The organism is Nitrospirota bacterium (genome assembly GCA_016207885.1).
Lineage (GTDB): Bacteria > Nitrospirota > Thermodesulfovibrionia > UBA6902 > UBA6902 > JACQZG01.
In genome coordinates, this window is sequence record JACQZE010000003.1 from 229,214 (window position 1) to 286,884 (window position 57,671).

Annotated in this window: 54 protein-coding genes (2 of these 54 running past the window's edge); 20 read left to right on the forward strand and 34 right to left on the reverse strand. The window is 46.5% G+C overall.

What is annotated here, in order from left to right; translation table 11 throughout:
• Positions 1-254, reverse strand: partial view of a molecular chaperone DnaJ gene (dnaJ, locus tag HY807_01185; protein ID MBI4825023.1) — the beginning only. Its footprint begins 817 nt before the window's first position; 254 of the gene's 1,071 nt are visible here — the first part of the coding sequence; it begins with the start codon at positions 252-254; the stop codon falls past the left edge of the window.
• A gap of 354 nt (positions 255-608) precedes the next feature.
• On the opposite strand from dnaJ, the gene HY807_01190 reads away from it, so the two are divergent.
• The 5 genes from HY807_01190 (at position 609) to HY807_01210 (ending at position 5,036) form a co-directional block, all read left to right on the forward strand.
• The gene (locus tag HY807_01190) at positions 609-818 is read left to right on the forward strand and encodes a hypothetical protein (GenBank protein MBI4825024.1); all 210 of its coding nucleotides are present in this window, start codon (positions 609-611) and stop codon (positions 816-818) included.
• Entirely contained in the window at positions 819-3,017 is a 2,199-nt protein-coding gene (locus HY807_01195) for a DUF2723 domain-containing protein (protein MBI4825025.1), read from the forward strand.
• 119 nt (positions 3,018-3,136) lie between these two features.
• Positions 3,137-3,847 carry a vitamin K epoxide reductase family protein gene (locus tag HY807_01200; GenBank protein MBI4825026.1) on the forward strand — a complete coding sequence of 237 codons (711 nt, stop codon included), beginning with the start codon at positions 3,137-3,139 and terminating at the stop codon, positions 3,845-3,847.
• A gap of 145 nt (positions 3,848-3,992) precedes the next feature.
• Positions 3,993-4,775: a hypothetical protein gene (locus tag HY807_01205; protein ID MBI4825027.1), complete on the forward strand. Its 783-nt coding sequence runs from the start codon at positions 3,993-3,995 to the stop codon at positions 4,773-4,775.
• Positions 4,776-4,832: 57 nt separating this feature from the next.
• Positions 4,833-5,036, forward strand: a complete 204-nt coding sequence (locus HY807_01210) for a hypothetical protein (GenBank protein ID MBI4825028.1) — start codon at positions 4,833-4,835, stop codon at positions 5,034-5,036.
• Positions 5,037-5,126: 90 nt separating this feature from the next.
• Here the strand turns inward: HY807_01210 and HY807_01215 are convergent, their stop codons facing one another.
• From HY807_01215 to HY807_01235, 5 genes are all read right to left on the reverse strand, one after another.
• A complete protein-coding gene (locus HY807_01215; protein ID MBI4825029.1) occupies positions 5,127-6,335 on the reverse strand; it encodes a molybdopterin molybdotransferase MoeA in 1,209 nt (402 codons plus the stop codon).
• Positions 6,336-6,484: 149 nt separating this feature from the next.
• Positions 6,485-7,699 carry a TIGR04282 family arsenosugar biosynthesis glycosyltransferase gene (locus HY807_01220; protein MBI4825030.1) on the reverse strand — a complete coding sequence of 405 codons (1,215 nt, stop codon included), beginning with the start codon at positions 7,697-7,699 and terminating at the stop codon, positions 6,485-6,487.
• 119 nt (positions 7,700-7,818) lie between these two features.
• Positions 7,819-9,384 carry a hypothetical protein gene (locus HY807_01225; protein ID MBI4825031.1) on the reverse strand — a complete coding sequence of 522 codons (1,566 nt, stop codon included), beginning with the start codon at positions 9,382-9,384 and terminating at the stop codon, positions 7,819-7,821.
• A complete protein-coding gene (locus HY807_01230) occupies positions 9,384-10,628 on the reverse strand; it encodes a hypothetical protein (protein MBI4825032.1) in 1,245 nt (414 codons plus the stop codon). The genes HY807_01225 and HY807_01230 overlap by 1 nt, the downstream gene beginning before the upstream one ends.
• Positions 10,629-10,676: 48 nt before the next feature.
• Positions 10,677-11,885 carry a prepilin-type N-terminal cleavage/methylation domain-containing protein gene (locus tag HY807_01235; GenBank protein MBI4825033.1) on the reverse strand — a complete coding sequence of 403 codons (1,209 nt, stop codon included), beginning with the start codon at positions 11,883-11,885 and terminating at the stop codon, positions 10,677-10,679.
• A 214-nt stretch (positions 11,886-12,099) separates the two neighbouring features.
• Between HY807_01235 and HY807_01240 the strand changes: the two genes are divergently transcribed.
• Positions 12,100-12,330 (forward strand): hypothetical protein, encoded by a 231-nt coding sequence (locus HY807_01240; protein ID MBI4825034.1) that lies wholly within the window; start codon positions 12,100-12,102, stop codon positions 12,328-12,330.
• A 19-nt stretch (positions 12,331-12,349) separates the two neighbouring features.
• Here HY807_01240 and HY807_01245 read toward each other — a convergent pair whose 3' ends face one another.
• The 12 genes from HY807_01245 to HY807_01300 all read right to left on the reverse strand — a co-directional run bounded on the left by HY807_01245 (position 12,350) and on the right by HY807_01300 (position 25,319).
• Positions 12,350-12,499 carry a hypothetical protein gene (locus HY807_01245; protein ID MBI4825035.1) on the reverse strand — a complete coding sequence of 50 codons (150 nt, stop codon included), beginning with the start codon at positions 12,497-12,499 and terminating at the stop codon, positions 12,350-12,352.
• Between the two features lie 62 nt (positions 12,500-12,561).
• Positions 12,562-12,783, reverse strand: coding sequence for a hypothetical protein (locus HY807_01250; protein MBI4825036.1), 222 nt, complete (start codon positions 12,781-12,783; stop codon positions 12,562-12,564).
• Positions 12,784-12,798: 15 nt separating this feature from the next.
• The gene (locus HY807_01255; protein ID MBI4825037.1) at positions 12,799-13,185 is read right to left on the reverse strand and encodes a hypothetical protein; all 387 of its coding nucleotides are present in this window, start codon (positions 13,183-13,185) and stop codon (positions 12,799-12,801) included.
• A gap of 5 nt (positions 13,186-13,190) precedes the next feature.
• The gene (locus HY807_01260) at positions 13,191-13,502 is read right to left on the reverse strand and encodes a hypothetical protein (GenBank protein ID MBI4825038.1); all 312 of its coding nucleotides are present in this window, start codon (positions 13,500-13,502) and stop codon (positions 13,191-13,193) included.
• Positions 13,503-13,864: 362 nt separating this feature from the next.
• Entirely contained in the window at positions 13,865-15,952 is a 2,088-nt protein-coding gene (locus HY807_01265; protein ID MBI4825039.1) for a sodium-translocating pyrophosphatase, read from the reverse strand.
• Positions 15,953-16,066: 114 nt separating this feature from the next.
• On the reverse strand, positions 16,067-17,188 hold the full coding sequence (gene qmoC, locus HY807_01270; GenBank protein ID MBI4825040.1) for a quinone-interacting membrane-bound oxidoreductase complex subunit QmoC: 1,122 nt from the start codon (positions 17,186-17,188) through the stop codon (positions 16,067-16,069).
• A gap of 9 nt (positions 17,189-17,197) precedes the next feature.
• Positions 17,198-19,432, reverse strand: coding sequence for an FAD-dependent oxidoreductase (locus HY807_01275; GenBank protein MBI4825041.1), 2,235 nt, complete (start codon positions 19,430-19,432; stop codon positions 17,198-17,200).
• A complete protein-coding gene (locus tag HY807_01280; protein MBI4825042.1) occupies positions 19,432-20,697 on the reverse strand; it encodes a CoB--CoM heterodisulfide reductase iron-sulfur subunit A family protein in 1,266 nt (421 codons plus the stop codon). Before HY807_01280 ends, HY807_01275 begins: the two co-directional genes overlap by 1 nt.
• Before the next feature lie 233 nt (positions 20,698-20,930).
• Positions 20,931-22,940, reverse strand: a complete 2,010-nt coding sequence (locus HY807_01285) for an adenylyl-sulfate reductase subunit alpha (GenBank protein MBI4825043.1) — start codon at positions 22,938-22,940, stop codon at positions 20,931-20,933.
• Positions 22,941-22,954: 14 nt separating this feature from the next.
• Positions 22,955-23,374 carry an adenylyl-sulfate reductase subunit beta gene (gene aprB / locus HY807_01290; GenBank protein MBI4825044.1) on the reverse strand — a complete coding sequence of 140 codons (420 nt, stop codon included), beginning with the start codon at positions 23,372-23,374 and terminating at the stop codon, positions 22,955-22,957.
• Positions 23,375-23,461: 87 nt separating this feature from the next.
• Positions 23,462-24,655, reverse strand: coding sequence for a sulfate adenylyltransferase (sat, locus tag HY807_01295; protein ID MBI4825045.1), 1,194 nt, complete (start codon positions 24,653-24,655; stop codon positions 23,462-23,464).
• Between the two features lie 16 nt (positions 24,656-24,671).
• Complete coding sequence (locus HY807_01300) at positions 24,672-25,319, reverse strand: adenylate kinase (GenBank protein MBI4825046.1); 648 nt, start codon at positions 25,317-25,319, stop codon at positions 24,672-24,674.
• A 268-nt stretch (positions 25,320-25,587) separates the two neighbouring features.
• Here HY807_01300 and HY807_01305 point away from each other — a divergent pair, with 268 nt between their 5' ends.
• Together HY807_01305 and HY807_01310 are read left to right on the forward strand one after the other, a co-directional pair.
• On the forward strand, positions 25,588-26,028 hold the full coding sequence (locus HY807_01305; GenBank protein MBI4825047.1) for a hypothetical protein: 441 nt from the start codon (positions 25,588-25,590) through the stop codon (positions 26,026-26,028).
• Positions 26,029-26,047: 19 nt separating this feature from the next.
• Positions 26,048-26,605, forward strand: a complete 558-nt coding sequence (locus HY807_01310; GenBank protein ID MBI4825048.1) for a tetratricopeptide repeat protein — start codon at positions 26,048-26,050, stop codon at positions 26,603-26,605.
• A 5-nt stretch (positions 26,606-26,610) separates the two neighbouring features.
• Here the strand turns inward: HY807_01310 and HY807_01315 are convergent, their stop codons facing one another.
• The 3 genes from HY807_01315 to HY807_01325 are packed head-to-tail and all read right to left on the reverse strand — an operon-like array spanning position 26,611 to position 29,744.
• Positions 26,611-27,201, reverse strand: coding sequence for a hypothetical protein (locus HY807_01315; GenBank protein ID MBI4825049.1), 591 nt, complete (start codon positions 27,199-27,201; stop codon positions 26,611-26,613).
• 42 nt (positions 27,202-27,243) lie between these two features.
• Positions 27,244-29,013: an aspartate--tRNA ligase gene (aspS, locus tag HY807_01320; protein MBI4825050.1), complete on the reverse strand. Its 1,770-nt coding sequence runs from the start codon at positions 29,011-29,013 to the stop codon at positions 27,244-27,246.
• Positions 29,014-29,015: 2 nt separating this feature from the next.
• On the reverse strand, positions 29,016-29,744 hold the full coding sequence (locus HY807_01325; protein MBI4825051.1) for an rRNA pseudouridine synthase: 729 nt from the start codon (positions 29,742-29,744) through the stop codon (positions 29,016-29,018).
• A gap of 151 nt (positions 29,745-29,895) precedes the next feature.
• On the opposite strand from HY807_01325, the gene HY807_01330 reads away from it, so the two are divergent.
• Together HY807_01330 and HY807_01335 are read left to right on the forward strand one after the other, a co-directional pair.
• Entirely contained in the window at positions 29,896-30,228 is a 333-nt protein-coding gene (locus HY807_01330; GenBank protein ID MBI4825052.1) for a hypothetical protein, read from the forward strand.
• A gap of 19 nt (positions 30,229-30,247) precedes the next feature.
• On the forward strand, positions 30,248-30,481 hold the full coding sequence (locus HY807_01335; protein MBI4825053.1) for a DUF4926 domain-containing protein: 234 nt from the start codon (positions 30,248-30,250) through the stop codon (positions 30,479-30,481).
• 753 nt (positions 30,482-31,234) lie between these two features.
• On the opposite strand, the gene HY807_01340 is transcribed toward HY807_01335, so the two are convergent.
• The 10 genes from HY807_01340 to htpX form a co-directional block, all read right to left on the reverse strand.
• On the reverse strand, positions 31,235-31,651 hold the full coding sequence (locus HY807_01340) for a glycine zipper 2TM domain-containing protein (protein MBI4825054.1): 417 nt from the start codon (positions 31,649-31,651) through the stop codon (positions 31,235-31,237).
• Positions 31,652-31,797: 146 nt separating this feature from the next.
• Positions 31,798-33,336: a glutamine-hydrolyzing GMP synthase gene (guaA, locus tag HY807_01345; GenBank protein MBI4825055.1), complete on the reverse strand. Its 1,539-nt coding sequence runs from the start codon at positions 33,334-33,336 to the stop codon at positions 31,798-31,800.
• 4 nt (positions 33,337-33,340) lie between these two features.
• Positions 33,341-34,801 carry an IMP dehydrogenase gene (gene guaB, locus HY807_01350; GenBank protein MBI4825056.1) on the reverse strand — a complete coding sequence of 487 codons (1,461 nt, stop codon included), beginning with the start codon at positions 34,799-34,801 and terminating at the stop codon, positions 33,341-33,343.
• 31 nt (positions 34,802-34,832) lie between these two features.
• A complete protein-coding gene (locus HY807_01355) occupies positions 34,833-35,798 on the reverse strand; it encodes a peptidylprolyl isomerase (protein ID MBI4825057.1) in 966 nt (321 codons plus the stop codon).
• Between the two features lie 152 nt (positions 35,799-35,950).
• Positions 35,951-37,024 (reverse strand): dehypoxanthine futalosine cyclase, encoded by a 1,074-nt coding sequence (mqnC, locus tag HY807_01360; protein MBI4825058.1) that lies wholly within the window; start codon positions 37,022-37,024, stop codon positions 35,951-35,953.
• Positions 37,025-38,053, reverse strand: coding sequence for a hypothetical protein (locus HY807_01365; protein MBI4825059.1), 1,029 nt, complete (start codon positions 38,051-38,053; stop codon positions 37,025-37,027). It abuts the gene before it with no gap.
• A gap of 59 nt (positions 38,054-38,112) precedes the next feature.
• A complete protein-coding gene (locus tag HY807_01370; GenBank protein ID MBI4825060.1) occupies positions 38,113-39,096 on the reverse strand; it encodes a restriction endonuclease in 984 nt (327 codons plus the stop codon).
• Positions 39,069-40,478 (reverse strand): site-specific DNA-methyltransferase, encoded by a 1,410-nt coding sequence (locus HY807_01375; protein MBI4825061.1) that lies wholly within the window; start codon positions 40,476-40,478, stop codon positions 39,069-39,071. The genes HY807_01370 and HY807_01375 overlap by 28 nt, the downstream gene beginning before the upstream one ends.
• Positions 40,479-40,841: 363 nt before the next feature.
• The gene (gene mqnE / locus HY807_01380; protein MBI4825062.1) at positions 40,842-41,960 is read right to left on the reverse strand and encodes an aminofutalosine synthase MqnE; all 1,119 of its coding nucleotides are present in this window, start codon (positions 41,958-41,960) and stop codon (positions 40,842-40,844) included.
• Entirely contained in the window at positions 41,950-42,792 is an 843-nt protein-coding gene (gene htpX / locus HY807_01385; GenBank protein MBI4825063.1) for a zinc metalloprotease HtpX, read from the reverse strand. The genes mqnE and htpX overlap by 11 nt, the downstream gene beginning before the upstream one ends.
• A gap of 120 nt (positions 42,793-42,912) precedes the next feature.
• On the opposite strand from htpX, the gene HY807_01390 reads away from it, so the two are divergent.
• Positions 42,913-44,601 (forward strand): arginine--tRNA ligase, encoded by a 1,689-nt coding sequence (locus tag HY807_01390; protein MBI4825064.1) that lies wholly within the window; start codon positions 42,913-42,915, stop codon positions 44,599-44,601.
• A gap of 11 nt (positions 44,602-44,612) precedes the next feature.
• A complete protein-coding gene (tgt, locus tag HY807_01395) occupies positions 44,613-45,785 on the forward strand; it encodes a tRNA guanosine(34) transglycosylase Tgt (protein ID MBI4825065.1) in 1,173 nt (390 codons plus the stop codon).
• Here the strand turns inward: tgt and HY807_01400 are convergent.
• On the reverse strand, positions 45,782-47,788 hold the full coding sequence (locus HY807_01400) for a sulfatase-like hydrolase/transferase (protein MBI4825066.1): 2,007 nt from the start codon (positions 47,786-47,788) through the stop codon (positions 45,782-45,784). The genes tgt and HY807_01400 overlap by 4 nt on opposite strands.
• 130 nt (positions 47,789-47,918) lie before the next feature.
• On the opposite strand from HY807_01400, the gene HY807_01405 reads away from it, so the two are divergent.
• From HY807_01405 to HY807_01425, 5 genes are all read left to right on the forward strand, one after another.
• Positions 47,919-48,821, forward strand: coding sequence for a TIGR01777 family protein (locus tag HY807_01405; protein MBI4825067.1), 903 nt, complete (start codon positions 47,919-47,921; stop codon positions 48,819-48,821).
• 8 nt (positions 48,822-48,829) lie between these two features.
• Positions 48,830-49,621: a methyltransferase domain-containing protein gene (locus tag HY807_01410; GenBank protein ID MBI4825068.1), complete on the forward strand. Its 792-nt coding sequence runs from the start codon at positions 48,830-48,832 to the stop codon at positions 49,619-49,621.
• Complete coding sequence (locus tag HY807_01415) at positions 49,579-50,286, forward strand: methyltransferase domain-containing protein (protein MBI4825069.1); 708 nt, start codon at positions 49,579-49,581, stop codon at positions 50,284-50,286. The genes HY807_01410 and HY807_01415 overlap by 43 nt, the downstream gene beginning before the upstream one ends.
• Positions 50,279-51,037 (forward strand): class I SAM-dependent methyltransferase, encoded by a 759-nt coding sequence (locus HY807_01420; GenBank protein ID MBI4825070.1) that lies wholly within the window; start codon positions 50,279-50,281, stop codon positions 51,035-51,037. The genes HY807_01415 and HY807_01420 overlap by 8 nt, the downstream gene beginning before the upstream one ends.
• 106 nt (positions 51,038-51,143) lie before the next feature.
• On the forward strand, positions 51,144-52,073 hold the full coding sequence (locus HY807_01425) for a glycosyltransferase family 2 protein (protein ID MBI4825071.1): 930 nt from the start codon (positions 51,144-51,146) through the stop codon (positions 52,071-52,073).
• 4 nt (positions 52,074-52,077) lie between these two features.
• Here the strand turns inward: HY807_01425 and HY807_01430 are convergent, their stop codons facing one another.
• Together HY807_01430 and HY807_01435 are read right to left on the reverse strand one after the other, a co-directional pair.
• The gene (locus tag HY807_01430) at positions 52,078-53,052 is read right to left on the reverse strand and encodes an SDR family NAD(P)-dependent oxidoreductase (protein MBI4825072.1); all 975 of its coding nucleotides are present in this window, start codon (positions 53,050-53,052) and stop codon (positions 52,078-52,080) included.
• On the reverse strand, positions 53,052-54,356 hold the full coding sequence (locus tag HY807_01435) for a nucleotide sugar dehydrogenase (protein MBI4825073.1): 1,305 nt from the start codon (positions 54,354-54,356) through the stop codon (positions 53,052-53,054). Before HY807_01435 ends, HY807_01430 begins: the two co-directional genes overlap by 1 nt.
• 102 nt (positions 54,357-54,458) lie before the next feature.
• Between HY807_01435 and HY807_01440 the strand changes: the two genes are divergently transcribed.
• The 3 genes in view from HY807_01440 to HY807_01450 are tightly spaced (each overlapping or abutting the next) and all read left to right on the forward strand, a layout consistent with a single transcriptional unit that may run on beyond the window.
• Positions 54,459-55,565 (forward strand): glycosyltransferase family 4 protein, encoded by a 1,107-nt coding sequence (locus HY807_01440; GenBank protein ID MBI4825074.1) that lies wholly within the window; start codon positions 54,459-54,461, stop codon positions 55,563-55,565.
• The gene (gene rfaQ / locus HY807_01445) at positions 55,566-56,699 is read left to right on the forward strand and encodes a putative lipopolysaccharide heptosyltransferase III (GenBank protein ID MBI4825075.1); all 1,134 of its coding nucleotides are present in this window, start codon (positions 55,566-55,568) and stop codon (positions 56,697-56,699) included.
• Positions 56,700-57,671, forward strand: partial view of a glycosyltransferase family 4 protein gene (locus HY807_01450; GenBank protein ID MBI4825076.1) — the 5' portion only. It continues 120 nt past the right edge of the window; 972 of the gene's 1,092 nt are visible here — the first part of the coding sequence; the start codon lies at positions 56,700-56,702; its stop codon lies off the right edge, out of view.

Genomic DNA, 57,671 nt, shown 5'->3' on the forward strand with positions numbered 1-57,671 from the left:
AAACCCTGAAAACCATGCGCCCCTTCAAACCCTGCCTCGCCGAACTGGTCGAACTGCTCCTTCTTCTTGGGGTCGCTCAGAATTTCGTATGCCTCATTTATCTCTTTGAACTTCTGCTCGGAAGCCTTGTCGCCGGGGTTAACATCAGGGTGAAATTTGCGCGCAAGTTTCCTGTACGCCTTCTTTATCTCAGCGGCAGAGGCATCTTTTTTAACTCCGAGTAATTCGTAATAATCTTTTGTTCCTGTTGCCATTTAACCCCTTTTATTCTCTAAGCTATACGTCTGGTTTTATAATATAACTTGATACAATTCATGTCAAGCTGTTTAATGCCATACTGTTACAATCTGCTCGATAGTTATAATTTTACGCCCTTTCCCTTTATGTTTCAAGTGTAGATTTTAGTATTATATTTCAATGCGTTATAAGCTTTAAAGCTGGACATTTTTTATCTCATCATTTATAATCGCATGATGCTGCCCCGTATAATACCATTAATAATCTCATGCCTAATTATCTCAGCGCATTTTTACAGGCATTACAACTATCCCCTGATGATAATAAGCATCCTTGTGCCGTTTTTACTTCTGATAAAAAGGAGGCGGGCATTGATAGTGATACAGTTCTTTGCTTTGGCAGGCGCAGGGGTCTGGATAAATACTATCATTGAAATTGCTGACGAAAGAATGCATTTCAACGAGCCGTGGATAAGGATGGCTTTAATACTCGGAGCAGTTGCGCTCTTCACGCTTTTTTCAGGATTGCTGCTGAATGCAAAGAAGGTTAAAGATAATTATCCGCTTGAAGGCGACTGGTAAATGAAGAAAGATAAAAATACAGTGAAGAAGAAACCATCGGCAGGACGCTCAACTCCAATCACCTCTCCGTTAAAACCTGCCCGGCCTGCGTTTATTCCTAACCTGTGGAACCGGCTGACCATCATTCCTAACCGGCCTGTCACGACCATCTCTGCCAATTGGCTTCATCTTTTTATTGTGGCAGCCTGTCTCTTGCCGCTCTACGCATACACATCGCCCCGTACTCTTGCGCTTGAGGACGACGGACTCTTTGTAATGGCTGCAAGATTTCTTGGAATACCTCAACCGCCGGGATATCCTCTCCATTCGCTGTTGGGATGGTTCTTCACTCATCTTCCTGCCGGAACCGTGGCATATCGCCTTCACCTGATGAGCGCGGTCTTCGGTGCGCTCACCTGCTGCGCTGTATGGCTGATAATTCGTACGCTTGTCCTTGATGCGGCATGCGCATACGCAGGCGCTCTGCTCTTCGGTGTGTCTCGGGTCTTCTGGTCTCAATCAATAATCGCCGAGGTCTACACGCCCAATACGTTTCTCTTCTTCTCGACAGTATATCTTGCTATGCAATATGCCGCTCAGCCAAGCCGCGGCCGCCTCAGAGCATTCGGAATTTTTTACGGCCTCGGACTTGCCTTACACTGGCCGCTCGTTGTGCTCTCGTCGCCGGGGCTCGTCTTTCTTCTGCTTCCAAGGTGGAAAGATATCCTGCGCGACTGGCACACCTTGCTCATATCAATCCTGCCCGCCGCGATCTTGCCATATGTGTGGATGGTGGTACGCTCCAATATGAATCCTCTGATCAGCTTCTACGGCCCGATAAGATCAATGGGAGAATTCATCTTCTTCTTTCTCCGCCGAGGATTCAGAGAGGTTGACACAAGTCAGAGCGCAGGCCTGATAGACAAACTTCTCTTTGAACGATTCCTGCTGCTTGAGATGCTCTGGCAATATACGGTGATTGGTGCGGCTCTTGCGCTTGCCGGAATATGGCTGCAATGGAAACGCTTCACAATGGGCACAAGCCTCGCGTGGATGATGATGTGGTTCAGCAGTTCTTTGCTGCTTGGCTCAGTGCTCGCATTTGACTACGAACCTCTGATGCAGTCTGTCATCACCGTCTATCCGCTGATCCCATACGGGGTGATGGCGATATGGATAGCTGTGGCGCTTGATGCCGGCTTCTCACGCTGGGTGGCATCACAGGCAGCGAAAATTCTCATAGTAGCGTGCTTGGTTGTGGCAGTCGGCATCGTGAATTTCGGACAGAACAATCGCAAAGACGACACATGGCCGCGTGACTATGCAGAGGCTCTCCTGAGCGGCCTTGATAAAGACGCCGTCCTCTTCACCAATGGTGACCAGGATGCGTTCCCTCTCGGCTACTTCAACCTTGTTGAAGGAATGCGGCCGGATGTCACACTCTATAATGATCAGGGCCTCGCCTTTGCCAACCGGCTCTACCGGTTTGACGACGCCAATCGGTCTGCCATTCTTGATGACTTTGTGCGCCGCTCCGCGCGCCCGGTCTATTTCATCATGCCAAACGCATACAGGTTTGCAACACAGGACGGGGGATTTTACGTCAAGGCAAGGCCGGATCTTCCTGACGGACGGATACTGTTTGAATTAGGCGAACCGGCACGCGCCTTCGTGCGCAAAATGGAAGGGATGAAGCTGCGCGATCAGTGGTTCAATAATCACCGCGACAGTCAGCGCCGCCGCTTCATGAGCGTGCTCACATACTTTAAATACTTCGAGCCTTCAGTCTTTGAGAGTGCTGACCTCGCTGAGCTCTATGGGCTTCTTGAGCGAACGCCGGCAGGCAGGCTCGGACGACTCACGCCATGGGCCATCGATAAAGTTCCTCCTGACGAATGGGATCGGTATGTTGACCAGGCCGTTACTGCAATGAAGGAGACCGGCTCCAAGAAGGATCTCTCATTGGCTGTCTATATGAAAGGGCTCGGGCTTTTGAGCCATGGGCGCGAAGCTGAGGGAGTACAGCGCCTTACGGAGTCGGTTGACATCTATCCTAACCGAAAGAACCCTGCTGTGATGCGATTGCTTGAGTACTACTCTGAAAAGCGTCAGCAGGCAGACTTCTTCAGCCTTGGCAACCGCTTCTTCATCGGGCAGACTGTTGATCAGCCGACAACAGCGCGGCTCCTGCAGCTTGGCTCTGTCTTCAATGGCCGATGAAAAATTAAATGACAAGGCTATCTCTCTTTGTCATTCCGGCTTGTCCGGAATCTATTCTGGTATAATTATTAATCAAAAGTATTAAATAAATAATCCCATAATGAATGTGAGGTAACAAATTGGGCAAAAAAGAGAAGAAACAAAAAGAGGCTCTGAAGAAATCATCTATTGAAGAGCCTCAGATACAGGAAGAGCCTGCTAAAAAGAAGAAATTTAAAAAGCAGCAGATACCTAAATATCTGGAGAAGCCGAACTGGACGCTGACCGGGCTTGCAGCCGCAGGCATGATCCTTACCGCCTACCTCTCCCTTATCCACTGGTTCGGGCAGAAGCCGCTCCTCTGTAATGAGGGAAGCACATGCAGCATCGTGCAGGGAAGCAGATGGGGAACCTTTCTCCTTCTGCCGACAGCATTCTGGGGTTTCCTCACATACACCGCGCTCGCATTCATCGGCTTTAAGATCCGCGACCGCGCCTCGCACTGGAAAGCGGCATGGACGGTCTCGCTCATAGGCTTTGCATACAGCATCTATCTCGTCTCCATCTCCATCTTTGTTATCAAGGCCACATGCATCTACTGCCTCGCCTCCTTCTCTATCATGACTGTGATATTTATAGTTATGACTTCACAGCGTTCTTGGCTGCCCAACCTTAACTTTGCGTCATGGGCAAGGCAGGCGGCGATAGTGGCGGTGATCATCATAGGCGGAATGCATCTGCACTACAGCGGCATCTTCTATTCAGGAGCCGGGCCGGAAAAACCTTATCTCAAAGGATTAGCCGAACATCTCACCAAAGAGGACGCGAAGATGTACGGCGCATTCTGGTGACCGGCATGCGTGGAACAGAAGTCTCTGTTCGGGGCATCAAAAGACAGTCTGCCGTATGTAGAGTGCTCACCAACCGGACGCTCAGGCCCGCCATCGGCTGAGTGCATTAAAAACAATATCAAGTCCTTTCCCACATGGATCATAAATGGAAAGAGGTATGAGGGGATTCAAAAGCCTGATCGGCTGGCTGAGATTACAAGGTATACGGGGAGTAAGTGACATGAACATAAAAAAAGACCACATAAGATTGGCATCCTTGTTTTATACACCCTTGATGATGGTTGCTATATTCACTTTGCTTGACGCAACAAAAATGCGTTCATGGTCTTTTTACCCACTATCCTTCATTCTATTTATACCCATTGTTTTAAAACTAAAATATAAAGAAATAAAACTTTTAGAAATAAATGTTCTTTGCATTCTTGGTTTTATCTTTGGTTTTTTTATCGTTGCACGCAATATTAATATCTCGATTACAATTTGGCTTATTTCATTATTACCCGGGATCGCTTTTATGAATTCAGCGGTCTTGTTAATAAATTTCGCTGCCTTGATCATTCATAAGCCAAGCAATAATGCTCTTAATTTTTCACAAAATCAAACAGTGTATAATTCATCAAAGAGAGTACCGTTAAAGACAATATTTGCATGTGTATTCTTTGCATTGAGCCTCTTACCAATAATTGTATATGTATACCCACCTTTTGCTTTCGCCCTTCTAATGCAACTATTGGGTCATCAGTCAGGAAATCCTATAAGTTATATTTTCAATATAGGGATTATTCTATATCCTTTCGTGCTGATATCATGCGGTATTAAATTTAACGCTAATTTAAAAAAGGAAGAAACAGATAAAGCCATGTTTTTAGCCATGCTGCCTTTAGGTTATGTATTGCTTATGTCTGGCCTATTCATGCTGTTAGCTTGAGTTGACTTAACCATCTATTTATTTAAGATATAAAACTATTGATAGGCAGGAAAATATATGAAAAAAGAATACGATTTTTCCAAAGGTGAGAGAGGCAAGTTCTATCGTCCGGACGCAGAATTATATCTACCTATTTACATCGAGCCTGACATGATGGAAGTGCTAAGAAAATTCTCCAAGAAAAAAGGCGTTGAGGTCACAACGATAGTAAATGAGTGGATAAGAAAAGACATCTCCATAGTGGAAACAATAACAAAATAAGGCATAACCAATCGCTACAGGATTTGGGATAAGCTTCACGCGAATAACAAAAGGACAGATTCCGGACAAGCCGGAATGACAGCAAAGTTATTAACCCAATAACCGAACCTTAACCTTACTCCCCTTCTTCACAGTATCAACATCCTCAGGAACAATGATAAGGCTGTCAGCCTTGACCATTGAACTGAGCATACCTGAGCCCTGCTCGCCTGTGGTCTTTGTGACGTAGCCGTTGTCTTCCCATCTCGTCTGCGCCCTTACAAAAAAGGTCAGCCCCTTCTTTGTCTTTACATCCTCTTCAAGCACAGCCTCAACCTCTCTCCTGTCGCCGCCTTTGCGCCCTAACATCTTCATGATGGCAGGCCTTACAAAGACCTCAAAGCCTATCATCGTTGAGACAGGATTGCCGGGAAGGCCGAAGAAGGGTTTGCCTGCAATGGTCCCGAATAGGTTTGGTTTGCCCGGCCTCATCGCGACCTTCCAGAACTTCTCATCCATGCCAAGCTCATTCATCACTTCCTTTACATAATCATACTCGCCCATTGAGACACCGCCTGAGGTGACGATGATGTCGCATTCGAGGCAGGACTTGAGCGCATCACTGAGGCTCTTTTTATTATCCTTGGCAACGCCTTTATTGACCGGCATGCCGCAGCTTGCGATCACCTGAGTGAAGAGCGAATACGCGTTTGAGTTCCTTATCTTGCCGGGCTGCATCTTCTCCTCAATGCTTATGACCTCATCGCCTGTCGTGACTATCGCAACCTTAGGCCTCTTTGAGACATTCACTATGGCTATACCCATTGATGCAAGCATCCCTATATGAGATGGGCCTATGAGGCTGCCCTTTTCCAGGACAAGGTCTCCCTTTCTGATATCCTCACCCGCCAGCCTGATGTTATCACCTGCTTCGATATGCTCAAAAACCTCTACAAAACCATCCGCCTCTTTTGTATTCTCAACCATTACAACAGCATCAGCGCCTTCGGGTATCGGGGCGCCTGTCATTATCTTTACAGCCTCGCCCTTATTCACCTTTGATGATGTATCGCCGCCAGCCCTGAATTCGCCTGATATCTTGAGTTTGATGCCTGATGCTTTAGCTGCTGATATGCTGTCGGAAGACCTGATCGCAAAACCATCCATCGCAGAATAATCAAATGCAGGCAGGTCACAATCGCTGTGTATGTCCTCTGCGAGAACCCTGCCTAAAGATTCAATTATGCCGACCTTTTCTTTGCCAAGCGTGCCTTTGACTGAATCAAGAACTGTCTTTAACGCTTCATCAACGCTTATCATTATTAATCCTTTCTATTTGGAATCTGTTTTTTTAATTCCCCCTTAGAAAAGGGGGATACAGGGGGATGTTGAAATATAACACACCCCTACCCCCTCTTATTAGAGGGGAAGATTCTGGACAAGCCAGAATGACAGACAAAAAATATACTTTATTTCTTTCTTAAATACTTAACATGCCTTTTATAAAAATTAAGGTCATCAATATTATCCACGTCATACCAGAATGGAAGCAGTGAGAATTTGACCCTGCCGGCATATAGCTTATCAAGCGTCTTGTTCAGCACATCGGAAGAGTCCCATGGAATACCCTTGAATACATTGCTAAAGAGCTTCTTCATGCCGACAAGGTAGTAGCCTCCGTCAGTGCACGGGCCGAGGACAAAGTCCTTCCTGTCAAGTTCATCAAACGCCTGTCTTATAAAATCAACCGGTATCGTCGGGCTGTCGCTGCCTATGACAACCACCTTGTCATATCCTTCTTTGAACTTGTCGCTGAATGCGTTGATGAACTTTTCTCCGAGGTCTTTCCCTCTCTGGACAAACTCGCCCTTGAATTTATGCTTCCGGCTGAGGTTCTTAAGAAATGTGTCCTGCGTCGTTGGAAAACATCCGAGAAATTTGTCAACTTCTTTCAAGCCATCGCATATCTTCATGGTGTCCGCAACAAATGATTTGTACGCCCTGAGCGTCTTGCCGCTGCCGAGGTCTTTCATCAGCCTCGTCTTCACCTTGCCCGCTTCAGGCGTCCTCACAAATATAATAAAAGCATTCTTCGCATCGCTGTATTCATCCTTAAAGAGCTTGAACCTTTTGCCGGTCCGCTTAGCCTTGCGCTCGCGTTTGCGCGACTCATCCATATATGATTCCTTCTCCTCGGGATAGTACTCAAACAGCTCTTTCCAGAACTTTATGGAGTTAGAGATATATTTGGGATTATATGTCTTTTGAGGTTTATCCATGAGGCTGCACTTGACATCTTTGCCGTTAAAATAAGAGAGCCCCGCTATCTCTCCGTCTTTATTTATATGCGGCTCAAACGGAAATGTCATGCAGTTGAAAGAGCGCTGCTCCCTTATACATTTTTCAGGGCCGGGACATGACGCAAAGACATAATAATCTTCAGACTCCTCGATATACTTCTTCACCTCTTCTGTCCTGGGAGCCCTCTTCCAGAACCTGCCGTTGCGGCGGTGCCTCTTATACTCATCATGAAAGAGGATAGGCACGACAAACTCGTTCTCGCAGCAGACAGGCACGCCGTTATTTTTCGGGGCGCAGAGCTTGCCGCAGTCGAAGTCTATCATGTTGACCGAGAGCAGATCCTGAAACATCTTCATATCTCTCTCTGTTATGCGCTCTTTCATGGAATATTATGGTACATCTTGAAGAGGCTATTTATCAATGCGTTGTTTATACATACAGCCAGAGATATGCTACGTTTATCTGCGAAAAAAACGGAGGTTGTAAGGCTTGCTGAACTGTATTAATTATCGGAAAAAGAACAGGAACCGAGGTTAGTTATCTCAATGTCGCAGCCGTTATCAATGTCATAGCTCCTCAGGTCGGTATAGCCCTTGCTGCAGGTCTGAGAGTTGCACGCGCCAGATGTGCCGTAGGTCTTTAATGTGTTCCCTGCGTTTACACTGTTGCCGACGCCGCTGCCCCAGTCGGAACAATTGACGCCCGGCTGGATCTTGAATCTGACATTGCTCCCTGTCGAATTTAATACATTGATGCCGGTGGCCTCGCAGGGGTCGCCCGCGGCCACGCAGTTGCTGTCTTCAAAGATAGTGTAATCAGGCGGATCGTTAGGGGTAAAACCGATACAGCAGTCCGCGTTAATATCGGTAAGTATCGCCTGATTGTAAGTCGCAAGGAGCTGCTGATTATTGCAGTTGCCGTTGGATGTGCCATATTGGTATATCACCTCATTCTGGCTGAGGGTTCTTGTGCCGTCAGTAGTTACCTCATCGCCGTCATTGACCTGCAGGCATGCCCCGTCAAGCATAAAATCTTTTTTATTGCCCATGGAATTCCATACCCTGTATTCCGTGCAGATATGCAGCCCGGGCAGGGGGATTATACTAAGCGGAAAGGTCTTGTTTGCAATATTGTTATCATCATCCCTGACATATACGGGTATGTACATTGTCGAAACCTGTGTGGGTGTACCGGATACCTGAATGCTTGTGCACGACTGCCAGGTGCCTGTCTCGGTTGAAGTAACCTCATCCCATGAACACGAGACAGAAGAGACAAGGTTCCCGTCACATAAGATATTCAATCCGGCCTGGGGATCCTCCTGCACGCACCATCTGTAATCCTCGTCAGGATCGGAGTCAGCGCCGTCAGCAAAAAGAACTCCCCCTTCCGCGTAAACAAATACGTTATAGGCATTTGTAACAACTCCGTAAGGAAGAGAACTGTTTATTATCTTGATCCCTGTTCCGCATCCAACTCTGGCCTTAAGTTCGCTGAGCTCCATCCACAGTACTATATCGGAATAGTTCTCAGGCCTGTTGAGTCCGGAGGCATAGTCATCGATTCCGATGAGGTCATAATCATATGTATTTATGGTGGAACTCGCCACGTTTGTCTGCATATTAAAGTTATCGCCGCCGCTCACGATGACAAAAGCCACATTATCGATTATTGCGGAGGGTGAGGCGCATGATGCGTCACCTCCGCAATTTTGCACATGGGTGTCTGTGGTGTTCCTGTCACAGATCGGATCACCTGAAGTGAGGCCGGGATCAGGGATATAGACAAGGTCATTGCCCCAGATATCTTTGGGATTCCTCGCGATATTGGCAAACTCGGCAACGGTCGGGATACGGCCGTTTGTCACGGCAAAACCGGCTACGGCATCGATCCCGGCATTAATGATATCCTTTGTGTCAATGTGCTTCTCCCTTTGCAGAAGAGGTCCCAGCGCTTTGATGCCGAATACAATAAGCAGTCCTATGATCATAAGAATGATCCCGAGATGCAGAAGGGCTACTCCGTCCTTATTTGATGCCGCGCGTTTGAGATTAGAAATAAATTTCATCACGGGCACGTCCTGTCGGCCTGGTCAAACCAGATACAGCAGTCTCCGTTGGTATCGGCAACTATGGCCTGGTTATAGGTAAGGGCAGACTCAAGCCCGCCGCAGCTCCCATTGGACGTTGTGTGCATCTCCATCTCCTCATTCGGTGTAAGTGTGCCGATGGAGCCGGAACCGGTTACCTCGTCATTAAGAAAGATAGCGTCACAAACTCCGGAAACTCCCAACGCAGTGATCCGATAATCCGTCTTAACAGCGGGCTTGCCGTTCCAGACCCTGTATTCGGGGCAGATGTTCAATCCTGAGATCGAACCTATCGTGACTGCGAATATCCTGCTGCCTATATTGCCGCTGCTGTCTTTTACATAGACGAATATCCTGAAAGCTCCGCTGGTGACAGGTGTTCCTGACAGCTCAAGGCTTGAACATTGCTGCCATGTGCCGCTTGCCTCCCCGCAGGTCAATGAAGAAGCAAGAGCGCCGTCACCGGGATTACATACATAACTCAATCCGCCCGGGGCGCTTGAGGTAACGCACCACTCATAATCCTCGGCAGAATCGGTATCTCCGTTTATGTCCGCAAAGGGGACACCGCCTGTCGCGTAAAAATTCGCGTCATAAGGGCTTGATAAAAGTCCGGACGGCAGGGGAACGTCAAGGATATTGAGCGGGGCCTCTTCACAGCCCGCGGCTGTCCTGAGTTCGCTGAGCGTCATCCATTTGACGATATCATCGTATTCCTGAAGCCTGTTGATCACGGGGGTGAAGTCATCTATCCCCGCCAGCCCCTTTTGATATGCTTTGACCGGGTTCACCGTTGTATTTGTCTGGATGTTGAGGTTGGAGCCGCTGCTCAGTATAAGAAAGGCAACATTCGGGATTGTGTCAAGAGGAGCCGTGCATGAGGAGCCGCCGCAGACCTGGACTGTTAGGGCGGTGGAATCCCTGTCACATATATTGCCGGCAGCGAGGCCGCTGTCAGAGAGATAGACAAGGTCTTTGCCCCATATGTCCACAGCCTCGGTGACAACCGAAGGGAACTCGGCAGTTGAAGGAAGCCTTCCGTTTACCTGCGCGAAACCTATCACTGATATAACTGAGGAATCGATAATCTTCTTCGACTTCTCCTGCTTTATCCTTTCAACTATAGGGGCGACCATATGCATGGATATCACAAAAAGCAGGCCGAAGATAACCAGAATGATCGACATCTCGACAATGGTGAAGCCTTTCCCTTTATTCAACATGTGTGTTCCCTTTGCTGTTATAAAGCTCATCGCGAATACAGTCCAAACTCAAGGGCAGGTCTTGTCTGTTCCTGAGACATCTATACAGCAGTCCGCGTTGTTATCAGAAAATATCGCTTCATTGTAGTTGAGAATACTGGCCGCGCCTCCGCAGCTTCCGTTTGACGTTGAATGCTGGACAATGCTCTCGCCGTTCTGAAGAACCCTTGACCCGTCAACAGTTATCTCAGCTCCGTCATTGATGGCAAAACAGCCGCCGTCCATCTCAAAATCATTCTGGTTTCCGGTATCATTCCAGGCCCTGTATTCCTCACAGATGTGCAGCCCCATCACCTGGCTGATGCTGAGGCCGAAGGTGCGGCGGGCAAGGTTTCCGGTATCATCTCTTGCATGGACAGGAAGGCTGAAGACGCCCTCCTGCGTAGGCGTGCCTGATATCCTGAGGCTTGTACACTGCTGCCATGTTCCGGTTGAAAGGCCGCATGCCGCTGATACCGCGAGGTTTCCGTTACAGTCATAACTTAACCCGGTCGGCAGCGTTCCTGTGACACACCATTCATAATCATCATCTGAACCGGAGTCCGCGCCGTCGGCAAAGAGCACCCCGCCGGCCGCGAATATATCCGTAGAATAGGTTGACAACAGGAACCCTGACGGGATATCGACATTTAGTATCTTCATGGGAGACCCGCTGCATCCGGCCTTAACCCTGAGTTCAGGGAGAACTACCCACTTGACAATATCCTTATACGCCTCAGGCCTGTTCATTCCCGGTATGTAATCATCAACACCAACGGTGTCAGGAGAATATACCCGAATGGTATTTACGGTCGTATTTGTCTGACGATTCAGGTTTGCCCCGCTGCTCACCACAATGAAGGCGACATTCTGCGCGGTATCCTCCGGTGTCCCGCACGTGGCGCTGCCGCAGGTTTCGACAGTCAGGGCTGTAGAGTTCCTTGCACAGATGCCTCCGGCAAGGACAAGGTCAGCGTCGGGCTTATAGATAAGGGCATTACCCCACGGGTCTTTAGGTATCGAAACTGCCAAAGGAAATTCTGCCACAGTAGGGAGGCGGCCGTTAATACTGGCATAACCCATGACAGACTCTATCGCCGCATCAACAACATCGTTGCCTTCGCTGCGCTTTAACCTCTCTATTAGCGGGCCTGTCATCTTCACGCCGATGGCGAAGAGAAGGCCGAAGAGTACCAGTACTATAGCAAGCTCAACCAGTGAAAAACCTTTTGATCTCATTGCTCATTCACCTTAAATCTCAAAAAAGAGGATTTCCCCTGACAACGCAATCCCTGTATACCTAAGGCTATCAGAATAAAACGGTTAAGTCAAAAAAAGATCGGCCATAACTGCGCGATTATGCACCGATTAAAAATATGTGTATAATTAGTAAAAGGAAGCGTCAATAACGGTTTGATACCTTAAAATTAAATCTGAAAAGGAGGGTTTGGATATGCGGCTTGCAATTATCATTCTGACTGTTTTTTTTGTGTTTTTTGGAGGTACGGCCCTTTACGGCCTCTGGTCAGACGAGGTTATGAATATGATGGTCAAGGACGCAAGTATCGGAGAGCAGATAATCTGGCAGAGCGCCATCTTTGACAGAGGCTTAATGTGCCTCGGTTTCGCGATAACATGGCTTATAGTCATCCCCTGGCATATTAAGAAGCTCAACGGGAAATAATTTGTATGTACGATGGTATTTAATGGGAAACGTTTAAGGTTAAAGCTGTTTTACCGGCATTAAGTGAATCAGGCATATTAACACCGGCAACCTCAATCGCATAAGACAAAGAAGCCAGCAGCAGAATGGGTATTACAATAAATATTGGATTCTTTCTCATTTTAGGCATAATTACTTCCCCGCCCTTGAGGGGAGGGAATTAAGGGGAGTGTGTTCTATGAAGTTCTCCTTCTACTTGCCGTGTCCGGTTTCTTCATCCTTCATCTGCCCCGCAGCCTCTTCATTCTTCCTGTTATAATCACCGATAGTTGTCACGGCCTTGTCAAATGTCTGAACGGCAACGCCCTTATCCTTAGAGGCCTTCTCCTGCGCAGATTCCTTCTTATCGCAGGATATTAAGAATAATCCTGAGAGCAATAAAATGCCGGTGAATAAAATATGCCATCGCTTCATCCTTTCCCTCCATGATTAATTAAAGATTTGAGAAATTGTTTTCTCAATTTCCGCTAACACTTTTTTTAGAGTCATCGGAGTTGAGCCGATAATTTTTCTGCCGGGGAGATGAATATGATGAGGGAAGGAATCTATCTCGCGATGATGTTGAACATTATCCCATCTCTTTACCAGTTGCCCCTCAGCAGTCTGCCAATGAAAACTATAGGTTTCATTGCATACCCTCTTCTTGCGGATATGAAGGTATTCGGCAAATTCAAGTATGTCGGAATTGAAGATAGTGCACTTAATGCGTACATATCCATCATCTTCTCCTGCTTCCTGCCTTAATATTTTAAAAGAGGAAATGACAGGATTCACTAAAAGCTCTTGCGTTATGCCGTCAAGATAGCTGTCAATCATTCAATCTATCTGCTGCCTTCAAGTTCGAGCTTCTTATCCGTCAAATTATTGCGCATTTGGCAAAGAGAAGACCACTCTATGAAATCCATATCGTCTCCCAGTTTGCCTTCCTTAAACTCTTTTAAAAAACGCGCGGACTCTTTTTTATAAGTCCGCTCAAACTTCTTCAAGTCTTTATCGAGCCTTTTTATTTCGGCAGCATATTTACAAATTTTGTAATCAACTATCTTGGAAATAGTCTGAGACAATACAGCGTCGTCCCCGTGTTTCTGAATGAATTTCTCCAGATTTCTTACCTGTAAAAGTGTCTGCTGCATCTTCCTCACCTCCTGATTCAAACTTCTTCGTAATCTTCTACGGTTGATAAGTCATTATAACAATTTAGAGAAAATGTTTTAAATGAAGTAACCCTTGTGAAGCACGACGTATCTAATCAAACATTCCATCTCTTCATCGTTCCGCCGCCTCGCTTATCTGCTCTCATAAGCTTTAAGTTCCGGAAAATATTTTCTGTATGCGATTCCTCTTGTTGATTCCTACGTTCAATCAATTGCTGCGATTAATTCCTCTGTCCCGCCAAATCTAAGCAAGAATTCGCAGTAACTCGATTTAAAGTTTTGATACAACAAAAAAGGGCTGTCCCGAAGGACAGCCCTTTGCGAATTGATAATCTTAAAACTTATATCAATGGAACGATAAGCAGCGCAACGATGTTGATGACCTTGATCATCGGGTTGATCGCCGGGCCTGCTGTGTCCTTGTAAGGATCGCCGACCGTATCGCCTGTGACTGATGCCTTGTGTCCGTCGCTGCCTTTCTTGTGAACTTTGCCTGTGCTATCAGTAACGCCATCTTCAAAGGATTTCTTGGCGTTGTCCCATGCGCCGCCGCCGCTGGTCATGGCAATAGCCTGGAAGAGTCCGGTCAGGATACTTCCCATAAGAACGCCTCCTAATGCCTCTCTGCCAAGCAGAAAACCTACAACAACAGGAATAACAACCGGGATAAGCGCAGGAACCATCATCTGCTGAATAGCGCCCTTGGTCACGATGTCAACACACTTGCCGTACTCCGGCTTGCCGGTGCCTTCCATAATGCCCGGGATCTCTTTGAACTGCCTGCGAACTTCAACAACGATGCCGCCGGCCGCCTTGGCAACAGCTTCCATGAGGAGTGAGCCGTAATAATAAGGAAGCAGGCCGCCGATGAAGAGGCCTGCAAGAACCATCGGGTTTGAGAGATCGAATTTGATGTCAATCGCCATATTTGTGATTGGATCCACAAAAGAGCGCGAATACTCGGCAAAGAGAACCAAAGCTGCAAGAGCTGCTGAACCGATCGCATAACCCTTTGTAACAGCCTTTGTGGTGTTGCCGACTGCGTCAAGCGGGTCTGTAATGTTACGTATCTCTTCAGGCATTCCTGCCATTTCTGCTATACCGCCTGCGTTGTCAGTTATGGGGCCGTAGGTGTCAATTGCAACTACGATACCTGTCATTGAAAGCATCGAGACTGCCGATAATGCGATAGCAAAAAGGCCGCCTGATGCATCGCCGTTAAACCCGCCGCCTAATGAATAAGCGCCAAGTATTGAAGCAACAATAACTATAACAGGGGCTGCGGTTGACTTCATGCTGACCGCAAGGCCTGCGATAACGTTTGTTCCATGGCCGGTCAAACTTGCCTGCGCAATGTGTTTCACCGGGGGGTACTGTGCAGCAGTGAAATACTCAGTTATAACAACTATCACTCCGGTCAATGCAAGGCCGATAAGTGACATAAGGAAAACACTCATCTGTGTAAATGACGGGTGGCTGACCATTGAAGCCGGATCAACGCCCTTCAGAAATTCACCTGTCACAACATAAAATGTTACTGCCGCAAGAACACCGGCAACAGCGAGCCCCTTGTACAGGGCGCCCATGATATATCCGCTTTTGCCGAGCCTTACTGCAAATGTTCCGATAATGGAAGCGATGATCGAGATTCCGCCGAGCATGAGTGGAAATTCGACCCATGCGCTGTCAGCGCCGAAAACAGTCTTTGCAAGAAGCATTGCAGCAACGAGCGTAACTGTGTATGTCTCATAAAGGTCAGCTGCCATGCCTGCGCAGTCGCCTACGTTATCACCAACGTTGTCTGCGATAACAGCAGGGTTTCTCGGATCGTCTTCAGGAATTCCTGCTTCAACCTTTCCGACAAGGTCAGCTCCTACGTCAGCAGCCTTTGTATAGATACCGCCTGCGATACGTGCGAAGACGCTCATAAGCGAGCATCCGAACCCAAGGCCCACAAGCGCATGGAATGCCATCTCAGGCGCTGACTGTTTTGCAATAAAATAGAATCCTGCAAGGCCGATAATCCCAAGCCCGACAACCATAACTCCTGTAACAGAGCCGCCCTTGAAAGCAAGGCCGAGCGCTGCCTGAATGCCCTTGTGTGCTGCCTGTGCTGTACGAACATTGGCACGTACCGATACCATCATGCCGATATATCCGGCTACTGCTGAACCAACTGTGCCGATTACAAACCCTATAGCCGTCCAGGGCCCGAGAAAGGACAGAAGAACTGTCAATGGCACCGCAACAATAGCGACCGTTTTGTACTCACGTGCAAGGAAAGCCATTGCACCTTCCTTAACAGCATTTGAGATCTCCTGCATCTTTGTATTTCCGGCATCCTGCTTTGATACCCATGCTGCTGTCAACAGAGCGTATATAACGCCCAGCGCGCCGCAACCAAGCGCAAATAAAATTGTACCACTCATACTTTTCTCCTCCTTTTTGGTTTAATCTAAAACCGAAATTTATTTAAATGTTATTGTTACCGTTAAAACACCCCTTAAATTCCCCTTTGAAGGGGGACACAGAGGGACCCGTCTTTATTTCTTCTCTCTTCCTGAATACTTATTGAAGCATATCGCCGCGCTTCTGTAGTAAATGTGCGCGAGCTTTGAGTACGGAAGATAGACAAACAGCGAGAAAATAAAAACAAGATGTATGAAATAAACAGGGTAGGCTATGCCTGCCATACCCGCAACTCTTGTTATCCATGCAAGTATGCCTGATGCCATGATGACGCCTATGATGGTTATAAGCAACCAGTCAAAATAGCTTCCAAGCCCGACCTTTGCGGCATTAGCATACCTGTTCTTTATCATGAGAAGAACGCCTAAGAAAAGGCCTATCGCTCCGGCAAGCCCGAAGATCTTGACAGGGGCGCCTGTGCCGAACAGTTCAAAAGGAGATTCTATATGAAGAATATCAATATAGAGAACCCCGATGGCTGTGGCTATCCCAAGCAGTATAAAACTGAAAAAGACGAGAAGATGAGAAAGGTACCTGTCCTTGCTCACATCACAGGATTTAAACTTGCTGTGGCTTATTATATCGCCTGCCATAGCCATGATGCTGCCCATGAGATCGCCTGATGAAACATTGTTTGCCTTCTTCATATCGCTGAAAAAACTCATCATGCCGAGCAGCCCTACTATCGCACCGAACATAAAGGCAGGCACAAAGACCATCTGTATCTGAAAGGTCGAAGCAAAGTTGCTGAATATAAGCTCTCCTTCTGTCGGGATGAAAGTCCCGTCTGCGGAAAGTACCAGTCCGAGCACTAAGGCAGGTATGAGGAATATGAGCCACACAAGCGCCTTGTTGTTTACGATATTTACAAGAAAGCCGGGCTTTGAATACTGCGATATGGTCTGCTTCCTGATCGCGCCAAGCACCTCGCCGGGTTTTGCGCCTCTCGGGCAGTATGCAGTGCAGTCGTTGCACTGGTGGCAGAGCCATACATCAGGATTGCCGATGAACTTCTCTTTAAGCCCCCACTGCGCCCAGATCATCTCTTTTCTCGGGAAAGGGTTTTTGTCAGGGGTGACATTGCACACGACAGAGCAGGTCGCGCACTGATAGCACTTCTTCAGTGACTCGCCGCCTGAGGCCATAACGCCTTTTACAAAATCAAGATCAGGTTTTATTAAAGTTGCTTCTGACATTTATTCCTCCTAAAATTCCTTGAAAGGATTCGGGTCAAAACCTTCAAGCTTCTCTACATAAGTATTCAATATCTCAGGAAGCCTGTCATAGTCTGATATGGAAAGCTGAACGAGTTCAACCCTCTCAGGCTCCAGCTGGAGCCTTCCAAGCGTCTCCTGAAGCTTGCCGAGCCTCTCATTCGCAAGCTCACTGCCCCTTATAAAGTGGCACTGGTAATTCTCGCCGAACTTGCAGCCTAAAAGCAGCATTCCGTCAATTCCTTTTGATAAGGCATCGGCTATCCACGCAAGGTTCAGGTTGCCGAGGCACCTTACAGGGATGAACCTTATCGCCGGAGATATCTTCTTCCGCTGCTTCGCAAGCGCGTCAAGCGCCGGATAAGCGTCATTCTCACATACAAGCGCAAGCAGCCTCAGCCCCTCTTCAGGCACATCAACATTCTTCATCATGTTTGATATCATCTTGATGCTGAAGTCCTTGAAGTTGATAACACGCTCAGGGCAGGATCCCAGACATGTGCCGCACCTCCGGCATCTGGACATCTTGTGGAACGGCGTTCCCTTTGCGTCTTCTTCAATAGCTCCGAAGGGGCACTCTTCCGTACACCTCTTGCAAGAAGTGCACTTCTGGAGATTTACCTCAGGGTATGTCTGATCCCATGACCTCGGGTGAATTGAATGTCCTGTTGCGGTTGCCTCAACACACTGTATGGCCTTCATCGCAGCGCCGAGCCCGTCTTCAATGCTTCCGAGCATGTTCATCGGCTGCCTTATGCTGCCTGCGGTAAATATGCCGGTCCTGCGTGTCTCATACTGAAAACAGATATAGTTGGAATCCGTAAAGCCGTACGCCTCTTCAAGTATCGGAAGTTCAGGCCCCTGTTTGTATTCAAGATGAAGTATATTCGGTATCTTGTGAGGTTCAATTTTAGCATTCGGGTCGGCCTTGCCGCCTGATGCAACAAGCTTCTCGTCAGACTTCACCTTCCACGCTGCAAGCTCTTCAACATCGATCCTCGTATTCGGAACCATGCCGGTTGCGAGCACCACAAGATCCGCCTCTATCTTTACGTCCTCGCCGAGCAGGGTATTCTTTACATCAACATAAAGCTTTCCGCCTGACTCGCTGACGCCGGTGACCTCACCCTTAGTGAGCATCACGCCGGGATCGTTCTGCATCTTCTTGTAGAAGAGCTCGTACTGGCCCGGGGTTCTGATGTCTTTGTATAAGATATATGCTAACGCGTCAGGGTTGCTCTCCCGCACATAAGCTGCCTGTTTCAGAGAGGTCTGGCAGCAGTAAGATGAACAATATTTAAGGTGGTTCTCATCACGGGAACCTGCGCACTGAATGAATGCCACACGGGTTGCCTCTTTGCCGTCAGAGGGGCGTACTATCTTACCCTTCTTTGCCATGGCCTCCATCTCTACATTTGTTATCACATTTGGATTGCCGTAACCAAGATGGCTGAGCTTGTTCGCGTCATACGGTCTCCAGCCCGCGGCCATGACAACAGAACCTGCCTTCTTCTGCTCAGTACCGCCGGCGGTCTTTATTGAAACATCATACTGGCCGGGGAAACCTGCTATCTTCTCTATCTCTGATGAGGTGAATACCTCAATATTGCCGTGTGATTTTACCCTGTCAATGGTTGTCTTAACGCCGGGCTCTTCAAGGTCTTCAAAAGGCGAGGCCTGAGGAAGCTGCTTGTGCATCTTTGCAGCCCAGCCACCAAGCTCTGAGGCCTTCTCAACAAGCGTGACTTTGTAGCCTGCGTCTGCTGCTCCAAGCGCGGATGACATACCGGCGATCCCTCCGCCGATAACGAGGATATCCTTGTTCAGTTCCTCAAGCATGAACGGCTCGGGAAGTTCGCTGTTCTGCGCCCTGGTGACGCCCATCCTGATATAGTCTTCAGCCAAAGCCTGCGTCTCTTCAGTCTTGTGCTCCTGTGTCCAGGATACAAACTCCCTGATATTCGCCCTCTCAACAACGGTGCCGGGGAATGTGAACTCCTTATGTTTCGCACGCGGTGAGCAGGCAGCGATAAGGACTGTATTTACACCTTCGCCGCTTATATCATTTTTTATAGTGTCAATACCTTCGGGGCTGCAGAGTATATCATGGGTCTTTATTACAGGTACCTTGTACTCCTTCTCCCCTACCTTAACAAGCTTATCTACATCTACGGCATCGGCTATCTCGCAGCCTTTGCATATATATAATCCTATCTTCTTTTCCATCAGCCGTTCCTCCTTATTGTCTGGATGGCCTTGAGCGCTGCCGCAGTGGCATCCTGGACAGACTTTGCCACATCTGCCGGATTTTTAGAGCAGCCTACGGCAAAGATGCCGTGCTCGTCCTTCCCTGGAACCACGAAACCATGCTCATTGACTGTCACTGAATCAGGAAGCTTTACACTCCCGACAGACGGGACCATGCCGGTTGCGAGGACACAGAGGTCAACCTGCACCTTAACCTTGCCTCCCGCAAGAATGTCTTCAGCCGTTACTATGATGTCGCCTGTCGCTGGATCTGCCTCCACCTTCGCAACCTTGCCCTTTATCATGGAAACATTCGCATCATCCTTTATCTTATTCAGGAACCTTTCATAAGATGTCCCGGGTGTGCGTATGTCTATATAGAACATGTATGCCTTTGAATCGGGATACTGCTCCCTTACATATGTTGCCTGCTTGAGCGATGCCATGCAGCAAACAGCAGAACAGAATGCGAGGTGGTTCTCATCCCTTGAGCCCGCACACTGGACAAAAGCAACTGACTTTACCTCTTTGCCGTCTGACGGCCTGAGAAGTTTGCCCTGGGTAGGCCCTGTGCTGGAAGCTATCCTCTCCATCATTACATTAGTGATGATATTGGGGCTTGTGGCGAAACCGAGATTCTCTATCTTCGAAGCGTCATACGGATCCCAGCCTGTTGCAAGTACTATTGCGCCCGCGTTGACCTCGATGACCTTCGGCTTCATGTTTAGGTCGATTGCGTCATATCTACAGACATCGGCGCATTTTCCGCACTCAGCCTTTTTGCATGCACCGGCATCGATAGCGTACTGGAACGGGAATGACTGCTCAAACGGGATGTAGATTGCCTTCCTCTTGTCAAGGCCGGCGTTAACATCATTCGGCACTTCAACCGGACACGCCGCAACACACTCGTTGCATGCGACACATTTGTCATTAACATAGCGCGGGTTAAGCTGCACTGACACATTGAAATTGCCGGCCTTCCCCTCTATGCGCTCGATCTGGGCAAGTGTGTAATAAGTGATCCTCGGATTGAACTTTATCCTCCTGTAGTTGATCTCAAGGCCGCATGACGGCGGACAGAGCTTCGGAAAGTACTTGTTCATCCTGGAGACCCTGCCTCCGAGATACGGTGTCTTCTCGACTATAACAACATTATAGCCTGCCTCTGCCGCCTCGGCAGCTGTCGTGAGCCCGCTGATCCCGCCCCCGACAACCAGAATTGTATTTACCTGATCTGACATGTTACTCCTCCTAAAACTTAGAGAGTTTTTTTAAACTATTACCAAACAATATCGGGATTGAGTTTATAACATTAAGACAAAATAATTCAAGATATTTATAAGGCAGAAATTACTAAATAATAAATTCTTATAAATTGTCAGTATATATAAAAAGTTTTTCAATCCCGGTTAACAGCTTAAAAAAACTCAGGGCGCTGTTGCCAGCGCCCTGAGATTCTCTGCAAGTGCCCGAATTAATCCGGGAACAGGTTCTTGTGATCCGTCTTTGACATTGTGAACTCACCGGTCTCCATGTTGTATGTGGAGAGGGTAAATACCTTCCAGTTAGCATCATCAATGAAGTCATGGTCGCCTCTGTAGTAGTAACCAGGGTACCTGGTCTCCTCTCTGTAGAGGATGTGGCGGGCATGCGCTTCAAGTGAGAGTATCCTGTGATAATTCTCCCAGCATCTCATCAGTTCGTGGAGGTTTGCAGCGCCCATCTTTGCTGAGTCCTCTTTGAGCATTGTGAGCTGCTTTAATCCTTCGTCAAGCATGGTCTTTGATGTCATGTACCATGTTGAGATTCCGCCCATATACTCATCAGCTATCTTCTGAAGCCTTGTCTGAAGCATGTCAGGCTTGATGTAGTTCGGGTTGATCTTGGGATCTGTTGAGTATGTTTTGTGTTTCTCATAGACCTCAAAAGGCATATAAAGCTCTGCCGCCATCTCGTCAGCCGAACGCCTTGTTACAGGTGAATAGCCCGGATTGTCGATGAGGTATGCTATTGCAGCCTTTGCTGCTATCCTGCCCTCTGCATGAGAGCCTGATGAAAACTTGTGACCTGACGCGCCGCAGATATCGCCGCACATAAAGAGGCCCGGAACGGTTGACATCCTGTTGTAACCCCAATGCCATTCAGCAGGCGTTCCCGGTATGTCGCCGGGGCCTGAACACCAGAATCCCGCACAGCCTGCATGAGAACCGAGAAGATACGGCTCGGTCGGCATGATCTCTGAAGGGGACTTGTCAGGCTCAATGTCCTTACAAGCCCAGAGTCCGGCCTGTCCGATACACATGTCGAGGAAGTCTTCCCATGCCTCAGACTCAAGATGCTTGACCTTCTTCTTGCCTTCTTTCTCGCCAAGCTGGTCAATAAAGGTCTTGTTGATAGCTGCCATCGCCTCATCAGTTCTCATGATGATCGGGCCCTTGCCTGCCTTCATGTCTTTCATCATCAGGTGATTTCTGATAGCGGTGCCCATCTTGTCAACATACTTGCCGTATTTTGCTCTTGCTTCAGCAAGATACTCCGGATTTAAGCAGTAATCTTCGCCAAGGCTGTTTGTTGCTTTAGCCTTGAAGAAGAGGAACCATGCGCCGACTGGACCGTAACCGTCCTTGAATCTCGCTGGTACGAACCTGTTCTCCATCAGGGTGAGCTGTGCGCCTGCCTGCATACCGAGTGCATAACCGGAACCTGAGTTCCATACAGGATACCATGCCCTGCCCTGGCCTTCCTTGGTAGATCTCGGCCTGAAACAGTTAACAGCTCCGCCTGCGGCAAGAACCATCGCCTTGGCCCTGAATATGTACATCTTGTTCTCTCTTACGCTGAAACCAACTGCTGCCGCAACCCTCTTGGGGTCGTTCTTGTCTTTGAAGAGCCTGACTATGAATACCCTCTCAAAGTGATTCTGCGCAACACCGGTTGCAGCCCTGTTTATCTCAAGCGCCTTCTTGGCCGCCTCAGCAACGATAGCCTTGTAAGACTCGCCGTTGATCATGATCTGCCATTTGCCTGACCTTACAGGTGTGCCGCCGTCCTTTAATGACTTCTTTCCTGCATCTTTTGCCTGAAAACCGTCAAGCGAAAAACCGTCATCGCCCTTCTTCCAGATAGGAAGTCCCCACTCCTCAAAAAGGTGAACGCTGTCATCAACGTGCCTTCCAAGGTCATATACGAGGTCATCTCTGGTTATGCCCATAAGGTCGGCCCTTACGTATCTGACATAGTCTTCACATTTGTTCTCACCGATGTATGTATTGATAGCTGAAAGGCCCATTGCAACAGCGCCGCTTCTGTCTGTCGCTGCCTTGTCAACCATTGTGACCTTGAACTTGTTTGATGCAGCCCATTTTGTAGCCTCATAAGCCGCTCCGCAGCAAGCCATGCCGCCGCCGATAAGGAGCAGGTCGGTATCATGCTCTACAATTTCAGGTTTTGCGCAGTATGAAAATGTACAAGTCTCTTTTTCCATTTTATCCTTCCCCCCTATTCCTTTCTGGCTTCATAGTTGAAGAAGCCGATATTTTTGATCTTTGACATGTCAGCTTCAGGCTTGCCGGTATACGGATCAATAGAAGCCTCTTCAGTTGTCCTGATCGGGAACTTGAACCTCTTGAGAATCCCGTTCCTGAACTTTACGGTCCACATGATGGAGTCAGTTCCCCTCATCGGGATAACATTACCTCCGATTGGACAAAAGTCCTGATAACCCCTTACCTCGATCGCCTGTTGCGGGCAGATCTTTACACAGTTGTAGCACTCCCAGCACTGTTCCGGCTCCTGGTTGAAGGCCTTCATGAGATCCCTGTTAAGGGCCATGAGGTCATTAGGACAGATGTACTGACATGCTGTCTTATCCTGCGCTTTGCATCCATCGCATTTCTCAGCAATAACAAAACTTGGCATTTTTTACTCCTCCTTTTAAGAATTAACCGTTTTGGTCATGTTGGCTTAAATTAAGCCTTTGTAACTTGTCTTTAATAAGACATTAATTTATTTATCGATACTCTGGTAATATTTGATCAGAATGTCAGCAACTTCAGGACGTGAGAATTCTTTAGGCGGTGCAATGCCGTTACCTAACATCTCGCGAACCTTTGTGCCTGAAAGCAGAACAAAGTCTTCTTTCTTATGATCAGGAGCCTCACACATCATCACAACCTTGTCCAGTTTCTTCGAGTATGCGGTGTGGTCAGCTTTGAATATCTCAATTTTAAGAGCGCCTGCCGGAACCTCATTATCAAAGATGGTCTGGGCATCGAATGCGCCGTAGTGATCGCCAACGCCTGCATGGTCACGTCCGACTATGAAGTGAGTTACGCCCATGTTCTGACGGAATACAGCGTGCAGAACACCTTCACGCGGGCCTGCATAAAGCATATCGAAACCGTAACCGGTAACCATCGCGCTGTTCTTCGGGAAGTACAGCTCAACCATTTTACGGATAGCAGCATCACGAACAGGAGCCGGGATATCTCCCTTTTTCAGTTTGCCGAGCAGCATGTGAATGACCAAGCCGTCACAACCCAAACGTTTCATTGCCATGTGGCAAAGTTCTTCATGAGCCAGATGCATCGGGTTACGGGTCTGGAAAGCGACAACCTTCTCCCACCCGCGCTCGGCGATTTCGTTGCGGATCTCGACTGCGGTGCGGAAGGTGTCAGGAAATTCATCCTGGAAATAAGAGAAATTCAATACTTTTATGGGACCTGAAAGACAAACTTTACCCTGCGCGTTAAATGCATCAACGCCCGGGTGCGCTTCTTTGTGATTAGGACGGTAAACCTTCTCAGATATCAGCTCCATCTCTGCATCGCTGAACTCTTCCACCGCCTTTACATCCATAACTGCCAGCACAGGGTTGCCTTCAACGTTCGGGTCTTTCAGCGCAATGCGGTCACCCGCCTTGATATTGCCCGCATTTTGCACCAGATTCAATACTGGAGTAGGCCAGAACAGGCCGGATGTTGTCTTCATGTTGTTAGCAACAGACAACGCATCAGCCTTATTCATGTAGCCTGTTAACGGGTTGAAGTAACCGCCGCCCATCATGACTGCATTAGCTGCAGTAGCTGAACTCACAAGAATAGAAGCCAGACCTTTAGCTTCATGCTGCAAGGCTTCATTTTGAGCTGTGTCATATACATACAGCGGATTCAGTTCATCTGAACCATGTGGTTTGATCAATGCCATTTCTTCCTCCTTAGTTATTTAGTGGGTCAACTATTTTACAGATGCCGTTAAATATATCGTCAATGCTGCCTGAGCCTTCTATGTTCTTTAAAATCCCTTTGCGGGAATAATAATCGATAAGCGGGGCTGTCTGCGCATCATATATTTCGAGCCTGTTCTTGATCGTCTCTTCTTTATCATCATCCCTCTGATAGAGGTCTCCGCCGCACTTGTCGCATTTGCCTTTCATCGGAGTTGAGAAGTAGATATTATACATTTGCTGGCAGTCTCTGCAAGTCCTCCTGCCGGTAAGCCTCCTCAGCAGGTCATCCCTGTCAACATCCACGCTCAATGCGAGATCAAGCGGTGCCATATTGGCAAGAACCTTATCAAGCTCTTCAGCCTGTGACGTGTTTCTCGGGAAGCCGTCCAGGATATATCCTTTTTTACAGTCGTCCTGCGCGAGCCTGTCCTTAACAAGGCCGATAACTACTGAATCGGGCACAAGCTCGCCCTTGTCCATATATGATTTTGCTTCTTTACCAAGAGGAGTTCCATCTGCTACTGCCTTTCTAAGTATATCGCCTGTTGAGATCTGAGGAATTCTATACTTTTCAATGAGTTTCTTGGCCTGAGTCCCCTTCCCGGCACCCGGCGCGCCTAATAATACAAGCCTCATCATACCCCCCTATGCTTTGTAAAGAAAGATTAATATCAAAAAATATATAACGCAGACCGATGAGTGACTATAATATTCAAGTGGGGTTTTCTGAGTCAATACAAAAATTTAAATTGAAATATAATCATTGCTTATATTTGCACTTTAAATCCATTTGGACTGCATGACCAGGCTCAGTCTTTGGTTATTAATAATCAATGAAAATCCGGTTCTTGACATAATGGCAGAGATATAACAATATATATTCACTTAAATTTGGGAATACGCCATGAAAAGAACGACTATTATTGCAATCTGCTTTTTTATACTGTCAGCTTCTGATGCTTATTCATTATGTGTCACCGCTGACACGGCGAATCTAAGGTCAGGCCCGAGCGCAAAAGATGAGATAAGCTGGCAGGTATTTATGTATATGCCGTTAAAAAAGATCTCCAAAAAAGGCACCTGGTTTAAGGTCGAGGACCTTGAAGGAGATACTCACTGGATAGCGGAAAATCTTGTGACAGAGGATTTTAAATGCGCTGTTGTCAAGGTTGATGAGGCAAATGTCAGGAGCGGGCCGGGGGAAGAGTATAAAAAGACCATACTGAGCCCATTATACCAATACGAATCTCTTAAGGTTTTGGAGATAAAAGACCAATGGGTCAATGTAATGTACGAATCCGGCGATACCGGCTGGATACTTAATGACCTCTTGTGGATTCAGTAAATAAAATATATTATTCTATATGCCTAAAATAAAACATTCACTACATCGCTTTGCTGTCAGAATAGTTATTTTACTCTGCATAACATTATCCATACTTACAATTTCCTGTGACAAATCTGACAAAACCGCGCAGAAGAACAGCAGCACTTCTGCGGTAACAGGCCCTATAATTGATACGAACATGGGCGGAGGCGTCATGGCAAAACTTGATACTAACGACAAGAGCCCGGAATCACTCGCGCTTATGGGTGACAAATACTTTGAAGGCGGCCAGTATGTTCAGGCTATAAGTGTTTACAGAAAGGTACTTGAACTTAACCCGAAAGATGTTGACACTTATAATGACCTGGGACTCTCTCTGCACTATACAAGACAAACAGACGAGGCCATTGACATCCTGAAAAAAGGCACACAATTGGATTCGAACTACCAGAACATATGGTTAAGCCTCGGTTATGTACTTGCTCAATCGGCAAGAAATGATGAGGCAAAGATAGTGCTGAAGCATACTGTTGACATTAACCCAAATTCCCCTCAGGGTGAGGAAGCCGGGAAATGGCTTGATAATTTAAAATAGCCTGATTATTTCTCGATATCATCAAACTCCCTGCGAACTTCTTCAAGCCTGCTTTTATATCCCTCAGCATCGCCATATTCAAAGAAGTGCTTATACCTGCTGTTTATGCCCTTTGCCTTGCGCGCATGTTTTATCGGGCACCAGTACTGTTCTGTTCTTTCCGCGATCTCCTTCGAATAATCTATGACGCCGTTAACATACCCGCAGTAGACGCAATTTATCTTTTCTATAAGGTTGAGATAAGCGAGTGAATGGCGGTCTATAACAACGTAATCGCTCCTGACCACTTTGGGTATGCGGTAAACAGGAAAACATATTGCGTGATAAATGCTTACGATAAGATCCAATAAAAATATAGGCACAAGGCATAACCATATTACAGGAGCAGTGATGATGTTCAGGATATTCGCATCGAATAAATAAAAGACTATCTTCTTGACCAGTTTTTTGTGTTCCCGCCGAACCGTATCCTGAAACCTGACCTTCTTCTCTTTTATCTCATAGAAGAACTCATCCCCTTTCTTCTGCGCCTCTTCCGCAAGCTCTCTCTCAAGGGATTTTATCTTTGTCAGTAACTCTTCCAGCCGGTTATTCATACTCTCCCCCTGTTTTACAGTTACTGAAAATAACTTTGCGGGCTATTCAACAATATCAAGCTTGATGCTGAGGTCTTTAAGCTGCTTCGCATCAACTGTAGATGGTGCGCTGCTCAAGGGGCATACCGCCTTCTGCGTCTTTGGAAACGCGATCACGTCCCTGATTGACTTGGCATTTGCAAGCAGCATCACAAGCCTGTCAAGGCCGAGTGCGATGCCGCCGTGGGGAGGCGCGCCGAATTCAAGCGCTTCAAGGAGAAAACCGAACTTTGCGTCAGCATCTTCTTTTTGCATATTAAGAAGCTTGAACATCCTGTCCTGAACCTCTTTCCTATGGATACGTATGCTGCCGCCGCCTATCTCATAACCGTTCAGGACTATGTCATAAGCCTGAGCCCTGACATCTTTGACATTATCATTGCCGCGATCGAGGAAGAGTTCCATATCCTCTTCCATAGGGCTTGTGAACGGATGGTGCATCGCGTCGTAACGCTTTTCATCGGGGTTCCATTCATAAAGCGGGTAGTCGGTTATCCATACAAATTTATAAGCGTTGTCTTTTATAAGTTTAAGCCTTGATGCAAGCTCATCCCTTAATTTTGCAAGAGTGGCATTTGTGGACTGCACGCTGTCGGCAACAAAAAGGAGCAGGTCTCCCTCTTCCGCCTCAAGCCTTTCAGTAAGAGATTTGAGAATGTCTTCGGAAAAGAACTTTGCGATAGGCGATTCAAAACCATCCTTTATCTTTATCCATGCAAGCCCTTTTGCTCCATAGGACTGCGCCTCTTTTGTGAGGTCATCCATCTCCTTCCTTGAGTAACCGGCAAGCCCTTTCGCGTTAATGCCCTTTACAATGCCTCCGCCTGACAGCGCGCCAAGAAAGACCTTGAAAGACCCCTCCTTCACAATATCGCTTACATCCTTCAGCTCAAGCCCGAACCGCAGGTCAGGCTTGTCGCTTCCATACCTTTCAAGTGATTCTTGATAAGATAGCCTCTGGAACGGCTCGCTGAAATCCATGCCTTTGAGATCCTTCATGATCTTCTTCAGGAGAGTCTCAATCAGCATCATTATGTCGTCCCGTGTTACAAAGGACATCTCAAGGTCAAGCTGTGTGAATTCAGGCTGCCTGTCAGCCCTCAGGTCTTCATCCCTGAAACATTTCACGATCTGGTAGTACTTCTCCAATCCCGAGACCATGAGTATCTGCTTGAATATCTGGGGCGACTGCGGGAGCGCGTAAAAATGGCCGGGGTTCAGCCTGCTCGGGACAAGATAATCCCTTGCGCCCTCAGGAGTGCTCTTTGTAAGTACAGGTGTCTCAATATCCAGAAACCCTTTTGCATCAAGATATTCCCTCATCGTCATTGTGACCTGATGTCTCAGGATCAAGTTCTTCTGGATAATGGGCCTTCTAAGGTCAAGATACCTGTGCCTGAACCTCAGCTGCTCAGATGCATCGGTGTCGTCTTCAACCATGAACGGAAGAGGCTTTGATTCATTGAGCACAATAAGCTCTCTGACTATTATTTCTATCTGCCCTGTAGGCAGCGATTTATTTTCTGTTTCAGGCGGCCGTTTTGAAACCTCGCCTTTTATCTGAAGAACAAACTCGTTCCTTATCTTTTGGGCAGCCTTAACTATTTCAGCGTCAGTCTCAGGATTAAAGACAAGCTGCACAACTCCGCTCCTGTCCCTGAGGTCGATAAACACAACCCCGCCATGATCTCTCCACCTGTGAACCCATCCGGCAAGCGTCACCTCAGCGCCGATATTTTCTTCTCTTATTTCACCGCAGTAATTAGTTCTCATAGCTATTCCTTTTCATAAGAGACCTGTTCTTTCAGCCTATTGACTTCGTCAGGAGTGAGATAACGGAATACGCCTTTAGGCAGTTTGCCGAGGTCTATTCCGGCTATCTTTGTCCTCTTAAGCTTAATCACGGAATGGCCAAGCCTATCCATCATCCTTCTTATCTGCCTCTTCCTGCCTTCATATATCGTTATCTCTATCCAGGAATTGGCCTCAGTCTTTCTGACCCTCTTCACCTTTGCCGGAGCGGTCATCCCGTCATCAAGCCTTATGCCTTTCTGAAGTTTCTCTATGTGCTTATCCTCAAGAAAACCCTCGATCTTTACAAGATATGTCTTTGGTATCTTATTCTTCGGATGAAGTATCGCATTTGCCAGTTCGCCGTCATTTGTAAGTATAAGAAGGCCTTCAGAATCATAGTCAAGCCTGCCTACGGGAAATACGCTTATCTTTACCCCTTTTAAAAAATCCTTGACAGTCAGCCTGCGTTGAGGATCGCTCAGCGCTGTGATGCATTTTTCCGGCTTGTTAAAGGCCATGTACACTTTAGGCGCTGATAAATGAAGCAGCTTGCCGCTGACCTTTATATGGTCTATATCAGGGTCTGCCTTCATCCCAAGGCTTGCAGCCTTTCCGTTTACAGTCACCATACCTTCAGCGATCAGCTCTTCAGCCTTTCTTCTTGAAGCTATGCCAACTCTTGAGATGATCTTCTGAATGCGTTCTTCCATAATGTTAATCCGCCGTTTTCAGCGACATTAATATTATCACAAAGGCCCTTTCATTGTCACAAGAAATTGAAAAACCTGCTAAACATTCATTGACTTTTTAAAAGCCCTAATGCTACCTTACACAAAACTGATACCCATTAAACTTGGTTCTATGAAATTGCCCGATAAAGAAAACGCTTATGTGCCGCTTTCAAAACTGTTGAATTATTTACTGTCAGAAACTCATCCCATAGGCAAATCCAAGTCTAAATATTTGCGTTCTTTCGGGTTTAATGAAACAAATATTAATCTGCTTAAATATCAGTTAACGGCAATAGCACAATCAGAAGAGGTAAAAGAGGGAATATCATCACCCCATGGTGTAAAATATATCATAGATGGATTTATCAAAACACCAGAGGGAAGCTCTATTAATATGCGGACTGTATGGATAATTGACAAGGGAAAGACACATCCCCGTTTTGTGACGGCATATCCTGTTTGACAAATAGGAGGAGATTGAAATGATAAAAGAATTAGACACAGCCGTTTTAAAGCATGATATAAAAGAACATGATCTGACAGAAGGAGATTTAGGCACTGTAGTTCATATCTACGATGATAATAATGCCTTTGAGGTTGAGTTTATCACTGCTGAAGGGAGAACAGTCGCGGTTCTCACGCTTACCGATGATGACATAAGGCCCATGAGGAGCAGAGAGATACTGCACGTCAGAGATATTGCTCAAGCTGTATAACCAGCATACCCTTAGCCTTTGGTTGATAATCAGGCGCTAACGGCAAAAAAGGAAAGCTCTTGACCTGCATTAATATATAAGCGCTGTGCCCTTTTTAGGGACAAAGAAGATAACTGGATCACGCGCACCTTTGTTTTTTGCCACGCTGAGAAGCCTTGATGGATTATGTCCGGAACTTAAAACCTCTTTATTTATATCAAGCCCATAACATCGGGGTAAGTTTAGTAATTATGCCGAATTATACAGGTTTAACGATTGCTAATAATAGATACATATCTATATAGATGTCAAGAAAAAAATCACAGGTGTTGTTAACCACATACCCACCCATATTTTCTGACATATAGCCATGCCTCTAAGTGTTAGACTTGCTCTTTGAACTGGAGGGATACTACCGATAAGGATATCCATGGGGCTTTCTTCAGGATTTGGTGGATGTTAGGAGCGGACAAACCTGCCTCCAACACTAAAGTAACACTATTTCTCAATCTTGAAACTGGAAAAAGAATTATGGGTAAAGCATCAGGTTTAGCAACAAGCATGGTTGTTTATGCAGACGCAGGTTCACATTTGCCTGAAAGCAAAATAATTAGCGTGTTTTTTTGCTTTCAAGAGAAACGGCGGCAATCATGTGCCTCTGCTAATACCATGGTTTTAAAATTTGATTTAAAATGGTTTAGGTGCGGTAACAAACAAAAAGGGCTGCGTCTCCGCAGCCCCTCGTATATGATGCTGTATTGTCAGAACCTGTCTTTAGTATCCCTGCTCTGTCTTGTTGCCTTCGCAGATCTCTTTCATCTGGTCTTTTACTATCTTGCCGTCTTCCCATACTGTCTCATGCACCTTATGGCAGTTGGTCTGTGCGTTGTAGTCAACAGGGTCGGCACGGTATACTCCGCGCCCGTCTTCAGTCTTGTACTGCACAGGCTTCCCTGTAGCTGCTGCCTCCTGTGAAGCCCTCATCGAAATATCAGTGATGGTTGCCCCGAGGATCGCGCCTAATGCCGCGCCTATTACGCCGCCTTTCCAGGGATTTTTATGGTCAAGAAGAGCTCCGGCAAGGCCGCCTGCCGCGCCTCCGACCGCCGCACCCTGGGTATGATACTGTGTGCAGCCTGATGCCAACGCAAAGAATGAAATTAACGCTACAACTGAAACAAACTTCTTCATGATCCCCTCCTTATAAAATGATTAAACCGGTTTTGATTATTTACTAATATATACCACCTATCAATTGCATCTGCAAGTCAACCCTTTTGTGTAATTACGATAGAAGAAATGTGTGAAGTTATTATGAAACGCGGAGGATGAGATCCCTACTCCCACTCTATCGTTCCGGGAGGCTTTGAACTTATATCATATACAACCCTGTTAACACCCACGACCTCGTTGATTATCCTGTTGGAGATGACGCCCAGAACATCGTAAGGGATCTTTGCCCAGTCAGCTGTCATCCCGTCAACACTGGTCACAGCCCTTACGGCAATAACATTCTCATACGTACGCTCATCTCCCATGACGCCAACGGTCTTGATGGGCAGCAGGACTGCAAAGCCCTGCCAGATATTATGATAGAGGCCCGCCTTCTTTATCTCTTCAAGCACGATAGCATCCGCCTTCCGCAGTATCTCAGCCCTCAGGTGCGTAACCTTGCCGATTATCCTGATCCCAAGGCCCGGGCCCGGGAAGGGCTGCCTGTTTATGACCTCATCAGACATGCCCAGCTCTCTGCCAAGCGCCCTGACCTCGTCTTTAAATAACTCCCTCAGAGGCTCAACAAGCTTGAGCTTCATATTCTTCAGAAGGCCGCCTACGTTATGGTGGCTCTTGATCACTGCGGACGGGCCCTTAAATGAGGTGCTCTCTATTACATCAGGATATAAAGTGCCCTGAGCAAGGTACTTTGCATCCTTTATCTTTTTAGCCTCTTCCTGAAAGATCTTTATGAATTCATTGCCGATTATCTTGCGCTTTTTCTCCGGGTCAACAACATCCTTCAGCTTGCCAAGAAACCTGTCAACTGCATCTACATGAATAAGGTTTATGCGAAAGTTTCTCTTAAGCATCTTCACGACTTTATCAGCCTCTCCCATTCTGAGAAGCCCGTTATCCACAAAAATGCATGTCAGCTGTTTTTTAACAGCCTTATTCAGCAGCACAGCCGTAACTGAAGAATCCACGCCGCCGCTTATGGCGCATATTATCCTGTCATTTCCGACCTTATCTTTTATCTCTTTTGTAGTAGCATCAATGAAGGAACCCATGGTCCACTCGGGTTTACATTTAGCGATATTAAAGATGAAGTTCTTTAATATTCTTACGCCGTATTCAGTATGCGCTACTTCAGGATGGAACTGAAATGCGAAGAAGCCTCTCTTTTTATCAGCCATCGCTGCTACAGGTGAATTGTCTGTATGTGCTATCGATATGAAACCTGATGGATAACGCAGGAGCTTATCGCCATGGCTCATCCATACAACCTTGCCCTGAGGAATGCCCTTGAAGATATCATTCTTGTCGTCTATCTTAAGGACAGCCCTGCCGTATTCTCTCTTGACGCTCTTTGCTACCTTGCCTCCGAATAGATGCGCCATTAACTGCATGCCGTAGCATATGCCGAGTATCGGAATGCCGAGTTCAAATATCCTCTTGTCCGGCATTGGGGCGTTCTTTTCGTATACGCTTGAGGGGCCGCCTGAAAGGATTATCCCTTTCGGGGAAAAAGACTTTATCTTTTCAAGATCTGCATTATATGGGAGTATCTCAGAATAAACCTTGTTCTCCCTGATGCGCCTTGCTATAAGCTGAGTGTATTGTGAACCAAAGTCCAGTACTAAGATATTCTCTTCATGCATAGCGCTATTCCGTGCTGTAGTTGGGTGCTTCCCTTGTTACAACAACATCGTGCACATGGCTCTCTCTGAGGCCTGCCGGTGTTATGCGAATGAAGCGCGATTTCTTGCGAAGCTCCTCTATATTCCTGCAGCCGCAGTAACCCATGCCTGACCTCAAGCCTCCGACAAGCTGATGCACGCTGGCGGCAAGCGGCCCTTTATACGGAACCCTGCCCTCAACTCCTTCAGGCACAAGCTTCTTTGATTCGACCCCTGACTGAAAATACCTGTCCTTTGAACCTGACTCCATGGCTCCGAGAGAGCCCATGCCCCTGTAGACCTTGTAGCTTCTGCCCTGAAAGAGGACAAGCTCGCCGGGGCTCTCGTCAGTGCCCGCAAATAGCCCGCCTATCATGACGCAGCTTGCGCCTGCGGCTATCGCCTTTGTAACATCACCTGAGAATTTAATTCCGCCGTCGGCAATTATCGGTATGCCAGCGGCGTCCGCGATCCTTGAGCACTCCTTTACAGCGGTCATCTGCGGCACGCCTGCTCCTGCCACTATCCTTGTGGTACAGATGGAGCCCGGCCCCACGCCCACCTTTACGGCGCTGACGCCGGCCTTTATCAGATCCCTGGTAGCCTCCGCAGTTGCCACGTTTCCCGCAACGATCTCAATGTTTCTGAACTTACGCTTCAGTTCCTTAACAGTCTCAAGCACAAACTGTGAATGGCCGTGAGCGGTATCAACTACCAGCGCATCCACGCCCACCTTTATAAGCGCGGCAGCGCTCTCGATCGTATCTTCTCCAACGCCAAGCGCCGCTCCTACACGAAGCCTGCCGAACTCATCCTTGCACGCATGCGGGTACTTTCTCCTCTTTTCAATATCCTTTATGGTGATAAGGCCCACAAGATTGAAATTATCATCAACTATCGGCAGCTTCTCGATCTTATGCTTATGAAGTATATCTTCGGCGGAATTAAGGCTTGTGCCGACAGGGGCTGTAATAAGCCCTTTACCTGTCATGACCTCAGAGGCCTTTTTCTGCAAGTCTGTCTCAAACCTTAAATCCCTGTTGGTAAGTATGCCGACCAGTTTTTTGCCCTTCACGATAGGCACGCCTGATATCTTGTACCGGCGCATAAGGTCACGCGCCTGCGATATCCTGTCATCAGGCTTAAGGGTAATGGGATCAAGTATCATGCCGCTCTCGGATTTCTTCACATTATCAACCTCGGAAACCTGCCTCGCTATCGGCATTGCGCGGTGGATTATTCCGATTCCACCCTCTCTGGCTATGGCTATGGCAAGATTGGTCTCAGTGACAGTATCCATGGCTGAACTTACAAGAGGGATGTTTAGTTTGATCTTTTTTGTGAAACGCGCGCTGACATTGACATTCCTCGGCAGCACGCCTGACTTTGCGGGAAGAAGCAGAACATCATCAAATGTAAGTCCTATCTTTATATCGTCTTGCAGCATAGGAACACCCCTTAATAAAATAAATTCAAAATTATAAATTAACCTCTATATAAGCGTTCTCCCTCAGCATCTTGATCCACTGGTCATACATCATATTATATTTTCTCTGGAAGAGGATATCTTTTATCTTTTCTACAGGCTCCTTAATGGCGCTGCTCTCCCTTATCTCTTCGGCCTTTATGATATGGAGCCCGGCCGGGCTCCAGAAGGGCGCGCTTACATCGCCGACCTTGAGGCCGAAGGCAACATCCTCCACCTCCTTCAGTATGGTTCCGTGGCCTATAAAACCGAGGTCACCGCCGAACTCCTTGCTTGCGTCCTCTGAAAATTCAATGGCAAGAGAAGCAAAGTTCTCTCCGTCTTTTATCCGATGCATGACTTCCTCAGTCCTCTTATCAAGAGCTTCCTTCTGTGCGTTGCCCTCAGGCATTGAGAAAAATATCTGCCTTATCCTTACCTCTGTACCGCCTTCCCCGGCACTGTAGTATTCCTTTATCTCACTGTCAGTTATCAAAATATTATTTTTGACCCTGAAGTTTGATATCTTGGAAAGCAATATCTGCTCTGAAAGCCGCTTTTTATATTCCTCAAGCGTAAAGCCCTCTGATTGCAGAGAGGTTATTAACGCCTCGGAAGACAGATTGTACCTCGTTTTGATATCGGCGATCGCAGCCTCAAGCTCATTATCAGACACATCAAACCCAAGTTTCCTCGCCTCCATGAGCTGCAGCTTTACATCGATCATGCTGTTAAGCAGGAACTTCGCGATCTCACCGGATTTGATCTCCCTCTCCTTGCCCTCAAGCCCCTCAAGAGCCTTTGCACCCTCAACCTCGACAACGCTCATAAGCTCGCTCCAGGTGATAACCTCGCCATTGACGGTTGCAACGACCTTGTCAAGAAATATGGCGCTGTACGCAGCTTTGGGAATAAGTATCTGGCCGATAAGGATGAGTAATATGACGGCCTTTAAAGTCAGTGATAATGGATTTCTCATTAATAAGCCTCGTTTGATACTGAATAATGTGTAGAAGAGTATAAATCTGACATATGATGCACACCTTCCTGAGAAGTGACAATTATGCCATTCTTTAAAGTTTAAATCAAGGCAGGTATTAAGGCAGGTATTAAGGCGCTAAGAGGGGAGATTCAGAGGTTTCTGTTTATTATATGATAGTACATATCTCGCTGCGCAGGCATGAAGCCGGCATCCCTGATGGCTTTAAGGATATCATCGATCGTGACATTGAATTTCACCCCGGTTGAAGCAACGACATTCTCTTCAAGCATGGTTGAGCCGAAGTCATTTGCGCCGAACCTCAGAGATACCTGCGCCATCTTTATCCCCTGTGTGACCCACGAGGCCTGAATGTTCGGGACATTATCGAGATAGACCCTTGAAAGAGAAAGCACCCGAAGATAGTCAACCCCGGTGGCGGGATGGTACCTGGCTTTAGCTGACCGCTGACCGCTGACTGCTGACTGCTGATTTAACTCTGTATTCCCCGGCTGAAAGCTCCATGGTATGAATGCCGTAAATCCGTTCGTCTTATCCTGAAGCCTTCGCACCGCATCAAGGTGTTCAATGATATCTTCAGGCTCTTCAACACTGCCGAACATCATGGTTGCGGTCGTCTTCATTCCAAGCTTATGAGCCTCTTCCATGACCTTCAGCCACTGTTTAGAGCCTATCTTATTCGGGCTTATCTGCTCCCTTATTCTGTCCGATAGAATCTCTGCGCCTCCGCCGGGAATTGAATCAAGCCCAGCTTCTATCAATGAGACAATCGCCTCTTTTAATGTAATGCCAGCCTTGTCTGCCATGTAAAAGATCTCTGGCGGAGAAAAGCCGTGCACATGGATATCAAACTTTTTCTTGATCGACCTCAAAAGTTCAATGTAATAATTTATATCAAGATCAGGATGCAGCCCGCCCTGGATAAGTATCTGCGTGCCTCCGCATTCTATCGTTTCTCTTATCTTATTAAAGAGCCTTCTTCCTGAAAGGATATACGCGTCAGGAGAGTCCTTCTCCCTGTAAAAGGCGCAGAACCTGCACTTGTTTATGCAGACATTGGTGTAATTGATATTGCGGTCAATGATAAATGTGACATCGCCTTCAGGATGAAGCTTCTTCCTCAAATTGTCAGCCATCTGGCCAAGGCCGAGAAGGTCAGCGGACTTCAGAAGGGTTAAGGCTTCTTTTTTGTTTATTCTGTTCATTTAACTACTGAAAAACTTCGCCATTGATCGCCGGGCGTTATCAATGCTCTGAAGCCTTTTGACCTCACTCAGCTTTATATTAAGCTTTCCAGTATAAGGTTCAAACAGCCTGACGATCTCTTCTTTCCTCACTAAAATTTCTATCGGTATAACCGACTCATTTTCAATATAGGATAGGAACCTTTCAATGAAATCTTTTTTATATTTATCAAGCGGGGAAAGATATACATCATAGACAAATCCCGTATCATGGTCGGCAAGCATGATCGCATAAGGAAGGTATGGACGGCCTTCCTCCTTTATTGGCGTCGGGGCATAGAAAGAATCAATTTCCCATACCGCCGACACTTGTTTAATCGAATTTTTTATCCGTTGAATCCAAAGTTCGTCAACCGGATAAGATGAATAGTCTATTTTTTTGAGAGCTAAAGGCTCCCTCCATTCATCCTTCCAAATAACGTTATCGTCCTTTATTTCAGAAACTCTGACTAAGTGAAGATTCTTTTTCGTGTCATGCAATAATTTATTATTTTCTTTCAGGCGCAGGCAGACATCTTTTGCCTGCTGTAAGGCTAAAGTCATATACGATGCTTCATCTCTGTTTAAGAACCACGGGTAAAAGCCGGGTTGATAGCTCTTAAAGACAGGCCAGGCGTTTTTGCCTCTAAATATATATCCAAGTTTACCAATAAGCTCTAAGTCTTTTTTTTCCACAAGTCTTTTGTTTTCAAATATAACAATCAGGCAGTCTTGAATAAACATGGCATCAGGTTCGCCGGGATCAACCTGATTTTTCAGAATCTTCTTATATACATTTAATCCTTCCGTGCCTTGATACACAGCCATTGCCAGACCCTCGCCCAATTCCCCCATAATGCAACAATATCCGATCTCTCCCGTCATAGGGTTCTGTACACCAAATATGCTGGTCTCTTTAACCCATTCCCAAGGGGCAAGCTTTCTAAACTCAACGGCAGCCTCATAAAGCGCCCTCCACTCCTCCATTGTCGGTTTTGATTCTTCCATCATGATAAATCTCCAACTTTCCTTATGGTTATCTTTATATCACCAGCTATTTAAGAATTACCCTACAAACTACACAACCACCCGCACAGAGAAGCAACCTGATCAGCGTTCGTCAAATTGGCGGCATTGCTCAATGTGCCTTTCTTTAATTGGTCCCAGATTTCATCTGCCATGCTGTTTTCAATAGCAGCCCCGACAAAAAACAAATCCGGTGTAAAACCCTTTTTAGAAAAAGCTTTCTGTATACGTGTGAGCGATGTCCTTGCTGTTTTCCAGTGTTCATCTGCGCCTGCCGGATCAATACCCCCTTTAAGCTCCCCAAGCGCAATATAGAGAGAAGGATTTTTAAAAGCAGCAGATAGTTCCTCTGGAGCACAATTAAGAAGGCACAAGTCTACATTCTTTTTTACAAGCGGAAGCGTCCGATTATAGATCATTGTACGGGTTCTGCCTTTGTTAGACCAACTAAGTCCTTTTAGATACAATTCTATATCTGCGTCTTCTTCTTTTCCATACAGCCATTCTTTACTATCGGAGTGAAGCCATTGATATGGAATTTTTGCAATGGCAAGGTTAGAAAGAATTGCACGGGTCAGTTTGCGCTCTGCTATGACCCCGCCTACGTTGCGCATTGAGCCTCCCAAAGTATCACCCCTTGTCAGGAGAAACCTGAAAATCAATTCTTCAACGAAGGCAAGTCCTGACGGCTCAAGATATTTTGCTATCAATTCCTGAATTGCTTCTATCTTGTCTTCAGGCAACAGATAATTCATCGCCTTGTCAGATACACCTGAAGCAGTCAATAATGCGGGCTGAATGCTTTCGATATTAAGAAGGTCGGCTGGAGTGTTAGCTTGAGAAGCTGTTGCTTTCAATGAACGGGCTTGTTCAATAAATGGCGTTGCTCTGCGGTTCTTCTCAAGCGCCAGCGCAACAAACCCGGCTCTGGTTTCTTCATAGGTGGTTACGAGGTCTGCTTTGCCCGATAAATGCTTGCGGTAATGTTTGTCTGTCGGCACTATGCTTTTCTCCAAACATAAACACACTTTCTTAATGCTGTCCTACCATGCTTGCCCATTTGCTGACTGCTGTTTCCTTTTCCATTTGGAAGCACAAGGATGTTTTCTATTTTAAAACCTAATTTTTCAGCGATACTTGAAAGTATTAAATCTACCGAAATACTTGCGCCTGCATAACGCACATTATCATTGACCATAAACAATAATGCATTCTGTTTCAGTATACGCTTACACTCTGATATGATACAGGCCATTTCATAGAAATACCCACGCACCATTCTGGGAATGCCGTTGTTGTTCAACCGCCCTTGTGCCTTTTCATCTTCAAGATATTTTAAAATAGCCTGCAACAGTTCCTGACTTTCCGCAGCTTCTATTGCATTTGTCCACTTCGGATTAATTTGCAGTAAGTCTTTGGCCCGGTTTTCAACTGTGCAACTCAGCATCTCCTGTCTAAGCTTTAGTAGCTCTTTTTCTCCGACGTTGAGTAGTGCCAGTTCAAGCGCATAAGTCCTGGTGTAGTCATAACGATTACAGTAAGGCGGAGATGTCATAACAACGTTGTATGACCTGTTCGGCAAAGTTGGCATTATGTCGAGGCAGGAACCGTTGAGAAGGCGGATATCTCCTTGTAAAAATTTTGACGGAAAAAGCTCACTGTCACCATTTGTACTTTGCAAATCATGACAGATATCATTTAACTTGTCGCAGATCGCTTTGTCGAAATTGACGATTGCACCTTTATTGAAAGGTATTGCTCCTTGTCGACGTCCTGCGCGGTAATCCCAACGAAGATATTGCCCGTCTTTACGAGTAAAACTGATTGACTCCAATACACAGAGAAGTGCAAATTGCAGAACTGACCGGACCCGGTCATTCTCTTGCTGACAGACTCCGATATATCGCTCAATAGCGTCAAGGGTTTCTTTGGGATAAGCGCCGTCTGTGATACGTAAGCTGGAGAGAGTTTTTCTTTCCTTTGTTTTATGCCAAGGGCGATCCGTAATCCAGCGGTTGAGTGAAGTAACATCTTTTTTTGTAAATTCTCTCTCTAAACATTTTCTGGCAGAGATTATCTGTTGACCGCTGGGAAGAAGCTCAATGCCATCTGCATCAAGGCCACATGCACTTGCTGCAAATAACGTTGTCCCGCTCCCGGCAAATGGGTCAAGCACCTTACCGGAAGTAATTCCATATTTTGATAATAAATATTCGACAAGAGATGCTGAAAAAGCTTCTTTATATTTATACCAGCGATAAGAAGGTCTTGGTTTGTTGGCCTGAAAACTTACAAGCTGACGTGTCAATGACGGTTGTAATTTAACTCTGTTATGAAAATGCAGCAAGAGCTTATTATCAAGTTCTTCTATTCCGGTCAAAGAAGTTTGTTGTTCTATAGAAATATCCATTTGATTCTCATGATCAACATCAGCTAATACGCTATTATCTAAAGAATCAATTGATGTTCTCTGAAGCGGGAAAAGTGCATTATCTGTGATAGGTGAAGATGAAAGCTTCATAAAAACAAGTGCCTCATATATAGATTACCATGATGATACACAATTGTGTTATCAGTCAAAATTGCCGGTAAGCACCTTCTCAGACTCTTTAATATGTCTGGGCGGCATCTTTGGATCGTCTTTTATGGTATATAATTATAGCAGATAAAACTAATTCAAAAATGGTCTTAAAAACGATGCTGTTTTATAACAGTTTGATGTAAAAACTGTCAATTTAACTTATTAACCTGAAGCGATGGAAGTCCGGTTCTCTTAACTCCTGACTTCTTTATAAAACGAATCCCTCTCTACCGGAATCTTTCCGGCTTTCCCGATCAGGTTCACTAACTGAGAGCGCGTCAGCGCGTTTGCTGAGAGTGCGCCTGCTGAGCGCGTGATCTTCTCTTCTATGATAGTGCCGTCAAGGTCATCCGCTCCGAACATGAGTGCAAGCTGCGCGATCTTCTCTCCAAGCATTACCCAGTAGGCTTTTATGTGCGTGAAGTTGTCAAGAAAGAGCCTTGAGATGGCGATGGTCTTAAGGTCGTCAATGCCTGATGTATAACTTGCGCCTTCGATCCTTGTGTTCAGCGGATGAAATGCCAGAGGAATGAACGCCTGAAAACCGCCTGTCCTATCCTGGAGTTCGCGGAGCTTCAGCATGTGTTCAACTCTATGCTTGTATGTTTCAAGATGCCCGTAGAGCATGGTGGCATTGGTTTTGATCCCGGCATTGTGCGCCTCCTCCATGATCTTAAGCCATCTCCTGCCCGGGATCTTCTCAGGGCATATCTTGCTCCTCACCCGTGCATCAAATATCTCAGCACCGCCGCCCGGCATCGAATCAAGGCCTGCATTTCTTAATTCGCCCAATGTATCAGCGAGGGATAATCCGCTTATCTTTGCAAAATAATCTATCTCAACAGCTGTGAACGCCTTGATGTGAATATGCGGCAGCGACTTTTTGATCGCTCTCAGCATCTCTAAATAGAAATCAAATTGCCAGTCAGGATGAAGCCCGCCGACAATGTGAACTTCGCTAAAAAATCCCCCCATCCCCCCTTTAGCAAAGGGGGGTGAGGGGGGATTTTTAAATTTTGAGTTTTGAGTTTTGAGCTTCTTAATAATCTCCTTGATGCTCAGTTCATACGCGCCCTTATCGCCTTTTGAACGGCTGAAGGCGCAGAACTTGCAGCGGTTGACGCAGATGTTGGTCGGGTTTATATGGCGGTTCCGGATAAAGTATGCGTTCTTGCCGTTCTTCTCTTCAGCAATAAGATTCGCGAGCCTGCCGATAGTGAAGATGTCATCGCTTTGGAAAAGTGAAAGGGCATCGTCTGTGCTTAAACGATGCCCTGAGAGTATCTTTTGTTCGATCTTTTTAATTCCCACGGCCCATGCTTTCCAGTCTTGCCACCCTCTCTTCCATCGGAGGATGGGTGCTGAAGAGGTTTGCGAATCCCCGTGCTGAAAGAGGATTTACTATAAACATATGAGCTGTTGCAGGCGTAGCATTCATTGGTATCTGCTTTGAAGCCATCTGAAGCTTTTTAAGCGCGCTTGCAAGATGTCTCGGGTTTCCGGCTATCCTTGCGCCTCCTGCGTCAGCAGCATACTCCCTTGAGCGCGATATCGCCATCTGTATGAGCATCGCCGCTATCGGCGCGACTATCATCATGACAATTGCTACTATAGGATTGCCACCTTCGTCATCATCTCTGCCTCCGAATATCATGGCCCACTGCGCCATGTGCGCGAGATAGCTGATAGCTCCGGCAACTGTTGCTGCGACCGTGGCTATCAGGATGTCCCTGTTCTTTACATGCGCGAGCTCATGTGCTAAAACACCCTCAAGCTCTTCCCTGCTGAGTATCTGCATTATGCCTGTTGTTACGGCAACTGCCGCATGCTCCGGGTTCCTTCCCGTTGCAAAGGCGTTTGGCTGAGGCTGCTCGATGATATAGACCTTCGGCATCGGAAGCTGTGCCCTCTGCGCAAGGTTTCTTACGATGGAATAAAGCTCCGGCGCATCTGACTGGGTCACCTCTTTAGCCTTGTACATCTTTAAAACTATCTTGTCGCTGAACCAGTATGTAAAGACATTCATTACAAAGGCGATTATGAGCGCCATCGTCATCCCGGACTTGCCGCCCATAGCCCCTCCTGCGAATATAAGCAGTAATGTTAAGCCCGTCATCAGGACAGCTGTTTTAAGTATATTCATTGACGTTTCCTCCTTGATCTCAAGTCTATTATTATTTTACTTAATGAAGATGCGGTAAAGCAACGAGAAGGGTGAGGCTTAATTGACTTACTTAAATCTTATCTTTAAACTTAATAACTTATGAAGAAGGAAGCCATAGAAGCAGTTAAAAACGCTATCGGAGAGCTGAAGGACACATGGGGCTTGGATAATATCCCTGCCATTGATGTTGAGATACCAAGGGACGAGTCGCATGGAGATGTCGCTACAACCGTCGCCATGAGCCTTGCGAGGCCGTTAAGAAGATCTCCAAAAATGATTGCCGAAGAGATAGTGAAAAAGATAATGGAGCAGCCCGGCCCGTTCCAAAAGGTCGAGACAGCTGGCTCCGGCTTCATCAACTTCACATACCATAATGAGTATTACCATGAAAAACTCAAAAAGCTTCTTAAGGAAGGGCATGACTTCTTCAGAACAGACATCGGCCAGGGAAAGAAGGTTCAGGTCGAGTTTGTAAGCGCAAACCCCACAGGCCCTCTTCATATAGGCCACGGAAGGGGCGCGGCAGTCGGCAACGCCCTGTGCAATCTCCTTCAATCCGCGGGTTATGAAGTTGAGAGGGAGTTCTATGTCAATGACGCCGGAATGCAGGTAAAGCTTCTCGGACTTTCGGTCTACACAGCCTACCAGCAGATGTTAGGCAATGACATGCCATTCCCTGAAAACGGTTATAAAGGCGATTATGTCAAAGACATATCCGTGGAGATAAAGGAGAAGGAAGGTGATAAGTATCACAATATTCCTTTTGAAGAGTGCGGGGATGTATTCACAGGCTTCGCATATAAGAAGATGCTTGCTGATCTCTCGCATGACCTCGGTGAATTCGGAATAGGCTTCGACAGGTGGCAAAGTGAAAAAGAGCTATATGACAAAGGGGCTGTTAAGGATGCGTTAGAGCACCTGAAGAAGAACGGCCTCGCGTATGAAAAAGACGGAGCCCTATGGTTCAGGTCGACCGACTTCGGAGATGACAAAGACAGGGTAGTTGTGAAGAATGACGGTGAGTTCACATACTTCGCCTCAGACATCGCATACCATAAAGAAAAACTCGACAGGGGATTTGATACCATCATCGATATATGGGGCGCTGACCATCACGGATATATCCCGAGGATAAGGGCGGTGCTCAAGGCGTTCGGGCTGCCTGATGAAAAATTCAGGGTCATACTTGTGCAGATAGTCTCTCTCCTAAGAGAAGGCCAGCCTGTCCAGATGTCAAAGAGGTCAGGTGAATTTATCACACTGCGCGAGGTCATGGATGAGGTAGGCTCTGATATCGCAAAGTTCATATTCCTCACAAGACGGTCAGACAGCCATCTTGATTTTGACATCGAGGTCGCAAAAAGAGAGTCATCTGAAAACCCGGTCTTTTATGTACAGTATGCCTTTGCCAGGATATCAAGCATATTCAGGCAGGTAAAAGAGAGAAATATCCATGCCTGCCTGCCGGTAGGCATGGGGTTCAGCAGCTCAACGCTTTCTGAAATAGACTTTTCAATACTTAAAGAAGACGATGAAATATCTCTTATAAAGAAACTTCTTTATTACGAGATAATATTTGAAGGAGCGGTATCGACATATGAGCCGCACAGGATCACATTCTATCTTCAGGAACTTGCCAGGCACTTCCACTCATACTACAACAAGCACCGGGTGATATCTGATGATAATGACCTGACAGTTGCAAGATTGTATCTCTGCAGATCAGTACAGATCGTGCTTGAAGAGGGGCTGAATATTCTCGGGGTAAAGGCGCCGGAAAGGATGTGAGAAATAACAAGATACTTGAATTTCAATTAACCAAAACCGACGGCAGCGCCCGTCTCGGGCAGATACATACCGCGCGGGGAGTGATAAACACGCCCGCATTCATACCTGTCGGCACTCTCGCAACCGTGAAATCAATGAGCGTCGAGGAGCTGAAAGAGATCGGCGCTGAGATAATACTTTCCAATACATACCATCTTTATTTGAGGCCGGGGCATGATGTGATAAAAAATCTCGGCGGGCTGCATAAGTTCATGAACTGGGACCGCCCCATGCTCACAGACAGCGGCGGGTTTCAGGTCTTCAGCCTTTCGCCGCTGAGAAAGATAACTGAAGAAGGCGTGGAGTTCAGGTCGCACCTTGACGGCTCAACGCATTTTTTGACGCCTGAACTTGCTATGGAGATACAGGGTGCGCTTGGGTCTGATATTGCGATGGCGTTTGATGAGTGCACGCCTTATCCGGCGACAAGGGAGTATGCTTTGAAGTCACTGCAATTAACAACTAAGTGGGCGAGGCGGTGTCTTGAAGAAAAGAATAAAAACTACCCCCCCATCCCCCCCTTGGTAAGTGGGGGCGAAGGGGGGGTAGTTAATTCTCAGGCATTGTTTGCTATTGTTCAGGGAGGGGTATTTAAAGACCTAAGAAAGCAGAGTGCTGAAGAATTAATTAATATGAATTTTGACGGTTATGCTCTCGGCGGGCTCAGTGTCGGAGAGCCGAAAGATATGATGTATGAGATGATCAATTACACAACACCTCTGCTGCCTGAAGACAAGACAAGATACCTGATGGGAATAGGCGACCTTAATGACGTGCTTGAAGCAGTTTCATCCGGCATTGATATCTTTGACTGCGTCATGCCGACAAGGAACGCAAGGAACGGCACTCTCTTTTCAAGTCAGGGAAGAATAAGCATAAAGCGCGAGGAATTCAAAGAGGATTCAAGCCCTCTTGACCCTGAATGCAGCTGCTATACCTGCCGGAATTATTCAAAGGCATACCTGAGGCATTTATATATGAGCCGTGAAATCCTCTCAATGAGATTGAATACATACCACAACCTCCACTTCTATCTTGAGTTCTTCAGGAAGATGCGAAATGCAATTGCAAATGGAGGGTTTGAGAATTTCAGGAAAGAGCAGAAAGAGATACTGAAAGACAATTTCAGCGAAGGGCCGCTTTAATAAGGCCCTGATATCCTTTCGTTGGCAGCAGCCAGGTTGTCCTTGATCAGCTTAAGCAGCCTTCTGCCTGTATCAGGCGCTTCATCAAATATATTCTTTTCTTCGTCAGGGTCTGCAGCAAGGTCGAACAGAAGAGACCTGCCGTCCTCAAGATAGTGCACGAGCTTGTATTGCCGGTCCCATACTGCGACAGTGCCTTTAGTGATAGGATTGCCGAGCGACCTGTTATTTAGAAACTGCATTGAAAAGACCGGCCTCTCTTCGGCCGCATCTCCTTCAAGCAGCGGAACAAGCGATCTCCCCTCCATCCATTCAGGGATTGATATTCCGGCAAGCTGAAGTATGGTTGGAGCGATGTCTGTCTGTTCAACAGGCATATCTATTCTCCTTCCGTATCCGGCATCGGAGAGTTTGATCACCATCGGTATGTGAACAAGCGGTTCATACAGGTGTGTCCCGCCGTGGCCGAGATGTCCATGCTCAAAACTCTCCCCGTGGTCCGCGGTAAAGATAATGATCGTATTTGACATATCAACTGCATCTGAAAGGCGCGACAAGAAGGCTTTAAAACGATCATCGGCATACATAATGAACTCATCATACCTTCTCCTCAGCAGGTCTATTTCAGGCTGGTTGTTGAGGTTGTAGTCTGTATGGAAGGTCAGGCCATCAGACTGTTTTTTCAGCGTATTGAACCTGTCGCCCTCTCCTAACAGCCCCTTGTACTCCCCGGAAGGCAGATAAGGATTATGAGGGGCATCAAGGTGCAGCCATGAAAAGAACGGGCGTTTATCCGCAGCCTGCCGCTCTGATATATACTCAAGAAAACGGCTGTAGACGATATCAGGAGGAAATGATGTCTCGGTCTCCCTGTCAAAGTGATCAGCCCCCTTGCCCTTCCCGGCCGTTATGAACTCGGAGAACCCGATAAGGCTCTCCTCTATATCTATCTCGATATCAACAAAGGAGTAGTCCTTCATAAACCTGCTTACTATAGGCCTTCTGCCTATAAAGCCCATTATCCTGTTTACTCCCCAGACATCAGCGTAAGGAGAAAGGACAAGGGTCCTTGGATCATCCTTTACCTTATAGCTGTCTGATACTCCAAGGATATCAGGGTGGGCATATACGGTCTGAACAAAGGCTGAGGTATCATACCCGCTCTCTTTTAAAAGCGCGGGGAAATTCCTGAGATGGTTTTTCGGAGGAAAATTATATGCGTAGTACCATACACCATGGGTCCATACCCGCTGGCCGGTATGTATGCTCATCGTCGCCTGTGTGGTCAGGTTCGATGCAGAATAAGCCCTGTTGAATACAACGGCGTTCTTTGCCCATTCTGAAATGAACGGCGTTGTCGGGCGTTCATACCCGTAAAGCTGCATATCTTCCGCCGTAAAAGAATCCCATGTAATTAAAATAATATTGGGCTTCTTCTCATCGACAGAAATATTGCCGCTCATGGCAGCCTCAGCAGGCGGTTTCTTCTGAAGCAGGCTGTAGGCAGATAAAGGCACGGCAGCGGCTAATAAAAAAAGAAAGAGCCAGGCCAGCAGTGAAATGCCGTTATTAAGGCCTGAAAGAAGCCTGCCTGCGTATTTGCGTGCCAGCCATACAACAACTCCTGCCGCCAGCCCCCCGGATATAAGAAAGACCATTCTCATTGATATGTCATCAGGGCGCGCATGATTAAAAAAGGTCTTTTCAATAACAACGACAAGGAAGATCGCCCATAATATTACATGCTCAACGCAGACAGACTTGAATGTTTTCAAAAGCGCTTTATATAGGCAGAGTATCAATGACCAGAATACCATCGCCAGAAACATCCCTATAGCCGTCCATAAAATAAAGGCTAATGATAATTCAGGAAGCAGGTCTGTAAACCGCATGAAGTAGGAGTAGAGGGAACCCCAACTGTTGGCTGCCCTCAAAACAAAATCAATGGATGAGAGAACAAAGATTATACGTATTACAAATAAAAAAGCTTGATTGATTGCCATCTTCCCGTTTATAGTTATATGTGCCTTAGCATGAATATTTTAAGATCAATTTTAACATAACGGAACTATTACATAGAAAAAAGATGGCCTGTTCGTTTTGTAAACACTTGAAGTTATCCCCAATCCTTGTATGAAAATCTTAATCACAGGCGGCAGCGGCTTCATCGGCCCGGCACTCACGCGCGAGCTTCGGGATGAAGGCCATGATGTCATAATTACAACCAGGCACAGTTCTGATTCTAAAGACATGATCACTTGGAACCCGCCTGACTTAATCCCTTCAGAAATAATCTCAAAAATTGATGCGGTCATAAACCTGGCAGGAGAACCTATCGCTCCTGAGAGGTGGACAGAAGAGAGAAAAGAACGCATCATGTCGAGCCGTGTTGAGACGACGCGCGCGCTTGTTGAGTCAATGAAAAATGCCGAGCCAAGACCAAAAGCCCTTATAAGCGCCTCTGCCATCGGCTATTACGGACCTCATGGAGATGAGATCATAAATGAAGCATTTCCTCCTGCCTCTGACTTTCTTGCCGGTGTATGCAAGGCATGGGAGGCAGAAGCTTTAAAGGCTGAGGAGTTGGGGACAAGAGTCGTCCTTGTAAGGATCGGCGGCGTATTGGAAAAAGACGGCGGCATTCTGAAGCATATGTCCGCCCAGTTCAATTTCATGTTAGGCGGCCCTGTCGGCGACGGCAGGCAGTGGTTCTCCTGGATACACAGGGATGACATTGTCGGAATTATCAAGTTCGCGCTTCAAAATAATTCCATATCCGGGCCGGTCAACGGAACGGCTCCGGATCCTGTAACTAACCTTGCCTTCAGCACCGCGCTTGGCAAAGCAATGAAGAGGCCGTCATACATAGCCGTTCCCGCCTTTGTCATTAAGATGGCGCTTGGAGAACTCGCTGATATCCTGATTACAGGCCAGAGGGTAGTTCCTGAAAAAGCTTTGAATGCGGGTTATAAATTCAAATACACTGAGATCAATGAAGCATTAAGAACGATATTCCGGAAGGACAGCATTAAATAAATATATAAATGGCGACAGGCAAAGAGATAGAAAAACGCGGGCATATCGTCGGCTTCAAGGAAGAGATAACAAAGGCGGCAGCTTCCTCTGACGATGATTTTTTCACATGGTTTGACAGCGCCATGGACAAGGACTCTGCGTTTGCAAAAGGCCATAGGGACTTCATGCTTCACATCGCTGATCCTTCTTCTCAATTCATATCAGATACCAAAGATAAGACCGCATTGGAAATAGGGCATGGCGGAGGCCGGATCCTGGCAGCAGCAAGCAGCCATTTCAGGAATGTGATCGGCGTTGATATACATGAACACAACCAAAAAGTTGAGAACGAACTGAAGAAAAGAGGGGTCAGCAACTTCCGGCTGATCAAAACTGACGGGAATGAGATCCCTCTTGAGGACGCCTCGGTTGATCTTGTTTATTCTTTCATTGTGCTTCAACACGTTGAAAAGATTGAGATCTTTGAAAAATACCTGAAGGAAACCCGCAGGGTATTAAAGCCCGGCGGCGTTGCGGTCATATATTTCGGAAGAAAGAAGATGCTGTCAGCGAATAAGAGTTCAAAGGCCCTCTACTTTATAGACAGGATCTCAGAACATCTGATCATGCCGAAAGGTTTTAAAGAGCTTCCGGCAAAAGTCAATGTTACAAATCTCATAGTCACTTTAGCATATGCAAAGTCTTTGGCAAAAAAGACCGGGTTTGAGATACTTGATGAGCTCGTATCGTACAAGGAAGGCCCCGACGGCAGAAAATTATTCGGCGGACAGAACGGCCTGGTACTGAGGAAAACAGCTTAAATTATGCAAAAATACCTTGCAAGGTCTGTATATTGTTTAGTATAAGCAGGATCCTGAATAAGGTTTTAAGGCCGCTGCCTTTTTATCCGATACTCAGGCGCGGCTATAAAAACATTGTCACTGATGAACAGTGGGCGCGGATTATAATGAACCGTGAGACACAAAAGATAGTCAAAAACCTGATGCCCGGCCGATTGGATGTTCTCGAGATATCAGGCGCAGGATGGAGAGAGAAAGAACCTTTTAAAAGTTACAAACAGGTTTCTTATCCTGAGTTTAATATCTGCCGGTCTGCACTTGAAGAAAAATTTGACCTGATAATAGCAGAGCAGGTCTTTGAACATCTGCTTTATCCTTATCGTGCCGGAAAAAACGTATATACGATGTTGAACAGAGGAGGTTATTTCCTTATTACTACACCATTTCTTATCCGCATTCACGATCTTCCAACTGATTGCTCCCGTTGGACTGAAACCGGGATAAAATATTTTCTTGCTGAATGCGGCTTCAGATTAGATAATATTCAGACCGGCTCATGGGGAAATCGTGCATGCATAAAAGCTAATTTCTTCAAGTGGGCAAATTACAATTCTATTATTCATTCACTCAGAAATGAACATGATTTCCCTGTAGTTATATGGGCCCTGGCTAAAAAATGTGAATAAGAAATTAAGTGAGCACTATAACTCGGATTTTTATTCCACCCATTCTGACGGCTCTGTCCGCTCAGCAGAAGCGATTCTTCCCCTCTTGTATAAATTTTATCAGCCGTTGTCAGTAATAGACATCGGTTGCGGAAACGGCAGCTGGCTTAAAGCGGCCGGGGCTCTTGGAAGCAACAAGCTGAAAGGGATGGACGGCTGCTGGATAGATCGGGATGCCCTGGTGAGCAATGGCATCGACTTCACGCCTGTCGATTTTGAAAATAAGATCGATATCAGGGAAAGGTACGATCTATGTATTTCTGTTGAAGTAGCAGAACATATTTCTGAAGATAATGCCAAAAGATTCATTTCGACACTATGCAATGCCTCAGATGTTGTCCTTTTCAGCTCCGCAATAAAGGGCCAGGGAGGCACAAATCATATCAATGAGCAATGGCAGTCTTATTGGGCCGGCCTGTTTGGGTCTGAGGGTTATAAATGCTTTGACATCTTTCGAAGCACCCTCTGGGACAATGAAGCTGTTGAATGGTGGTACAGGCAGAATATTTTTCTTTTCATGAAACCCGGAACAGGCTTGATAGATATGACCAGATTCAAAATATCGGCATTGCCAATTACAGATATCGTACATCCGCAGAATTACGCGAAGAAAATAAAAAACAATCAAGACCTCTCCAAACTGATCGAGTATCCCTCTCTCAGGTTTTGCATGAAATGCATTAAGCGGTTTATCCTGAATAAGTTCAGGTAAAATACCTTTAAGTTTGTGTTGAGGCCTGCTTTTCACATAATTGTATATAAGATAATTAAAATTTTGACAGATAAAAATTCATCTCTCTGCTTTATTTAATAAACTTATGAAAGCTTCCCTGATCATTGCCTGTTATAACTATGAGCAGTATGTCGACCGGGCTATTACGAGCGCCCTGAAGCAGACCAGAAAGTTTGACGAGATCATCTTCGTTGATGACGGGTCTGTTGATTCAAGTTACGCCAGGGCAAAAGCATACAAAGAGGTCTCTGCCGTCACAAAGAAAAATGGAGGGCTGCTATCGGTTATTCGTGCTGGTTTCCAGCAAAGCTCCGGTGATATTATATGCCTGTTGGACTGCGATGACGAACTGCTTGATGATCATCTTGAAAATGTCATGTCTGATATGAACAGTTTAAAGATAGGCATGAGATTTAATAACAGCCTTTTGGCAATTGCAGGGAAAAAGCCAAAGCCAAGAGATCCGTTCAGATCAACAGCATATTGGGGCCCCACTCCGGTTGCAACATACTATGCGCACTGGGGGCTTGGGGCAAATACATCATGCCTTGCCTTTGACAGGGAAGTACTGAAAATGATATTGCATTACAATGAAGGGCTTGACCACTACTGGAGAATACGGGGAGAGGACACGTTAATCTGGGGCAGCAGCCTCCTTGGGGCAACAAAGTATTATAGTGAAAAGCCTACTACTATCTATCATATCCATGACAGGAACTCTTTTTATGGTAAAAAAGCGACTCCGATAGATTCAGCCTTTTATGAGCATTCACGAGATATCTTCTTTTCCAGGTTTTCACCAATATTTGCGGATAAGAGAAAGCCTCATAAGCAGCTAATATCAGAACTGAAATGCCATAACTACATCGACTCGAACATAGTGGAAATATACAACGGAGCTCTTAAAAGAATGAGAACAAAAATCAGCAGCCTGGACTATATAAAAACAAAGATAAGGCTCAAAATGCTTTCAAACAAGCTGCTTCAGCAATCAGCTGACAGATACTCCATGTAAGAGACTATTCTTTCCACTCCAGCTTATCAAGCATCGTCTTGTTATCAAAGAACCAGTCAACAGTCTTTTTGACCCCGTCTTCAAGAGATGTTTTCGGCTTCCACCCGAGAACCTTCCTTGTCTTATCGATATTCGCCCATGTCGCCCTGACATCTGCAGTATGCATCTTGAGCCGCTTCACCTTGACGGTCTTGCCGAGGTGTTTTCCCAAAAGGTCAATGACATAATTAAGCTTTACAGGATGGTCGCCTCCAAGGTTGAATATCTCGTAACCCACGGGCTTTAATGCGCGGATAGTGCCGTCAGCAATGTCATCTATATAAGTGAAGTCCCTGGTCTGGTTGCCGTCTCCGAATACAGGAATGGCTTTTCCCGCGTCAATATTCTTGATGAACTTGAATATGCTCATGTCAGGCCTTCCGGCAGGGCCGTAGACCGTGAAGTATCTTAAAACGCTGACATCTATTTTGTTTAAATAGTGATATGCATAGCACATCACCTCAGCTGCCTTCTTTGTAGCGGAATAAGGCGCGAGCGGAGTGTCTGTCCTTGATGTCTCCTTGAAAGGCATCTCTTCAGAAGCATAAAGGCTTGAGGTTGATGCCAGCACGAACTTCTTCACCTTGTTCTCAACGCAGCACTCAAGAAGGTTCAGCGTCCCTTTAGTGTTCGCATCGAGATAGACCCATGGGTCTTCAACAGACGCCCTCACCCCTGCCCTTGCGGCAAGGTTGATGACTCCGCTTATCTTATGTTTTTTAAATACCTCTCTCAACTTCTTGTAGTCTGCGATATCAACTTTGTAGAAAGTAAAGTCAGGGAATTTCTTAAGTATACCGAGCCTCCAGTGCTTCAACTTCGGGTCATAATAGTTGTTCATGTTATCAACGCCTATGACCTTCACATTTTTCTGGAGCAGTGTATGTGATACCTTCCATCCGATAAAGCCGGCACAGCCTGTAACCAATATAGTCTTCATTATAGCCTCCAGTAATTAAAGCCTGATCTCGCAATCTGCTTTTTATTAAAAAATGTCTTCACATCTATTAAGACAGGATTCTTCCCGCACATCTTTTCAAGCTTGCTGATCGTATATTTAATATATGCGTCGTGCTTTACCGCAAGGATGATCGCGTCATAAGGTTTCCCGCTTTCCGGTTTATCAAGAAGCGAAATGCCGTATTCTTCTGACACCTCTTTCGGATCGGCATGAGGGTCGTGGACAAAGACTTCCATCCCGTAACTCTTCAGTTCATTATATATATCTACGACCCTTGTATTTCTGATATCGCCGATATTCTCCTTAAAGGTAAGCCCCATGATCAAAACCCTGCTCTTCCTTACTGAACGGCCGGTCTTGATCAGCTCTTTTATGGTATTTCCTGCGATGTAACGCCCCATATTGTCATTGATCCTTCTGCCGGACAAGATAACCTCAGGGTGATAACCCATCGCCTGCGCCTTGAATGTCAGATAATACGGGTCAACGCCGATACAATGCCCTCCGACAAGGCCGGGTTTGAAGGGCAGGAAGTTCCATTTTGTCCCGGCAGCCTCCAAAACGGCATTGGTATCAAGCCCCATCCTGTTAAATATGATGGCGAGTTCATTGACAAGCGCTATATTAAGATCCCTCTGAATATTCTCAATGACCTTTGCTGCCTCTGCGGTCTTTATATCAGGAGCCTTGTGTATCCCCGCCTTGACGACCTTGCCGTAAAGAAGTGCTAACAACTCTGTGGTCTTGCTGTCCTGCGCGGAAACAACCTTTACAATGCCTGATATGCCGTGCTTCTTATCTCCCGGATTGACCCTCTCAGGAGAGTAGCCGGCCTTAAAATCCCTGCCGCACTTCAGTCCCGACTCTTTTTCAATTATCGGCACGCAATATTCTTCAGTGACTCCGGGGTAGACTGTTGATTCATATACAACGATGCACCCCTTTTGAATGTTTTTGCCGACTATCTCGGAAGCCCCTTTAAGCGGCAGAAGGTCAGGTATCTTGAACTCATCAATAGGCGTAGGAACGGCAACGATTATTACTGACGCAGCTTTAAGCCGCTCTGCTTCACAAGTAAATTCCATACCGGATGACTTCAGGTCTGCTGAGGATACTTCACCTGTTCTGTCCATCCCTTTCTTCAGCTCGGCGATCCTCTCTTTTTTCAGATCAAAACCGATCACATCGAAATATCTGCTGAAATGACTCGCAAGCGGCAGGCCGACATACCCCAGTCCGACGATCGCTATCCTCTTTCTCTTTTTTAAATAGTCACTGATCATTTTATTTTAATTCAGCTTTATTGCGAAAAAGCTTTATAATACAGTTTATTATAATACAGCAATGACCTGTCAAAAACAAATCATTATGGCATACGGATACAGATGAAGATAGCGCTGATAAGAAAAAATTACACGCCTTACGGCGGGGCTGAAAACTACCTGAGGCAGGTTGCCGCAGGCCTGTCGGATAAAGGGCATGACATACATATCCTGAGCGCAGGTGACTGGTCAGAGACAGAGTTCCAGGCCCATAATATCAGAACCATCTCAAGCCCGTCTCTACTTTCAAACATTCTATTCTCAATGAATATAAAGAGCTTCCTGGAGAAAGAGGCCTTTGACTCTGTCGTCAGCTTTGAACGCACAGGTTACGGCGATATTTACAGGGCCGGTGACGGATGCCATAAGGAATGGCTTAATAAAAGAAAGAAATACGAGCCGTTTCACAAGAGAATAAGCTTTGCCGTTAATCCCCATCACCGTATGCTTCTGTATCTTGAGAAGAAGACATTTGAGAACTCAAAAATAATAATAGCCAACTCCAACATGGTCAAAAAGGACATTACGAAGAACTATTCGATCCCCCCTGAAAAGATACATGTGATATATAACGGAGTGGACCTTGAGAAGTTTCAACCCGCTGATGACGGGAAAAAAGCCGCTCTGAAATATTCAATGGGCCTGCAAGGCAGGAAGGTCATCTTATTCGCAGGTGCTGACCTTGACAGGAAGGGGCTGCCTGTATTGCTTAAGGCGTTTTCATTAATGAAAGACAAAGGCGTCAAGCTCCTCGTCGCAGGCAAAGATGCAAAGAAGAGGCATATCTCATCGGCAAACAAGCTGGGCATAAAAGAAGATGTCATCTTCTGGGGGCCGGAAAAGGATATTACAAAACTCTACGCCGCTGCCGATATCTTTGTCCTGCCTACGATATACGACCCTTTCAGCAACGCAACCATTGAGGCGATGGCATCCGGGCTGCCGGTCATAACAACATCGAACAACGGAGCATCCGAACTGATAGATAACGGGGTGGAAGGCTATGTCGTAAAGGACCCGGCCGATCACAAGCTTATTGCAGAGAAGATAAGTTCTGTATTGTCACAGAATGAAGATATGTCTCAAAACGCAAGAGACAAGGCTGCCAGATACCCGATCAAAGACGCGGTCGATAAGATCGTCGCGCTCATCTCAGGCGCGCAAGAATAAATGTTCAAAAACGTAAAAAAGATACTGGTCATAAAGCTAAGGCATATCGGGGATGTGCTCCTGACGGCGCCGGTGATGAGGGCGCTGAAAGAGGCCTTTCCTGATTCAAAGATCTCTGTCCTGGCCAACAAAGGGACTGAAGATGTGCTCACAGGAAACCCTCTTATAAGTGAGGTCATTACATTTGAAAGAAAGATAAAAGATATGACTTCGATGAAACGCATCGGAAAAGAAATGGCCTTTTTGAAGATGCTGAGGGCAAAAGGGTTTGATATGACGGTTGACCTCACGGGCGGCGACAGGGCAGCTGTGGCATCCTATTGTTCAGGGGCAAGATACAGGATCGGCATGCAAACCGGCAAGGGTTTTGCCGGAAAGAGATTCCTTTACACAAACACGTCAAAACCTGACAGCAGAAAGCATACTGTGCTGCAAAATATGGATATTGTTAAAAAGTTCGGCATAGATACAGCAGGCCTTTCAGTGGATTTCCATGTCCCGCAGAATGAAAGAGAGCCCATTAAGAAAATCCTTGAAAAGTGTAATATAGACCGGAATGACATCATAGTGCATATACACCCGACATCCAGATGGCTCTTTAAATGCTGGAAGGACGAGTACATGGCTGAGATTATAGGATGGCTGATCCAAAAGGGGATAAAGGTCATTCTCACATCATCGCCTGACAGGCGGGAGATGGAAAAGGCAGAGAATATTATTTCATTGGCCTCTGCCAAAGATACCGGAAGTTTAATAAACCTCTGCGGCAGAACATCGATCAAGGGGATCGGCGCTGTCTCAGAAGTCTCCAGCCTTTTCTTCGGAGTCGACTCCGCGCCTATGCACATTGCCGCAGCGGTCAATACGCCTGTTGTGGCGCTCTTCGGGCCGAGCGGTGCATTTCACTGGGGGCCGTGGGATAATAACTACAGGGCAGAACAAGAAGAACCATATTTGAAAAGAAACGGTATTCAGACATTCGGAATGCATACAGTGATACAAAAAACAGATGACTGCATACCATGCGGAAAGGACGGGTGCAAGGGCAGCAAGAAGAGCAGATGCCTTGATGAGATAACGCCTGAAGAGGTGAAGGCGGTGCTCTATAAGAAGCTTGAGGCGATAAGGAAATAAATGTTCACACTTCTTCATACAGAATCATCAACCGGCTGGGGCGGCCAGGAGAACCGGACGCTGAACGAGTCTCTCGGCCTCAGGAAGTTTGGCGCAAGGGTCATCATCCTGTGCCAGCCTGAGAGCGTTATAGGGAAGAAGGCTGAAGCAGAAGGCATCGAGGTGAGAAGGTGCAGGATGAAGAAGAGTTATGATATCTTTGCATTAAAACATATTCTGGATATCATAAGAAAAGATGCAGTGGATATCATCAATACCCACAGCGGCAGGGACAGCCTCATTGCCGGAACAGCAGGAAGGCTTTCACGCAATAAGCCGCTAATTGTCAGGACAAGGCATCTCGCGCTTCCCATTACCTCAACATTTACATATAATCGCCTCGCCCATAAGGTAGTTACGGTAAGTGAACATGTAAGAGAGTATCTCATAAGTGAAGGAATACCGGCGGAGAAGGTGGCTGCTGTTCATACAGGCGTTGACATCACCAGGTTCAATCCTGAAAACGCAAATGACCACCTCAGGCAGAAGCTTGAGATCAGCCCTGAAACGCGCATAGTGGGAACCGTCTCTGTGCTCAGACGAAAGAAAGGGCACCATATCCTGCTTGAAGCGATCCCGCTTATTCTGAAAAAATTTCCGGACGCGCTATTCTTCTTTGCAGGCGACGGCCCGCAGCGTGATAATATCCGCAGCAGGATAGACGAGATGGGCTTGGAGAATAAGGTCTTCATGTTAGGCATAAGAAATGACATCCCGGATATCCTGAAGTTCTTTGATATCTTTGTGCTCCCCACCATGCAGGAGGCGCTCGGCACATCATTTCTTGAAGCGATGGCCATGGGCAAACCTGTGATAGGGTGCAACGTCAACGGAGTGAATGAAGTTATAAAAGACGGAGTGAACGGTTATCTCGTGAAGCCTGAAGACCCTGCTGCGCTTGCTGATGCCGTATTGAGGATGCTCACGCACGAT

Excerpts from the sequence above, each read along its gene's own strand:
- HY807_01195 (MBI4825025.1), top strand. The coding sequence starts at position 819 with ATGAAGAAAGATAAAAATACAGTGAAGAAGAAACCATCGGCAGGACGC.
- HY807_01205 (MBI4825027.1), top strand. The coding sequence starts at position 3,993 with ATGGAAAGAGGTATGAGGGGATTCAAAAGCCTGATCGGCTGGCTGAGA.
- HY807_01210 (MBI4825028.1), top strand. The coding sequence starts at position 4,833 with ATGAAAAAAGAATACGATTTTTCCAAAGGTGAGAGAGGCAAGTTCTAT.
- HY807_01215 (MBI4825029.1), bottom strand. The coding sequence starts at position 6,335 with ATGATAAGCGTTGATGAAGCGTTAAAGACAGTTCTTGATTCAGTCAAA.
- HY807_01220 (MBI4825030.1), bottom strand. The coding sequence starts at position 7,699 with ATGAAAGAGCGCATAACAGAGAGAGATATGAAGATGTTTCAGGATCTG.
- HY807_01225 (MBI4825031.1), bottom strand. The coding sequence starts at position 9,384 with ATGAAATTTATTTCTAATCTCAAACGCGCGGCATCAAATAAGGACGGA.
- HY807_01230 (MBI4825032.1), bottom strand. The coding sequence starts at position 10,628 with ATGTTGAATAAAGGGAAAGGCTTCACCATTGTCGAGATGTCGATCATT.
- HY807_01235 (MBI4825033.1), bottom strand. The coding sequence starts at position 11,885 with ATGAGATCAAAAGGTTTTTCACTGGTTGAGCTTGCTATAGTACTGGTA.
- HY807_01240 (MBI4825034.1), top strand. The coding sequence starts at position 12,100 with ATGCGGCTTGCAATTATCATTCTGACTGTTTTTTTTGTGTTTTTTGGA.
- HY807_01245 (MBI4825035.1), bottom strand. The coding sequence starts at position 12,499 with ATGCCTAAAATGAGAAAGAATCCAATATTTATTGTAATACCCATTCTG.
- HY807_01250 (MBI4825036.1), bottom strand. The coding sequence starts at position 12,783 with ATGAAGCGATGGCATATTTTATTCACCGGCATTTTATTGCTCTCAGGA.
- HY807_01255 (MBI4825037.1), bottom strand. The coding sequence starts at position 13,185 with ATGATTGACAGCTATCTTGACGGCATAACGCAAGAGCTTTTAGTGAAT.
- HY807_01260 (MBI4825038.1), bottom strand. The coding sequence starts at position 13,502 with ATGCAGCAGACACTTTTACAGGTAAGAAATCTGGAGAAATTCATTCAG.
- HY807_01265 (MBI4825039.1), bottom strand. The coding sequence starts at position 15,952 with ATGAGTGGTACAATTTTATTTGCGCTTGGTTGCGGCGCGCTGGGCGTT.
- qmoC (MBI4825040.1), bottom strand. The coding sequence starts at position 17,188 with ATGTCAGAAGCAACTTTAATAAAACCTGATCTTGATTTTGTAAAAGGC.
- HY807_01275 (MBI4825041.1), bottom strand. The coding sequence starts at position 19,432 with ATGGAAAAGAAGATAGGATTATATATATGCAAAGGCTGCGAGATAGCC.
- HY807_01280 (MBI4825042.1), bottom strand. The coding sequence starts at position 20,697 with ATGTCAGATCAGGTAAATACAATTCTGGTTGTCGGGGGCGGGATCAGC.
- HY807_01285 (MBI4825043.1), bottom strand. The coding sequence starts at position 22,940 with ATGGAAAAAGAGACTTGTACATTTTCATACTGCGCAAAACCTGAAATT.
- aprB (MBI4825044.1), bottom strand. The coding sequence starts at position 23,374 with ATGCCAAGTTTTGTTATTGCTGAGAAATGCGATGGATGCAAAGCGCAG.
- HY807_01300 (MBI4825046.1), bottom strand. The coding sequence starts at position 25,319 with ATGAGGCTTGTATTATTAGGCGCGCCGGGTGCCGGGAAGGGGACTCAG.
- HY807_01305 (MBI4825047.1), top strand. The coding sequence starts at position 25,588 with ATGAAAAGAACGACTATTATTGCAATCTGCTTTTTTATACTGTCAGCT.
- HY807_01310 (MBI4825048.1), top strand. The coding sequence starts at position 26,048 with ATGCCTAAAATAAAACATTCACTACATCGCTTTGCTGTCAGAATAGTT.
- HY807_01315 (MBI4825049.1), bottom strand. The coding sequence starts at position 27,201 with ATGAATAACCGGCTGGAAGAGTTACTGACAAAGATAAAATCCCTTGAG.
- aspS (MBI4825050.1), bottom strand. The coding sequence starts at position 29,013 with ATGAGAACTAATTACTGCGGTGAAATAAGAGAAGAAAATATCGGCGCT.
- HY807_01325 (MBI4825051.1), bottom strand. The coding sequence starts at position 29,744 with ATGGAAGAACGCATTCAGAAGATCATCTCAAGAGTTGGCATAGCTTCA.
- HY807_01330 (MBI4825052.1), top strand. The coding sequence starts at position 29,896 with ATGAAATTGCCCGATAAAGAAAACGCTTATGTGCCGCTTTCAAAACTG.
- HY807_01335 (MBI4825053.1), top strand. The coding sequence starts at position 30,248 with ATGATAAAAGAATTAGACACAGCCGTTTTAAAGCATGATATAAAAGAA.
- HY807_01340 (MBI4825054.1), bottom strand. The coding sequence starts at position 31,651 with ATGAAGAAGTTTGTTTCAGTTGTAGCGTTAATTTCATTCTTTGCGTTG.
- guaA (MBI4825055.1), bottom strand. The coding sequence starts at position 33,336 with ATGCATGAAGAGAATATCTTAGTACTGGACTTTGGTTCACAATACACT.
- guaB (MBI4825056.1), bottom strand. The coding sequence starts at position 34,801 with ATGCTGCAAGACGATATAAAGATAGGACTTACATTTGATGATGTTCTG.
- HY807_01355 (MBI4825057.1), bottom strand. The coding sequence starts at position 35,798 with ATGAGAAATCCATTATCACTGACTTTAAAGGCCGTCATATTACTCATC.
- mqnC (MBI4825058.1), bottom strand. The coding sequence starts at position 37,024 with ATGAACAGAATAAACAAAAAAGAAGCCTTAACCCTTCTGAAGTCCGCT.
- HY807_01365 (MBI4825059.1), bottom strand. The coding sequence starts at position 38,053 with ATGATGGAAGAATCAAAACCGACAATGGAGGAGTGGAGGGCGCTTTAT.
- HY807_01375 (MBI4825061.1), bottom strand. The coding sequence starts at position 40,478 with ATGGATATTTCTATAGAACAACAAACTTCTTTGACCGGAATAGAAGAA.
- htpX (MBI4825063.1), bottom strand. The coding sequence starts at position 42,792 with ATGAATATACTTAAAACAGCTGTCCTGATGACGGGCTTAACATTACTG.
- HY807_01390 (MBI4825064.1), top strand. The coding sequence starts at position 42,913 with ATGAAGAAGGAAGCCATAGAAGCAGTTAAAAACGCTATCGGAGAGCTG.
- HY807_01400 (MBI4825066.1), bottom strand. The coding sequence starts at position 47,788 with ATGGCAATCAATCAAGCTTTTTTATTTGTAATACGTATAATCTTTGTT.
- HY807_01405 (MBI4825067.1), top strand. The coding sequence starts at position 47,919 with ATGAAAATCTTAATCACAGGCGGCAGCGGCTTCATCGGCCCGGCACTC.
- HY807_01410 (MBI4825068.1), top strand. The coding sequence starts at position 48,830 with ATGGCGACAGGCAAAGAGATAGAAAAACGCGGGCATATCGTCGGCTTC.
- HY807_01425 (MBI4825071.1), top strand. The coding sequence starts at position 51,144 with ATGAAAGCTTCCCTGATCATTGCCTGTTATAACTATGAGCAGTATGTC.
- HY807_01430 (MBI4825072.1), bottom strand. The coding sequence starts at position 53,052 with ATGAAGACTATATTGGTTACAGGCTGTGCCGGCTTTATCGGATGGAAG.
- HY807_01435 (MBI4825073.1), bottom strand. The coding sequence starts at position 54,356 with ATGATCAGTGACTATTTAAAAAAGAGAAAGAGGATAGCGATCGTCGGA.
- HY807_01440 (MBI4825074.1), top strand. The coding sequence starts at position 54,459 with ATGAAGATAGCGCTGATAAGAAAAAATTACACGCCTTACGGCGGGGCT.
- rfaQ (MBI4825075.1), top strand. The coding sequence starts at position 55,566 with ATGTTCAAAAACGTAAAAAAGATACTGGTCATAAAGCTAAGGCATATC.